The sequence below is a fragment of the Chryseobacterium endophyticum genome, assembly GCF_056333165.1.
In genome coordinates, this window is record NZ_JBWGXE010000011.1 from 57,672 (window position 1) to 115,342 (window position 57,671).

Here is a 57,671-nt window from a genome sequence, read left to right on the forward strand (position 1 = left end):
AAACCTGGGAACAGGTGATCAAGACCAATCTTTTCGGAGTGTACTATGCCGCAAAAGCAGTCTATCCTTTCATGAAATCAAAAGGGGAGGGCGATATCGTAAACGTAGCTTCTACAGCCGGTTTGAAAGGCGGTCCAAATATGTCGGCCTACGCAGCCTCAAAAGCAGCGGTAGTTTCTCTGTCGCAGTCGATGATGGCGGAATGGAGAAAACAGAACATCCGGGTAATCACTTTAACACCTAGTACCATTGCTTCCGATATGAGCATCCAGGGAGGATTAACGGACGGAAATCCGGAAAAAGTTCTGCAGCCGGAAGATTTCGCAGAATGGGTACGCGACATCCTGAAAATGAACAGACGTGCTTTGATCGCCAACGGTTCCATTTTCTCTACAAATCCATAATAAAGAAGTTAGAAACTAGATATTAGAAATTAGTTTTTTTAACTGTTGTTATATAAAAGTGGACTTCGGTTCACTTTTTTTTATGAGTAGTATTTGTCATTCAGAACGAAACGAAGGGCGGAAGAATCTATAATTTATTCATTCATCATTTTTTGGAGCTATTTCCCGCTTTCCATTACAATCTTTTTTTTCAAAAAAGGATTTTCATTGCAATCGGGGCTAGGGAACGGTTGGGGAGATTCGGGATTGGGCCATAAATCAGTAACCCATGTTAATATTCCCGTGAATTTCACAGCAACTCTTTCAAAAATTTAATAACCTGTTTGTCCATCCCGTAGGGATCTCAACATCGTATTAGAGATAAGCGTTCCTGTTACCGCATAAAAAAATCTCTGATTTTTAAAACTTTTGTGCGCTTTTTTCAGCATGAATCATTTATCTTCTTTATATAGCATCAATGTCTTTTTGCTATTTTGTGGTTAAATTTTTTGCGGTGTTTTTTTAAATCACAGATCTGCACAGATTTTCACGGATGATTCGCATATGAGAGTTAAATAAATCAAAGATAACCACTCCGTTTGTCTATCCCGTAGGGATCTCAACATAGTATTAGAGATGCGCATGGAAAGATTCGCGTCTGGATTCCCTGCGGGAATGACAAGCGAGACGCATATTCTAGCACTCCCTATGAAAATATTTGATTTTCTTCTTATGTGTTCTAAAATATGCTCAACGTCAGCAACTAAAATCTAATGTGTCTCATGTGTTAAAAAGCTTTTGTGACTTTTGTGGTTAAATTTCTTGCGGTCATTTTAACCGCAGATTTTCACAGATTTTTCACAGATGATGAAAATCTTTGATTTTCCTTCTTCTGTGCTCTAAAATATTTTCAAAGTATAACAATCTAGATCTAATGTGCCTTATGTGTCAAATTCCTATCCGGCTTACATGATCTCAAAGATCGCAATTTAAACTGGCAATCTTAAAAATTCAATTTTTAAATATTTAATTTTGCAGCAAATTAGTCACATGCAAAATTATTTAGAATTCGATTTCAAAATTACGCCACTTCAGCCTTGGAACGAAATATTGATGGCCGAGCTGATCCAGATCGGTTTCGACAGTTTTACCGAAGAGCTGGAGGGAATTTTAGGATACATCCAGAAAGACCTTTTTAATGAAGAAGAACTGAAAGTATTGCCGATCTTTCAGAATGAAGAAGTGAAGATCGAATATACATTCAAAGAAATGCCCAACATCAACTGGAATGAAGAGTGGGAGAAGAACTTCGAGCCGATCAACATCGATGATAAAGTGCTGATCCGTGCAGAATTCCACGAATCCGTTCCGGGAATGCACGAAATTGTGATCCAGCCGAAAATGTCATTCGGAACTGGGCACCACCCGACCACCCACCTGATGATCCAGCAGATGATGGATATTGATTTCAATGGGAAAAAAGTCCTGGATATGGGCTGCGGAACTTCCGTGCTGGCTATTTACGCCAAACAGAACGGTGCCGGCGAAACAAAAGCCATCGACATCGACGAATGGTCGGTAGAAAATTCAAAAGAAAATGCAGTCCGAAACAATGTTGAACTCGACATCGAACTTGGAACAGCTGAAAATTTAGGCAAAGAAAATTACGACATCATTCTGGCAAACATCAACCGAAACATCCTGATCTCAGACATCCCGACTTACGTGAAAGTGCTGAATGACGGCGGAAAACTCCTGCTTTCCGGATTGTGCTTTTTCGATGTGGACGATATACTGGAAGTCTGCAAGGAAAATGGCCTGGAGCTTACCAAAAAGCTGCAGCGGGAAGAGTGGGTGAGCCTGCTCCTCGAAAAATAAACCCCGCAAAATATTAATATGAAAACCTTTTTTACCGCTTTATTTCTGCTTACCGTTCAACTTTTGTTCGCACAGGAAGAAGTATATCCCGATGGAATTTTTAATTTCGAAGAAAATAAACCGCAGAAAATATTTACCGACCAGTCAAGGATCCGGCAGCTGCCCGATGTAAACGCACCTATTCTGGATTCTTTAACAACCAATCAGCAGGTTTTGATTCTTAAAAAGGACGCTGCCGTTCTGAAGTTGGGTGAAAGAGCAGCCAACTGGTATAAAATTTCTTATATGAAAGGCGACCGCACTTCCGAAGGCTATATCTGGGGCGGCAACCTCTGTATCGGCTACCGGAATAAAAACGGTTATGATTTCCTTTTAGGCTTAACCAAAACCATCACCAAAAAAGATCCGCAGTTTCCTACTGAGGCTATTCAGCAGAATATGGCAGCCGTAAAGATGATAAATGGCAATACGGTAATTGATGAGGTTTCCTTTGAAACAGGTTCCGGGGAAAGCCTTAGCTATGGAACTTTTGCGATAGAAAGCAACCACAAACTTAAAAACGTAGAATTCACCTTAAAAGCTACTGTTTCCGGAGAAGCCTGCGGAATTCCGGGATATGATCAGTATATTTTAGTGACCGGTAAAAAAATGATTGCCCTGCCTCAGCTTATGGGTGTAGGTGATGCAGATGTCTATTACCATAACGAAGAATTTATTTTCCCCAATGATAAAGGCGGAATACCTAATGCGTTCATCTTTAAAATGGAAGAAATGGAAAAAGATGAAAAAGACCGCGAGAAAAAGAAGAAGGCTTCAAAAATTTATCTTTGGGATGGAACGGCTTACCGAATGAAATAAATCGTTAACTCCAAAAACAGAACTATGACAAACAGTATGGGCCCAAACGATAAAAATGTTTTCCCGGTTTTAACTACCGAAAGACTGGTGTTGCGAAGGTTTCAGCCGGATGATATCGAATCGGTATACAAGGGGTTATCGCATCCGGAGGTCATCAGGCATTATGGCGTAAGCTACGACAGCCTGGAAGCCACTCAGGAGCAGATGAACTGGTTTGCCGCCATTGAAAAAGAAGAAACGGGAATCTGGTGGGCGGTCTGCAATAAGCAGGATCAAACCTTTCTAGGGGCTATCGGATTCAACAATCGGAGCAAAGAGCACCGTAAAATCGAGATAGGTTACTGGCTGCTACCCGAACACTGGGGCTCCGGAATCATCACGGAAGCCGGACGGGCCGCCTGCGACTATGCCTCTCAGGAAATGTCGGTCCACCGGATCGAAGCGGTGGTGGAAACGGAAAACGGCAACAGTAAAAAAGTAATGGCCCACCTGGGATTTGAATTCGAAGGCGTGATGAGAGACTGCGAAATAAAAGACGGAAGATTCATCAGCCTCGAAATGTATGCGAAACTGAGTCGGTTTTAAGATCTTATGTTTTGCCTTAATAAAAAAACAATAAAGACATAAACATAGAAATTCTATGCATGGAATACCGGAAGAATTTGTTTATGAAAATCTTGAAGAAGTTGACGGACGATATTCATGTTTATGGAAAGACCTTTAGTAAAAAGACGTAAATTGACGGTCACAAACCTAACGGGTTTCAAAAACTCGTTAGGTTTTATTAATCCACTGAATCATTTTTCCTATTCAGATTGACTAAACTTTTTGCCTAGTCCCCAACTTTTGTAACTGATCCATCTAATACATTCCTAACTAAATGTTAGGTCTTATCCAGCTAAGTCATAATTATAAAAAAAAGACCCGCAATTTCTTGTGAGTCTTTTGTGAGCGCGAAAGGATTCGAACCTTTGACCGTCTGCTTAGAAGGCAGATGCTCTATCCAGCTGAGCTACGCACCCTAAAGTGTTTTTGAAGTCGGGGCGGCAGGATTCGAACCTGCGACCTCCTGGTCCCAAACCAGGCGCGATGACCGGACTACGCTACGCCCCGATTGAGGTCATCTTTTTAACAAGAATTACCTTGTTTTTTGTGGGTGCAAATATAGGATGTTTTTCTTAATTATAAAAATAAAATTCGCAAAAAAAATTAAATATTCTGAAATAAAATATTAGTTTATCCGTTAGTGTGCTCAGGATCAGTATTGTCGGTAGCATGATAAAATTTATCGTAGTTTAATGAGAAAATGAGCCAAGGATATTTGATCTCATGATTTATTGATTATTTTTAAAATAGAAATTCCATGTCGACTATGAAAATGAAAGGAACATTCTTTATGTCATTTATGATGGCTGTATTTTTATTATGTAATGCAAATGCCCAGCTACAGGAAGCTAACGGAGGAACTACCATTTTTTACAACTATAAGAAAGCCATGTCTGCGAAAGATTTTTTTCAGGCGAGAATGAAGCAGTCGAAGGTGTATAAAATTTCGGGCAAAAAACTTGAAATATTCTTTGAAAAAAATGATACATTCTTTTTAGGGAGAAACCTGCTTTCCGGAAACGAGAGAACAACCATAAAAGCGGATACTTTATATATAATTTCCAAAGATAATCTCATGAGTTATTTTCCCGATTATCAACTGGAAGGGGAAGAGGTGAGAGAAGTAGTGTATAAGTATCTACGTGAAAATATTCCCAACTTCAGCGGAAATATGAACAGCAGGTTTACCTATACACTCGATAAAAATATACTTAACGTGGATTATGAGAATATTACGCGACGGTATATTGTTAAAAAAAGTGCTGTTTATCACTTTAAAATCCATACAGGCACTTTAAAAATTTTAGAGTTTAAAAAAGATTAGAAGATTGAGGATCGGAAATTGATTTTGTGTTGTACAGATATAAAAAACTCACAATTTCTTGTGAGTTTTGTGAGCGCGAAAGGATTCGAACCTTTGACCGTCCCGATTATGAATCGGGATGCTCTATCCAGTTGAATCATCAATAAGTTTTTGAATTTTGTAAATGCTTTTCCATGCTTTTATCTCGCGTTCTCTTTTGTAGGCTTCTGACTTTGAATCGAAAGTTTCAGAATATATAATTTCCCAGTCTTTGGTTCTTGAAGTAAATCCTTTGTGATTGGAAAGATGTTTTCTTAATCTTTCCTGTAGATTCTCACAGGAATGGCCAATATAATATTTATGTAAAGATTTAGAATAAAGAATATAACAGTAACACATACGGCTAATATTAAAATCTTGTAAGAAAAGAATCTTTTACAGTCCTAACTAATGTCTTATTCAGCTAAGTCGTAATTAAAAACAAAAAAACTCACAATAAAATTGTGAGTTTAAAAGTGAGCGCGAAAGGATTCGAACCTTTGACCGTCTGCTTAGAAGGCAGATGCTCTATCCAGCTGAGCTACGCACCCATTAAAGTTGATTGTTGCTTACGATATTAAGCTTAAAAAGTCGGGGCGGCAGGATTCGAACCTGCGACCTCCTGGTCCCAAACCAGGCGCGATGACCGGACTACGCTACGCCCCGAAAAAGATATAATAGAAAAGCGGAGGGTAAGGGATTCGAACCCTTGCGACACTTTCGCGTCGACAGTTTAGCAAACTGCTCCGTTAACCACTCCGGCAACCCTCCTGTTTATCTTCGTTTTTTAATGATCGTTGTTCCTTTATTGCGAGTGCAAATATAGAATAGATTTCTTTATTTACCAAATATTTTTCAAGAAAAATTTACGTATTTTTGAGCTGATAAACTAAGAAAAAAAATAAACAAATGCGTAAAACATTATATATCATCGGATTAAGCGTAGCCGTTTTTTCCTGTACTTCACAGCAAAATGCAAAAAAAAGGCAATACATTCCCAAAACCCCATCAATACAGCCTAAAACAGCAGTGAACACACCCGCTGAAAAGCCAAAACCAAAGATTACTACCGACCATGGAGTCGAATTTTATACCACCAATATTGCAGATCCTGCAAAGAATGATAACACGGCCAGCTACGGATCTATTGTTTCCGCAAAACCGGCAGGTTATAAAGTGGTAAAAGACTATTTTCCTGCGATCGCACAAAATTTCAGACAAAAATATCTTATTCTTCATTACACGGCGCTTCCTGATGACAAATCGATCACTGTTCTTACGCAACAGTCGGTCAGTGCTCATTATCTGGTTAACAATACCGGGGATAACGAAATTTACCAGTTGGTAGACGAAAACAAACGGGCCTATCATGCGGGGGTCAGCGCATGGAGAGCCGATAAAAATCTAAACGACACTTCCATTGGAATTGAGATCGTTAATACAGGCTACACAACCGATGCTTCAGGTAAAAAAGTATTTGCCCCGTTTGATGAGGCTCAGGTAAAGAAAGTGGCTGCTTTGGTGAAGGATATTATCACCAGGTATCAGATTCCGGCGACAAATATTCTGGCCCATTCTGATATTGCCCCTACCAGAAAACAAGATCCGGGACCGTTGTTTCCATGGAAAAAACTGTATGACGACTATCAGATCGGAATGTGGTATGATGAAGCACAAAAGCAGTCCTTCTATGATCTGGCCACATCTACGGATTTCCAGATTCAATATAATGATCCGACATTTATTTTTAATGTTCAGACCCAATTGCAGAAATTCGGCTACGCACTGGATCTTACCGGGAAATGGGACGACGCGACAAAGAAAACAATCGAAGCCTTTCAGTATCATTTCCGGCCGCAGAATTATGACGGAATCATGGATGCTGAAACCTATTCGATCCTGCAGGCTTTAAATCTGAAATATCCGGTGAAATAAGAAATGTACCATTATACCAAATGTAAAAATGTACCAATGTAACAATTTATCAACAGAAAGAATTTAGTGATGATCTAAGTCTTATTTTATTGCTAAATTAGTACACGGTAACAGGTGTATATTAATCAATGGTTACAGTAATCGACAATTATGGAAAATTACAGAAAAGAGAGTGATTTACTAGGGGAATTAAGTGTTCCCGTCAATGCTTACTATGGAGTACAGACACAGCGGGCAATCGATAATTTTAAAATTTCAGGACAGCTCTTATCGTCATATCCGCAATTCATCAGAGGCTTGGCCTTTGTAAAAAAAGCGGCCGCAAAAACGAACTATGAATTGGGGCTCCTTAACGAAGATATGTATTTTAACATCGCTGAAGTCTGCGATGAAATTATTAACGGGGAACTTCACGAACAGTTCCCGGTAGACATGATTCAGGGAGGAGCGGGAACATCAATCAATATGAACGCCAATGAAGTCATAGCCAACAGGGTTTTAGAAAAATTGGGTAAAAATAAAGGCCAATATGAGTTTTGTTCGCCGAATGATCATGTCAATTTATCGCAATCGACCAATGATGCTTATCCGACGGCCATTAAAATGGGTCTGCTGCAGATGAATGCAACCCTGGTAGAGAAGCTGGTAAAAATTGTAAAGGCGTTCCGGGAAAAAGGGAAGGAATTTCAAGATGTCATTAAAATGGGACGTACACAGCTTCAGGACGCTGTTCCGATGACTTTGGGACAGGAATTTGAAGCTTTTGCCGCGACACTGGAAGAAGATGTTTCAAAACTGAACAGTAATGCAAGTCTTTTTGTGGAAGTAAATATGGGAGCTACGGCAATCGGAACCGGACTGAATGCTCCTGTAGGATACGCCGCTTTGTGTGCCAAAAATCTGGCGCAGATCAGCGGTTTTCCTGTAGTTTCTGCTCCGGATCTTGTGGAAGCAACCCCCGATACAGGCTCGTATGTGATTTATTCTTCTGCCACAAAGCGTCTAGCGGTAAAACTCTCTAAAATCTGCAACGATTTAAGGCTGCTTTCCTCCGGACCCAGAGCCGGGCTTTTTGAAATCAATCTTCCGCCCATGCAGCCGGGATCTTCTATCATGCCGGGGAAAGTGAATCCTGTGATTCCCGAAGTGGTAAATCAGGTTTGCTTTAAAGTATTTGGAAATGATCTTACGGTGACCTTTGCCGCGGAGGCGGGACAATTGCAGCTCAATGTGATGGAGCCCGTACTTTCCCACGCCATCATGGAGAATATTCACTTTCTTTGTAACGCACTGGATACACTTCGTGAAAAATGTGTTGTTGGAATTACCGCAAACCGCGAAGTATGCCTGAACATGGTAAAGCACAGCATCGGAATTGTGACAGCACTTAATCCGTATATAGGCTACAAACATTCTACGGAAATTGCAAAAGAAGCATTGGAAACAGGCAAAAGCGTCTACAATCTTGTGTTGGAAAAAGGTATTTTGTCACAGGAAAAACTGGATGAGATCCTTGATCCGAGAAATATGCTGAAGCCGCACAACAGGTAAGTAAACGACAAGTGATTAATGTATTATCATCAATCGCTTATCATTCATCATTAATAGTTTTAAATTGAGGTTTTTAATTGTAATTCCTGCTTATAATGAGGAAGGCAATCTTCCTTTTACCCTGGATTCTTTACAGTGGCAAAGCTTTGGAGATTTCAGAGTGGTCATTGTGAACGATGGCTCTACGGATAACACGGCCGAAATCATCAAAAAATATTCGAAAGATGATACCCGTTTTGAGACCATTAATCTTCAGAAGTCTCTTCATCAGCCGGGATCGAAAGTGGTAAATGCTTTTAATAAAGGCCTGGATACCCAAAAATTAGATCATTTCGACATCATCTGCAAATTTGATTCTGATGTGATCTTTCCGGAAGATTATCTTGAAAAAATAGAGAAAGCATTTGCTGATCATCCTGATTATGGCCTGATAGGCGGATTGTTATACATTGAAAAAGACGGAAGCTGGGTGTATGAAGGAAATTCTAATAAACATCACGTTCGCGGTCCTCTGAAGGCATACCGTAAAGAAAGCTTCGTACAGATGAAGGGAATCAGGGAAACATTAGGCTGGGATAATATTGACGGGATTTTGCTTCAGAATCTTGGCTGGAAGGAAGTTGTCCTTGATGAACTGCATGTAAAGCTGATTAAAATAAAAGGAGCCGATTACACGATAAAACCCGCAGATTATTACGGGAAATATTTTTATTTTTTAGGATTGAAAAGGGTCTTAGCCTACATCGCAGCCTTTAAGGAAGCTTTGAAAAGCAAATCAATTGCTTTCTTTTTCTCAATTGTCGGATCTTATGAAAACTGCCGAAGCCACAAATTGGAATTGAAAATATCGGCTGATGAACAAAAGGCTATCAACAGGCAGCGTTGGAACATGCTGAAGAAGAAATGGCTGAAGACTTAAACAAGTAATTATCCGTTCAAATGATATATATATAAATTGAATTTAGCAAAAAACCATCTTGAAAAATATAGCTTACATAGAAATAGATACCCATTCTGAAGTTGCCCTGGATTTCATTGATATCATGCAGGATTCCGATCTGTTTAGGGTGGATTATTATTTTTCAAAAAGAATAAAAGATGAGACCGGATATTCCGGGGAAAATGTTTTTCTGTCGGATAGCTCAATGATTCTTGATCAGCTGAAATCTAAGCCGTATGACCTCATTATCATCGGAACTGCGCATCGGTACTTTGATACTTTCAGGATCATTGCTGAAAAGTACGATTCTGCCGTTATTGTTCATAATATTAACTTTACAAATATTTCAGGATTACATTTATTCAGAAACATTTTTAAGGCAGATGTTGTTTACAGGTTAAAACTCTGGTGGAAAGAAGGGCTTTTTTATTCTTCAAAAGTATATCAGAAGGCAAAAAATCTTCTGGTTCTCGATGCAGAACTCAGCTCCGAACGTCTCAGGTTTCTCCCGATATTTTACACAAAAAAGGAGAGTACCTCGGATCATGAGACGCTTGTGGTCGTTATTCCCGGCGGAGTTTCTCAAAAAAGGAGGGATTATCAGAAAGTATTCGCAGCCATCAGAAAACTGGAGGATCTGTATTGTGCTGGCGTTCAGTCTAAATCGATAGAATTTGTCTTCTTAGGAATGGCTAAAAAAACGGAACTGAAGCAGATTACTGAGCTTGAAGATTCATTACAATACATCAATATAACTTATTTTACCGAAAGGGTTTCACAGGCAGATTTTGACCGCTGGATGCAGAAAGCCGATGTGTTATGGTGTCCTATTCAGGAAGAAACGGAATTTTTCAGCCAAAAGGAAATTTACGGGAAAACCAAAATGACCGGAAATTTAGGAGATGCCATTAAATTCGGAAAACCGGCTGTTTTCCCGGAAAATTACCATTCCCATCTGGATTTTATTGTTCCTGAAAAGAAGGATATTGTCAAACAATTTGAAGAGTTGAAAAATACCCCGTTCAATTTTCAGAAAGACTATCCTAAAAAAGCAGTAAAAGAGCAGCTTGAAAAGGTTCTCAAAAGCTTGATTTCTACTTAAATTTAAAGATACTTTTAATAAAGTTTTTATTCAGGTAATCTTCAATCGGGAATATATTAGTGAAATAATTCCCAATGAATATTAATATTAAAACCACTGCCGGTTTATAGATCAGGTTGACGAAATTATTACTGAAATTCGGTAGTACAATCGCCACCGTGATTGCCAGTGTACAGATAATGGAAACGAAAATCATCTCAATCGTCAGGGGTGAAACTTTAAATACGATATAATTGAAAGCAATTTTCACCACATTGTAAATGATCAGCGATATTGCGGTAGATAATGCAATTCCGATAAGCTTTAAATCCGTATTTTCTAAAAAGTAAAAATTTAAACTGATCGTCAACCCTGCAAGCAGGAGCATTACCAGAATATTAAATTTATAATATTTTGAAAGTGAAATAATATTTCCGTTAAATCCTGTTGCCAGGTCAACCAGTACCGCCGAACCCCAGATCCAGACTACCGGCTCGTATTCTCTAAGCATTACGCCGTTTTTCGGCATAAAATAAGTGAGATAGGGAAACCCGACCATAATACAGGAAAACAGCACAGCGCCTAAAAAATATAAAGTGAGCGACGTTTTTTTATGGAATTTATCAAGTCCTTCCATGTCGCCGTCTGCGAGATTTTTGCTGATAATCGGTGCCGAAATATTAAACAGGCCCAGTTGCGGAATGGAAATCAGGGAAATGAGCGCATACAATGTAGAATAGATCCCGTTTTCTTCCATTCCCATGTATTCCCCGATCATAAAGCTGTTGATGGCCAGATAGTTTCCGAAAGTTCCTAAAAAGCCGAAAAAGCTGTAGCTCGTAAACTCTTTCCAGAAATCATCTTTCTTAAAATAATCGGTGCTGAAATCAAGTTGGATTTTTTCCAGCTTATTGGTATAATAAATGTATCCGAAAAGCATGAGAGCAAAAACTCCAAAGAAAAACGCCAGTGCGGTCTGCTGTGAAAGTGTAAAATAAAAAAAAAGACAAAAGGCACCAAGATTGGCTATTTTAGGAAAAAGATTGTCGAAGATATTAGAAACGACGATTCTTTTAAAATTTGAGATATATTTGTTGAATACGGCGCAGAATGATAAAACCAAAATGAGCGGAAGCACGATCTCTTTTAGATTCCATGCTTTGGTATTCATAAATTTAGGATAAAAATGGGGAAGTATAAAAAATACGCCGCAGAAAATAAGAAAATTGATCAGAATGGTGATGAGTGACAACGAAAGCATATTCTGGTTTTTGCCGTCTTTCTGAACACTGTGGTAAAATTTTACATTCGCATAAGAAATCCCGAACACCACAAACGGAACAAGCATTTCTGCGGTCTGCATGCTGTACCTGAGTGTGCCGTAAAAGGTAAAGTCGTTTGGAAAAATAAAAATTGCCGAAACCGTTCCCAGCAGGAACCCTACATAGCCGATGATAGAATATTTAAACCCTTGCCTTGCTACTACACTCATCTCTTACTGGCTTTTTGGGATAAAAATGATATTGTTGATGTATTCTTTTTTGTTTTTCTCGTCACTGGTGTTTTTAAGTAGAATCTCTTCCGTCAGTTTTTCAAGGGTAAACGAATTCCTGTCTAAAAATTTTGCTTCATATCCCCACGATTCCACTTCCGCAATTTCCTGCCAGACTGGTGTTTCGTGATGTCTCTGCTCCATTTCCACCATCATGACCGGCAAAAATTTACCGATTACTTCCCGGGCTCCGGAAAGTGTTTTCATTTCGTTTCCTTCGACATCTATTTTGATGAAATCAAGCCGTGTGAAGTTTTCTATCGCTGCCCATTCGTCGAGCTTTATCACCTTTACTTTTTCGGTATAGCTTTTTTCTTCACCTTTTTCTTTGTAAGAGGTTTTCAGAGTACCTCTTGAGGCTACGGTTTTTCCGTTAATAATGGGAACTTTGAACTCTGCGGTTGTATTTTCATCAGAAAGCGCGAGAGGAAAAACACGCATTTCAGGAAAAATCCTTTTTAATCTGCGGTACAGTTTTTTGTTGGGTTCAAAAGCATAGATCTTTTCATGATCCAGCTTCTTTTCAAGCTGGTACAGGAATGTTCCTACATTCGCTCCGATGTCAAGAATCACCGCATTTTTGGGTAAGAATTCTTTGATCCACACCAGTTCCGGTTCTACATTTCTTACAGAGAAATTGTCTTTACTGAGATTATTTAAACTTTTAAAAAATCTTTTTTTATAAAATCCCGGACTGATAAATTGTAGATTTTCAGCAATTCTTTGGTATAGAGACATCTTTTTGCTTTTGACAAGAACAAAGATACATAAAAATGTTAAATTATTGTTAAAAATATTAAAATGTAACTGATTGAAATTCAGTATTTAATTATGTCTATGAAAAATACGACAACTACTTGTCGTATGGTATGAAATTCACTATTCGGCAATAATCAATGGTGAATTCCTACGGGTCAATTCGCTGTGCTTGTCAATTTTTATTTCGTTCGGTAATTGACCATTCACTTGCGAAGCAAATTGACAATTCACTATTCATCAATAGTCAATGGTGAATTCCTACGAGTCAATTCGCTGTGCTTGTCAATTTTTATTTCGATTGGTAATTGACCATTCACTTGCGAAGCAAAATTGACCATTCACAATTTAGTAATAGTCAATGGTGAATTCCTACGCGTCAATTCGCTGCGCTTGTCAATTTTTATTTCGATAGGTAATTGACCATTCACTTGCAAAGCAAAATTGACCATTCACAATTTAGTAATAGTCAATGGTGAATTCCTACGAGTCAATTCGCTGTGCTTGTCAATTTTTATTTCGATCGGTAATTGACCATTCACTTGCGAAGCAAAATTGACCATTCACAATTTAGTAATAGTCAATGGTGAATTCCTACGCGTCAATTCGCTGCGCTTGTCAATTTTTATTTCGATAGGTAATTGACCATTCACTTGCGAAGCAAAATTGACCATTCACAATTTAGTATCAGTCAATGGTGAATTCCTAAGGGTCAATTCGCTGCGCTTGTCAATTTTTATTTCGATCGGTAATTGACCATTCTCTTGCAAAGCAAAATTCACCATTGACCTTTCATCATTTCCCTCAAACCAGCGGCGCATTCAGAAAGTCGTTCAGTGGTTTCATCAATTTGAAAATGTTGGTAAGGTTTTTAACGGCATTTTTATCCAGCACTTCTTCGTCTTTTAGATTATAAACGACAATGAAATTTTTTAGTTTAAGGTATTCGGCCATGGGGTCATCTTTTTCAAATCCCTGGGGAATTTTCTTCAGCTTGTCTTCCTGATCCAGTTCAGGGAAATGCTTTTTAAACGCTTTATTGTTGATGACAGCTAAAAAATCATCCGCATATAATGAAATTTCCCTTCTCAATTCTTTTAAAACGGATGGCTCCGGCATATAAATTCCTCCGGTGATAAAAGATTTTCCAGGCTCCAGATGCAGATAATAGCCACCTTTCTGACTCCCTTTCCCCATTCCCAGCGAAGCGCCGAAATTCGTTTTGTACGGAATTTTATCCTTGGAGAAACGGGTATCGCGGTAAATCCTGAACAACGCCTTTTTAGCATCGATTTTCGCAAGCTCTTCATCAAATCCTGACATTTCTTTGATCAAGTCCTCAAGGAATGCAATGACATGCTGCTGCGATTCAACATACAGGTTTTTATGTTCGGTAAACCACTCGCGGTTGTTATTTTGACTAAGCTTTTTTAAAAATCCGAAAACCTCAGAAGAAAGTACTGCCGACATACGATTTGTTTTTTATTGATCTTAATTTCTTTAAAATTACAAAAACTATTCATACCGTAATGCTTCGATAGGATCGAGTTTTGAAGCTTTCAAAGCCGGATAATATCCGAAGAACACACCGGTAATGGCACAGACGATGAATGAAATGATAATGGATGATTCGGTAATATACGTCGGCCATGAAAGGAAAAGCGTGACAAGTTTCGAGGTTAAAACACCCAATAATACACCGATGATCCCGCCGGTAATGCTGATCATGATCGCTTCAATTAAAAACTGGTACAGGATATCTTTTCCTCTGGCGCCGATCGACATTCTCAGGCCTATTTCCTTAGTCCTTTCGGTAACGGAAACATACATGATGTTCATGATGCCGATTCCTCCTACAATCAGCGAAATCCCCGCAATGGCTGATAATAGCACCGTTAGAAGCTGGCTGGTTGAGCTCATGGTTGAAATTAGTTCAGCCTGCGTTCTTACGGAAAAATCGTCATTGCTGCCGTCTTCAGCAAGCTTATGCTGTTTCCTTAAAATTTCCGAAATCTCATCCGTAGCCTGCTGGGAAGTGTTCTCGCTGGTAGAGGAAGCATAGATCGTCTGTACATAGGTAATTCCCAGGAATCTGCGCTGTACCGTACTAAACGGAGCAATAATCACATCATCCTGATCCTGTCCGAATGCATTGGAGCCTTTTGCTGCCAGGACGCCAATCACCTTCATCGGAACTTTATTGAAGCGGATAATGCTGCCAACCGGATCTTCACCATTTGGAAAAAGATTGGCGACCACGGTCTGACCAAGGAGGCAGACTTTATTGGAAGAAGTCACGTCTTTCTTGGTAAACAGCGATCCGTCGGAAATTCCCCAGTCGCGGATGCTGAAATAATCTTCGTTCACGCCTTGCAACTGTGTCGGCCAGTTGTTCGGTCCGCTGATGGCCTGTCCGTTGGTCTGCACGGCCGGGGAAACATAGGAAACATCCGGTGCCCCTTTTTCTATAGCATCGACATCCTGTGTTCGCAGCGTTTGCAATCCTGTTGCCCCGATCCTTGCCCCGCCGGAAACATTTACGTTGCTGGAAGGACGGATGGTGATCATATTCGAGCCCATTGATGAAAGCTGGTCGCTGATGCTTTTCTTGGAACCTTCACCGATAGCCGTCATGGCAATTACCGAAGCCACTCCAATGATGATTCCCAGCATCGTAAGAAAGGCGCGGAGCTTATTTCGTAAAAGGGCCCGCCAGGCTATTCTGAATAGGTTTGAAAGGTTCATGCCGATTCGGTTTTAAATCATTTATTTGTAATCATCATTTAACGGGAGGCTTTCCAGTGCTTCCCGGGCAGATTTTATATCTTCATTTTTAATATCCTTGACCACTTTTCCGTCCCGCAGCGTAACCGTCCGGCTGCTGAAGGTTGCGATATCCGGTTCGTGGGTAACAAATACAATCGTGCTGCCCTGGCTGTTCAGGTCCTGCATCAGGGCCATGATCTCGTAAGACGTTCTGGTATCCAGGTTTCCGGTAGCCTCATCGGCGAGAATCATCACCGGCTCATTCACCAAAGCTCTTGCGATAGCCACCCTTTGCTGTTGTCCGCCCGACATCTGGTTGGGCAGGTGGTCGATCCTCGTTTCCAGTTTTACGGCAGTGAGTGCTTTAACGGACCGCTCGTTTCTTTCCTCTGAAGATATTTTTGAATTATATAAAAGGGGAAGTTCCACATTTTCTTTGGCCGTAGTCCTTGGGAGAAGATTATAGGACTGGAAGACAAACCCGATCTTCTGGTTTCTCAGCACCGCCAGTTCATCACGGTTAAGGTTTTTGATGTTGATGCCGTCCAGAATATAATCCCCGCTGGTCGGTTTGTCCAGACATCCCAGGATGTTGAGCAGGGTGGATTTCCCGGAGCCGCTGCTCCCCATAATCGTTACAAATTCACCCTTTTCCACGGAAAATGTAACGCCTTTCAAGGCATGGACGATCTCTTCGCCCATTTTGAAGTCCCTTTTGAGATCATTTATTTCGAGAATTTTTTCCGGCATGGTGATTTTTTATTGATAGTGATTTGTTGTTGACTATTGCTTTTTTATCTCGGTCCGCCACTGCCGCCACGGTTTCCTCCGCCGCTTCCTCCACCTCTTCGCTGAGGCATAAAAGGGCTTTTAGCGGCATTACCGGAGGATTTCTTCGATAAATTTTTATATCCTATGATGATATTGTCGTTTCTGTCAAGTCCCGAAATAACCTGGATTTCCGTGTCGTTGTCCATTCCGGTTCTGATCCTCTTCCGGGTAATGATGCTGTCTTTTCCGATCACCCATACGCCTGCGGCTTCACTTTTATTTTCCCCACCGGATTTTTCTTTTTTCGGCCCGGTGCCTTTTCTTTTCCCTTTTCCATTAGCGAAAGGTGAATCCACTTTGTACTTTTTCATCACCAGGCTGTCCGGCCTGAAGCTGGTTGCGGCGGCTGGGATTTTCATAATGTTTTTCAGAACTTGGGTGTAAATTGTGATGTTGGCCGTCATCCCGGGTTTTAATTTTAAGCTTGAATTATCTGCGTTGATGATGGTGGTATAATTCACGACATTGGAGGAAACGGTAGGCTGCAGCCGTACTTCCGATACGCTTCCGTTAAAGGTTTCGTCGGGAAAGGCATCTACGGTAAAGGTGGCTCTCTGGCCTTTTACGACATTTCCAATATCCGCTTCATCCACCGAGGCCCGGATCTGCATTTTCGTTAGATCTTTCGCAATACTGAAAAGGGTAGGCGTGCTGAAGCTCGAAGCTACGGTCTGTCCTTCGCTTACATTCCGGTTCAGGACGGTTCCGTCGATTGGAGAGTAAATATTCGTCAAGGATAAATTTTTCCTGGCCGTGGAAAGCTGTGCGCTTACGGAATTTACCTGTGCCCTTGCAGCATTGTACTGGTTGGTCGCTACATCAAAATCTGCTTTACTGATAGCACCAACCTTATAAAGCTGACGCTGACGGTTGAAGTTGATTTCATTATAAGACAGGTTGCTTTTCGCATTCTGTAGATTGGCATTGATCTGTTCGGTCTGGTATTGGAACAGATCGGGATCCAGGGTCGCCAGGAGCTGTCCTTTTTTAACCGTAGAATTAAAATCGACATAGGTTTTTTTTATGATCCCGGAAATCTGCGTACCGACAGCCACCGTATCAACAGGCTGAACTTTGCCGGTTGCCGTAATGGAATTTGAGATCTCGCCCATTTCAGGCTTTACCGTTTCCAACTGGATTTTAACTTCTTTTTCGCGGATAAAAAAGTACCAGACAGCGCCCAATACAATGATGCCGCCGATCATCCAGTACAGCAATTTTTTATTTTTTCCTTTCATAGTTTATCTTATGTTTATGGGGTTTCCTGCATAAAATTCGTAGATCTGCTCATTGAGGACTGCCGAATATTTTGCCTGAAGAAAATTCTGTATCGATTGGATGTAGGTGAGCCGCTGCTGCTGAAGCTGCACATAATCAATGCTTCCCAGTTTCATCTGGGCGGTCACGATATCATAGCTCTGTTTATTGAGATCCATCTGCCGGGATGCCGATTCATATTGCGAGACCGAGTTTTGGAGGCTGATGTAAGCTTGCTCGATTTGCTGGTTAAGTACGGTTTTGGTATTTAGTAAATCTAAATTAGCTTGCTGGATCTCGATTTTTGATTTTTCAATGGCTGTCCGATAAATCCTGTTGTTGTAAATCGGGATTCCTAAGCTGAGGCCTATCGGTAAGAAAAAGTTGTTTCCCAGCTGGTTAAAATAATTTCCGTTATTATAAGCGTAATTGCTGGAAATATTTCCGGTGAGGCTTAGTGTCGGAAAGATGGAAGCCCGGGCCATTTTCAGATTGGTTTTGGAATTTTCGATATTCAGTTCCCCATATTTTACTTCCGGCCGCTGATTCTGGGCCATGTTCTGAACTTCGGACAGGGTTTTAAAGTTTTCATCGACTGTAATGCTTTCCGGTTTTACGATCTGAAAATCGTAGTCGGTGGGAAGCTGTAAAATCTGTTTCAGATTAACAATGTAGGTTCTGAGGTTATTCTGCGCGGCAACAAGATTGTATTCGTCCTGGGCGACCTGTGCTTGGATCTGGAGGTAGTTCAGCTTGGAAATACTGCCCGCTTTATAAAGTTGGTCACCCTGTTTCAGCTGTGTTCTTGTAGTGGTTAAAATTTCCTGAAAGGCGACAATATTTTCTTCCGTCATCAAAATATTAAGGTAGGCTTGGGTGATGCTTAGGGTGATGTTGTTCTGGGCTTCCTGCACCGACAGATCTGCCATCTGTACCAGAAGATTTTTGGAAATTTCGTTATTCCTGATATAGCCTGCACGGTATAAAGTCATGGACGAACTTGCACCTATGCTTTGTGATGGTATTCCGTTTACATTTAGCCCGTTATTTCCGTTCACGGCCACAATACCTTGTGAAACTGTGGCATTCAGATTGGGGTATTTGGCTTCTTTCGCCTGAAGCAGATCCTGTTCCGCAGAGTTTCTGGAAAGGCGTAAAGAATTGATGGAGATGTTGTGCTGCTTTGCATATTCAATACAGTTCTCTAAGGTCCAACTAGGTGGATAGCTATTGGTTTGGGCAGAAATTTCAAATGTTCTGAAAAAGAATATCAAAAAGAAGAACAGGCGTTTCATAGTTAATTTCTGAAAATTCATAAATCACACAGAAAAAATCAATCCAATTTAACAAAAAAAAATAATTTTTAACATGTTTTTAACGCAGGTGCTGTTTTTTTGCGGTAAATTTTTTAAAAATTAAAAAAATCTTAAATGATTGTGAATTTAAGTTTGTATATTTCATAATTAATTCAAAAACAAATCAATATTTATTGTATCTTTGCAGAAATTTTATAATATTTAATGAATTTATTTACGGAGACCAATTTAAGTCCTGATATTCTTAAGGCAATTGGCGAACTGGGCTACGAAAGCCCGACAGAAATCCAAAAACAGACTATCCCTTTCATTCTTTCAGATATTCGCGACTTGATCGCACTTGCGCAGACGGGGACAGGCAAAACAGCAGCATTTTCGCTTCCGATTTTGGATATGATTGACGAAACGAGTCGCAAAATCCAGCTTTTGGTGCTTTGTCCGACACGGGAATTATGTCTTCAGATTGCTAAAGACATAAAAAATTATTCCAAGTACATGAAAGACATCAAAACTACGGCAGTTTATGGTGGAAGCAGTATTATGGACCAAATGAGATCGCTAAAGGACAAACCGCAGATCATTGTGGGAACTCCGGGAAGGGTGATCGACCTTATCAACAGAAAGGCCCTCGATTTTTCAGCTATCCACTGGCTGGTACTGGACGAGGCTGACGAAATGCTTTCCATGGGCTTCAAAGACGAACTGGAAACCATTCTCAGCGAAACGCCTGAAACGAAACAGACATTCCTGTTCTCTGCAACGATGAACAAGGAAGTAGAACGTATTTCTAAAAATTACCTGACCAAGCCTCACAGAATTTCCGTAGGTTCCATTAACGAAGTTAAGAAGAACATCAAGCACGAATACTATGTAACCGGTTACCGTCAGAAAAAAGAGGCTTTGAAGAGACTGATCGATTCAAATCCTAACCAATATTCCATTATTTTCTGCAGAACGAGAATGGAAACCCAAGAAGTTGCCGATTTCCTGATGCAAAACGGATATGCAGCCGACGCGCTTCACGGAGATCTTTCTCAGGCACAGAGAGATACGGTAATGAAAAAGTTCAGGCTAAAGAATATCGATATTCTGGTAGCGACGGACGTAGCGGCAAGGGGACTTGATGTAAATTCCCTGACCCACGTTATTCATTACTCTTTACCTGACGATCCTGAAGTATTCGTTCACCGAAGCGGAAGAACGGGTAGAGCAGGAAAAGACGGTATTTCCATTGCCCTGATCAAGCCTGAAGAAAGCAGAAAATTGAAGCAGATCAAATCGGTGACGAAAATTGAGATGAACGAAGGCAAAATCCCTACCGGAGAAGATATTATCAAAGCCCAGGTAGGCGGTGTTTTCGAAAGCCTTTTTGAGATCCACGAAGATTTCTTTGAGTTTGATGATTCCTTAATTCCGGATTTATCGGCATTTACGAAAGAAGAACTGGCGCATAAGCTTCTTCAGTTCCAACTGAAAGACCTTGCGCTGTACTATAAAGACAGACATGACCTGATGGAGCAGAAGCTGAGCAGCAGAGATGACGACAGAGGTTCCAGAAGAGACCGTGACAGGGGCAGAGACCGCGACAGAAGCGATAGGGGAGAACGAAGAGAACGCGGCGGTAAACCAAGAAAAAAGAACGAAAACATGGTAAGATTCTTCTTTAATCTTGGAAAAAAGGACCAGCTGAAAAAGCTTGATGTATTAGATATTATCAATAAAGCGACGTCTAACGGAAAAAGCAAAAAAAGAGCGGAGATCGGAGATATCGAGATCCTGGAGAAATTCTCTTTCTTCGAGATCGAAAAATCTTATAAAGGCGATCTTTTAAGCAATATTTCCACAATGAAATTCAGAGGAAAGGAAATGAGGGCTGAAGAGGCCAATTAATCCTTTGTTCAACACCACATAAACCGGCATTATTGCCGGTTTTTTTGTTTGATAATCAGGGGATAAGTCAATGTTAACAAAACTTAATGTTGTATTGTTTCAGGTAAGAGGGTTTTTTAAGAAATTTGCACACGAAATTATAAAAACTTTACAATGGGAATTGGTAATATTTTCCACGCTTTTCAACCGAAAGATAAAATCTTCTTTGTGCTTTTCGAAAAAGTAACAGAAAACCTTGTAGCAATGTCTGAGGAATTCAACCACGGAATCAAAGATTTCGATCTGAATGACGATTCCATGCTGAAAAAGATGAGCGACTACGAGCACAAAAACGATGAGCTTACCCACGAAATCTTCGTAGAATTGGGGAAAAACTTCATTACCCCTTTCGACAGGGAAGATATCCACACACTGGCTACCGGGCTGGATGATATCGCCGATTACATCTATGCTTCCACAAAGTATATTTTCTTGTACAAATCTCCTGAAATGAAAGCGTATTCCGATTTCTCATTACTGATCCACAAAGCATGCCTGGAGATCCAGAATGCGATGAAGAATTTGAAAGGTTTCAAAAATATGGAGCAGGTAAAAGAAGCCTGTATCAAAGTAAATTCTATTGAAAATATCGCCGATGATCTTTTGTCCAACTCGATGGTGGAATTATTTGAAACCAACGATGCGATCAATATTATCAAAGTTTCATCCGTACTTAATTATCTTGAAGTAGTAACAGACAAAGCAGAAGATGTTGCCAACACGATTGAGAACATCATGATTAAATACGCTTAATTAATAATTATAATTAAACAATGGAATTTCCGATTTTACTTATAGTTATTATTGCATTGGCTTTAGTATTCGATTACATCAATGGTTTCCATGATGCGGCCAACTCAATTGCGACTATTGTTTCTACAAAGGTTTTAACTCCGTTCCAGGCCGTTCTTTGGGCAGCGCTCTGGAATTTTGCTGCTTTCTTCATTGCGGCTTACATCATCGGAGAGTTTAAAATTGGTAATACGATTGCCAAAACCGTTAATGAAAATTTTATCACCCTTGAAGTGATTTTCTCAGGTCTGGTTGCAGCCATTGCCTGGAATTTGTTGACCTGGTGGTTCGGTATCCCTTCTTCCTCTTCACACACGCTGATCGGAGGATTTTTAGGAGCAGCCCTAATGCACGCCTTTATGATGGATTATCATGACGTGGCAGCGGCCCAGCCCGGTTTAGGAGCTTGGGAGACGATGAAAGAAGCTTTCAGCCAGGTGACGCACCAGAGTGTAGTGAAATTTGATAAGGTGATCCCGATCTTCCTCTTCATTTTCATGGCACCGATCATCGGGATGATTATTTCCATCATCATTACCTTAATTATCGTTCACCTTTATAAGAAATCAAATCCTCATAAAGCCGATCAGTCATTTAAGAAATTACAGTTGGCTTCTTCTGCTTTATTCAGTTTGGGGCATGGTCTTAACGATGCCCAGAAGGTAATGGGGATTATTGGGGCGGCACTGATCTATTACCATGTGGAAATGCTTCACGATCCGGTATATCTTAATCTTGAATCCGGTGCTCGTTTCGATTATTTCGCACAGCATTACATCTGGGTTCCTTTGGTTTCCTTTATTGCGATCGCTTTGGGTACGATGAGTGGTGGATGGAAGATTATCAAAACGATGGGTACCAAGATCACGAAAGTAACTTCCCTGGAAGGCGTAAGTGCTGAAACGGCTGGAGCTATTACTTTATTTATCACCGACCATTTCGGGATTCCTGTATCTACCACGCATACCATTACCGGTTCAATTATTGGAGTAGGATTGACGAAAAGGATTTCTGCTGTAAGATGGGGAATCACCGTAAGCCTTCTTTGGGCGTGGGTGCTGACGATCCCGATTTCTGCGATTGTTGCCGGGATTACTTATCTGGCGGTTACATTTTTATCTTAAGATTATATTTTTAAAATAAATAACAAAAACTTTGCTCACTTGGGCAAAGTTTTTTGTTTTAAAAAGCCCCGAAAAATTGTATTTTTGTTTAAACTATTAGAATTTATGGAATTTTTAGACCGATACCAGCAGATTGTTGGGGATGCCATTGCCAGATATACCTTTAAAGACAAGCCGGCGGAATTGTATGAACCGATGAATTACATCATTTCACACGGCGGAAAGCGTCTTCGTCCGATCATGGTGCTGATGGCGTGCGATTTATTCGGCGGTGATCTGAAAGAGGCGATAAAACCTGCTTTGGCTATCGAGTTTTTCCATAACTTTACCCTGATCCACGATGATATCATGGATGAGGCTCCGCTGAGAAGAAACAAGCCAACCATTCATACTTTACATGGGATTAACGTAGGAATCCTTTCCGGGGACGGACTGATGCTGAAAGCCTATAAGTTTTTTGAAGATCTGGAACCTGAAATTTTCAAAGCCTGCATCAGAATATTTACGCATACCGGCCTGTTGCTATGTGAAGGGCAACAGTACGATATCAATTTCGAGACCCAGGAAAATGTGACTTTTGATGACTACATCAGGATGATTACCTATAAAACAGGAGTTCTGAGCGCGTCTTCATTTGAAATCGGTGCCCTGATTGCCAAAGCAAACTTCAAGGACGCCAAAGCGATTTTCAACTTCGGGAAACATATCGGGATCGCATTCCAGATTATGGATGATTACCTTGATGTATTCGGTGATCAGGCGCAGTTCGGTAAAAAGCACGCCGGAGATATTTATGAAAATAAGAAGACCGTGCTTTATCTGATGGCGAGAGAACATGCTACGGAAGAAGAAAGAAAAGAACTGGATTACTGGTATTCCAAAAAAACAGATAATATTGATAAAGTATACGGCGTAGAAAAGATTTTCAGAAGAACGAAAGTTGATGAGAAAGCATTGCGTCTCATCGAAAAACATAACGAGATCGGGCAGAGTTACCTTCAGAAGATCGACATTCCGGAGGAGAAGAAAAAGCCATTTGCCGAATTGGCTAATTACTTGTTGAGAAGAGAAAGTTAATGTATTACTTTGAAGATGGGTCAATTTGAGAATTTAAATTGTTTCATTTTCAAATTCTCAAATTTTCAAAATGAATATGAAGTTCAGGACAGAAGTAGCTATTCAGGAATCGAATAAGAAGATCGGGATTGAGGATAAAATATTTTCAATAGGATCCTGTTTTGCTTCGGAAATGTCGGATCTCTTCAAGCAGGGGCAGCTGCAGACGGTGAGTAATCCTTTCGGAACGATCTTCAACCCGTTCTCGATCAGCAATGCGGTTAAAAGGCTTCACGATTCGGAATTTTACAGAGAAGAAGAACTCATTATTTTTGATGAGACTTTTATTTCACTGGATCATCATACGAGTTTCGATACGCGGTATATCCATCAGACACTGGATAAGATCAATAGCAGGATTACGGAAGGCAACCAGTTTCTTCAGGAGAGCGGCTGGGTCATCATTACCTATGGAACTTCATTTATCTATGAATTTACCCCGAAAAGTAAATTGGTGGCCAATTGCCACAGGATTCCCCAAAAGTTCTTTGAAAAAAGGTTGTTGAGCCATCAGGAACTTACGGATACAATTTATGATACTATTTTAAACCTCAAAGACATTTGCAAAGACGATGTGCAGATTTTATTCACGGTATCACCGGTTCGCCACACCAGAGACGGCATGGTTGAAAACCAGCTGAGCAAATCCAAACTCATCACTTCCATCCACGAAATGACTGAAGAACTGGATTATTGCCATTATCTTCCCATTTATGAAATACTGATGGATGACCTTCGTGATTACCGTTTTTATAAGGAAGATATGATCCATCCTACGGAACAGGCGGTCAATTATATCTTTGAGAAGTTCGGCAACGCTTATTTTTCGGACGAAACCAAAGAATTTATCAGGGAAAACTTTAAAATTTCCAAAGCATTGGAACACCGGAGCAGTGATGAAAAAGATCCTAAATATATTGAGTTTAGGGAAAAACTGGAAGAAAGGATAGAAGCACAGAGAGAAAAAGTAAAGCATAACATATTTCCAAATGATTGATTTTACTAACATCTCTTATCTGAAATCGGGAAATGAAACACAGAAAAAGGTTTATCAGCTTCTTTCAAAGCATCGTATTTTTGAAAAACTAAAAGCTTACTTCCCGATTTTAGCCGGGACCATTCCTATTGAAATTGATATTGAAGGCAGTGATGTAGATATAATTTGTGAGGTTGATCTCCGATTTGAAGAAGATTTTTTGGATGACGTGGCGTTTGCAAGATTTATTCGTCATGATCTGGAAGTCAAAGTGGACTATCCAATTGTGAATGGTGAAACATGTATTGTATTAAATTTCGTATTGGAAGAATTTCCCATCGAGATTTTCGGACAAAATAAGCCTACAATAGAACAGAATGCTTACCGCCACATGATCGCCGAGTACAGGATATTACAGGAAAAAGGAGAAGATTTTAAAAAAGAAATTATTGCATTGAAAAAACAGGGAATAAAAACAGAACCCGCTTTCGGATTATTGCTGGGACTGGAAAATCCTTACGAAGACCTATTAAAATTTTAGAAAAAATGATTGATACCCATACCCATTTATACGCAGAAGAATTTGATGAAGACCGGAAAGAAGCTATTCAGAGAGCTTTGGATAAGGGGATAACCGAATTTTACCTTCCGGCTATCAATTCGGAATCCCATGAAAAAATGTTGCAGCTGGAAGCAGAGTACCCGGAACATATTTTCTCCATGATGGGGCTGCATCCGTGCTACGTCAAGCCTGAAACCTGGGAGAAAGAGCTTGAAACAATGAAGAGTTATCTCAATACCAGAGATTTTCCGGCAATAGGGGAGATCGGGATCGATCTGTATTGGGATAAAACAACTTTAGATATTCAGGTAAAAGCTTTTGAGCAGCAGATCGATTGGGCTATTGAAAGAGACCTCCCGATTGTCATTCATACCAGGGAAAGCTTCGATGAAACATTTGAAGTGCTGGAAAGAAAAAAACACCCAAAGCTTCGCGGGATTTTCCATTGCTTTTCAGGAAATGTGGAGCAGGCCAAACACGCTGTTGACCTTAATTTCATTTTAGGAATTGGTGGAGTGGTTACGTTTAAAAACGGTAAAATAGACCAGTTTCTGAGCGAAATTCCATTGGATAAAATCGTTCTGGAAACAGATTCTCCCTATCTTGCGCCGGTTCCCTACAGAGGAAAGCGGAATGAGAGTTCCTACTTAGATCTTGTGGCCGGAAAACTGGTGGATATTTATAAAACGGATTTTTCGGAGATCGACAGAATTACGACGGAGAACGCAAAAAGATTATTTAAATATTAATTAGGAATTGGCTTTATCCTTTTTTTAATCAAAAATATTTTAGCCAAAACATAAAAAACCTTCCAGAATCGGAAGGTTTTTGCTTTATTTCTTTCTCGTGAAATTCTTATTCTTAGGCTTTTTGAAACCGACATTAGCGGATGCACCGTCAGGCTTATTTTTATTATTGTTTGGCCTTGAATTGTTTGGTCTTGAGGATTTCGGTCTTTCACCGCCTGATCTCATCGGTTTGTTGTTGGAATCCCTTTTCTGGGCTACCAGGTCGTCGGTATGGAACGGGTGATCCTTAACGATCGGGATCTTCATGCCGATCAGTTTCTCCGTATTTTTTAAATTTAATAAATCCAGACCGTCTACAAATGAGATGGAAGTTCCTTCCGCACCGGCTCTTCCCGTTCTTCCGATCCGGTGAACATAAGTCTCGGAAACGTCGGAAAGCTCGAAATTAACCACGTATTTCAGCTCATCGATATCAATTCCCCTCGCGGCAATATCGGTAGCTACAAGAACTCTTGTTTTGCCTGATTTGAAATTGTTCAGCGCATTCTGTCGGGCATTCTGCGATTTGTTTCCGTGGATGGCTTCTGTGGTGATGTTATCTTTCTGCAGCTTTCTGGCAATTTTATCGGCACCGTGCTTCGTCCGTGCAAAAACCAGTACGGAATCGGAAATATCGTTCTTTAAAATATGCGTTAAAAGATCCAGTTTATTGTCTTTTTCGACAAAGTAAACCGATTGCTTGATGGTTTCAGCCGTCGATGAAACGGGAGTCACTTCTACCTTTACCGGGTTATTCAGGATAGAGTCGGCCAGTTTTTGGATCTCTGCAGGCATGGTAGCCGAGAAAAATAAAGTCTGTCTCTTCTGTGGTAAAAGCTTGATCACTCTTTTAACGTCATGTACAAAACCCATATCCAGCATCCGGTCGGCTTCGTCCAGTACAAAGATTTCAATATTTTTAAGGCTGATGATTCCCTGGGCGATAAAATCCAGCAATCTTCCCGGCGTGGCAACAAGAATATCAACGCCTCTTCTCAGGGCATTTTCCTGATTTCCCTGCTTTACCCCTCCGAAAATAACAAGATGTTTCAGGGGTAAATATTTTCCATAAGCCGTAATGTTTTCCTCGATCTGAATTGCCAGTTCTCTAGTAGGCGTTAAGATCAGGGCTTTGATGTTTCTGTTCGGAAATTTATTCTTAGAAAGATTCTGTAGGATCGGAATGGCAAAAGCGGCCGTTTTTCCTGTTCCTGTTTGTGCGCACCCCAGGAAGTCTCTTCCTTTGGTAATCTCGGGAATCGATTTTTCCTGAATAGGGGTTGGGTTGGTATATCCTTGTTCCTGAATTGCCTTGGCAATAGGTTCTATTAAGTTTAAATCTGTAAAATTCAAATGAATTGTTTTTATAATTACAACAAAAATTCCTTCATCTTGAAGGAATTATATTTTGCAAAGGTAGTTTAAATATTTTTAAGTAAGTTAATTCACTTTCGTCCACTGTTGGTTCTTTCTCAAATCTTCAAAAAACTTGTACAGTTCAGAGAGTTTTTCACTTCCACGCTTACCGTAATCCTCAACATGTTTTGTGGTTCCGTCTGCAAACTGAATTCTTAAATGTGAAGAAGGTAGGTCGGTGACGTTCTTTTCTCCATAATTATCTTTCAGGGTTTTTACATCAAGTCCGTCCAGTAAAGCGATTAATTTGTTATAATCCTCCTGTTTGATCGTTCCCTTAAAAGTTCCCTCGCGAGGTTTGGAAAATTCGTCTTTTGAAGGTTTGTCGCTGAAATTAAAATGTTCAGCCTCAAAAACAGCTGTTCTGTCCGGATTGATGGTCATTTTAAAAACCGGGCAGAATCCAAAGCATGGCGTTGCCTCGTATTCAATTTTAGAATATTTTGAATCCATTTTTTGAGAGTTGCATGAAAATAAAAAGATAAAGGCAAAAAGCCCAAGTACATATTTCATAATTTCAATTTTGGATTGGATCTTCAATAACTGTTCCAAAATTATTTGAATCGGTATCCTACGCCGGCTTGTAAGAAACCAATTTTTGTAGTGAAATCTCCTTTATTAATTTCAAAAAAGTTGAAATTGTATCTGGCATCTACAAAAAACTTATCGTTGATTTTATATTCTGCACCCAAAAAAGGGAAGAGGTTAACGCTTTTAATACCTTCATAGTTGTGCGATGTGCTTCCATTTACCATTTCTTTTGTTTTTACCTTTTCAGAAACATTGAAAGCAATATTCATCCCCGCAGAAACTGATAAATCAGGAATAAAATAATATTTTGCAGAGACAGGAACCTGAATTTGAGTCAGCTGATAATTAAATTCAAGCCTTCTTCCGGAATCTATAACGCCGGTATCTGTAAAGTCGATCACCGGTAATTGCTCTGTACCGCCAATCTGTGTGTAAAGTACTTCGGCCTGAATCCCAAATTTTGAAGATATAGGCTGTTCACCTACCAAACCTGCATAGAAATACGATTTTGAATCTAGCTTTTCATCAAAAAACTTCATATTTGATAAAGAATAACCGGCTTTTACACCAAATTTAAATTCAGAACCTGAAGAATCTTGAGTTTGGGCATTAATAAATCCCATAATAGTGATTGCTAACGCAGAAAAAATGTTCTTTGTCATGGTTATTTAAAAATTAATTAATTCTCTAACGCAAGAATTATAAATAAATTGTGTTGAATATTTTTTTAATATTTCTATCCATGCAGTTGTTTCCAGATCGCATCTTTCAGTTCCATAAGCCCTTCGCCGGTAACGCCGGAGAAAAACAACGGCTGTTTGTTTTCCGGGAATTCCGCGGCGATTTCTTTTTTCAGCTCATCATCCAGAAGATCGGATTTTGAAATCGAAACAATGAAATCTTTGTCCAACAGCTCCGGATTGTATTCCTTCAATTCGTTTTCCAGGATCTTAAACTCCTGGAAATGATCTTCAGAATCAGCCGGAATGAGAAACAGCAGGATGGAATTTCTTTCAATATGTCTTAAGAAACGGTGTCCTAATCCTTTACCTTCCGCAGCCCCTTCAATGATCCCCGGAATATCGGCCATTACGAAAGATTTGTAATTTCGGTAATCCACGATTCCCAGATTCGGCGTTAAGGTTGTAAAGGCGTAATCGGCAATTTTCGGCTTGGCAGCAGAAACAGAAGCCAGAAGCGTAGATTTTCCGGCATTCGGGAAACCTACCAATCCTACATCCGCAAGGATCTTAAGCTCAAAGATCACATAGCCTTCCTGTCCGTCCATTCCGGGTTGAGCGAACCTTGGGGTCTGGTTGGTGGACGATTTGAAGTGCTCGTTTCCCTTTCCGCCCATTCCGCCTTCCATCAGGATGATTTCCTGGCCGTCTTCCAGGATTTCCCCGATAATTTCGCCGTCTTCATTTTTGGCAATGGTCCCGATCGGAACTTCGATGTATACATCTGCTCCGTAAGCTCCGGTAAGCTGGTTTTTTCCTCCGTTTTCTCCGCGCTCCGCCTTTACGTGACGGGTATAGCGCAGGGGAAGTAAAGTCCATTCGTTGGCATTCCCTTTCATAATGACGTGGCCGCCACGACCGCCGTCACCTCCGTCGGGTCCGCCTTTAGGAATATATTTTTCACGGCGGAGATGCGCAGAACCTGCCCCTCCGTGCCCGCTTTTACAATGAATCTTTACGTAATCTACAAAATTTGACATAATTTTAATTCAAGGTTTTATGTTGAAGGTTCAAAGTTTTAACCTTGAATTTGGAACTTTGAACCTTGAATCAAAAATTTATTTTTGAAACTTTTCTACTTCTGCGAAAAGCTTTTCAGAGATTTCGTTGATGTCGCCGACACCGTTGATCTCTACATACTTGCCCTGCTGCTTGTACAGTTCGGCAACTTCCGCTGTTTTCGCGTAGTATTCTTTTATTCTGTTGCGGATGATCTCCACATTGCTGTCGTCTGACCTTCCGCTGATTTCCCCTCTTTTCAGCAGTCTTTCCTCCAGAATGGAATCCTCTACCACCAAAGAAAGGCAAACGTCGATCTCGTCGTTCAGTTCTTCCCTTACGATCTTTTCCAACGCTTCGGTCTGAACCGCCGTTCTCGGATAACCGTCGAAAATAAATCCTGCAGCCTCGGTCGGTTTTCTGATCTCGTCGATCAGCATATCGGTTGTTACCTGATCCGGAACCAGTTCTCCTTTATCGATATACGATTTGGCCAGTTTCCCAAGCTCCGTATCATTTTTCATGTTGAATCTGAAAAGGTCACCGGTTGAGATCTGCTTCAAATTGAATTTCTCGATTAAGTTTTGCGCTTGCGTACCTTTTCCGCTTCCCGGAGGGCCGAACAGAACAATGTTTATCATAATGTTGTTTCGCTGCCGGCAATTGGCGGTTGGCTTCCTGCTTTTACCGTCAGCGTATTTGCTTTTGCCTTTAGCATTTTTAAGTTATTATTAAATCTATTTCTTTATTTTACTTTTTAAGCTAAAAGCCATCAGCCAGTAGCCAACAGCCTTTTAATGGTTGATCTGTCCGTCTTCCAATTGGTACAGGTTCGGCAGGTTTCTTCCCAGTTCATCGTAATCCAGTCCGTACCCTAAGACAAATTTGTTCGGAATCTCCTTTCCGATGTAATCCAGCTTGAAGTCCTTTTTATAGACTTCCGGCTTCAGCAGGAAAGAAGCGATTTTCACCGACTTCGGACGCTGGGTTTCATTGAAATATTTGAAAAGGCTTTCCACGGTATTTCCCGTATCCACAATGTCTTCTACCAGGATGATGTGGCGGTCCTTTACGTCTTTTGTCAGTTCCATTTTCTGATAGACAATTCCCGTAGATTCCGTTCCTACATAAGAACTCATCTGGATAAAAGCGATCTCACATTCTCCCGGATAATGCTTCAGCAGGTCTGAGAAAAACATGATTACCCCGTTCAGAACCCCAATGAAAACAGGAACCTCATCCTTGTAATCTTCATAAATCTTTAACGCCGTTGCCTTTACAATCTCCTGAATTTCGGCATCTTCCAGATAAGGAACAAAAGTTTTGTCGTGAACTTTAATACTTTCCATAAAAATTTTAGTAGGCTGCAAAGTTAAGGATTTTTGATGAAAGGTGAATGGTTAATAGTGAATGGTGAATTTTGCTTTGCAAGTGAATGGTGAAAGTTGAATTTTGTAAAGATTTTATGAACACGAAGCGCGCAGAGTTTTTTTAATGCTTACTGCTGCAAGTTTCACAAAGCCGTTACACTCATAAGAGCAATGTAAGTCGGTTAATTATATTGCAGGTAGTCGTTGGAAAGTGCAAAGCAGCAAATATTTTACTGCTTCGTGTAATAAGTTGTAAGGATTTGATCTTTGATAAAATTGTGGATGCTCAGGATTGTTTGTTTTTGACTAGAGATATAATCTCCCGCAGATTTTGCAGGTTACGCAGGTCATAGTTGAAGTTAAGCGGTATAAAAATTCGGCTCAGTCGAATTCTTTACGCCTTAAAACATTATGTTTATTTAATTTGCGACTTTGCGCATTCCAACAAAAATAACTTTTAAAGTCTGAAGCAGATATACTTAACCGATATTCCCCTCCGATCCGGAGGGGTGTCGAAAATTCAGAGAATTTTTGACGGGGTGGTTCTGGAGGTGAATAGTGAATGGTCAATGGTGAATTCTACTCAGCAAGTTAATATTTAATCACCAACCGAAATAAAAATTGACAAGCGCAGCGGATTGACCCGCAGGAATTGACCCGCAGGAATTAACCATTGACATTAAAATGAGCCTGTCTTAGCCCCGATTGCCGCGGCATCCTTTTTTGCAATGGGAAGCCAGGTAAAAAAAAGATATAGCAAAAAGCGGGAAAAAGTTTCTGAAAAGAAAGGAAGCTGGATGAAGGATGCAGGAAGTTTATACTCAATGTGGAACGTATTGATCTGTAATCGGATACTCAAATCTGAAATTTTCGAAATAAATAAAAATTCCTAACTTTGTCATTCGCAAAACAAAAAATTATCAGGATGTAGGATTCAGTTTCTTTCAAATATAATTAAGAGCAACAGCATTGGCGTTGCAAGTTTTAACTTTAAAGAAAGAAATCATGATTTTTCTACACCATATGTCCTTTGGGTTTCCTGCGGGAAATCTCCTTTTTAATTCCATTACCTTAACCATTCCTTCCCGTACCAAATCGGCTTTGGTCGGCAGCAACGGCATGGGGAAATCTACTTTACTGAAAATACTGGCCGGAGAAATTGAGCCGCTGGAAGGGAGCATCACGAGTCAGAATGAGATATTCTATGTTCCGCAGATGTTCGGGAATTTTAACGACTTTACCATTGCCGAATGCCTGAAAATAGATAAAAAACTCGATGCCCTTCAGAAAATTACCGATGGCGAAGTGGACGAAGCCTATTTTGAAACACTGAATGACAACTGGGATATTGAAGAACGCGCCCGACAGGCTTTAGCATATTGGAATCTGAACAATCTCGATTTTACTCAAAAGCTGGACAACCTCAGCGGTGGGCAAAAGACCAAGGTTTTCCTGGCAGGAATTACGATCCACCAACCGGAGGTTATTCTGCTGGACGAACCGACCAATCACCTTGACCAGGAAAGCAGGCACCTCTTATACGACTTTATTGGGAAGACGAATTCAACCGTAGTAATGGTCAGCCACGATCGTACCTTGTTGAATCTTGCCGATACGATTTTTGAATTGAGCAATCAGGGGATTTCAACTTATGGCGGTAATTATGATTTTTATGCCGAACAAAAGGAGATTGAAAATGAGGCACTGCAGAATGACATCCATTCCAAAGAACGCGCTTTGAAAAAAGCTAAAGAAAAGGAACTAGAGACGTTGGAGCGAAAGCAGAAGCTCGATGCGAGAGGAAAGGGCAAGCAGAAGAAATCGGGGGTGGCCCGAATCATGATGAATACGATGCGAAATAACGCGGAGAACAATTCGTCCAAATTAAAAGCGGTGCATGCCGAAAAGATCAGCGGGATTTCAGGTGAACTGCGGGAGCTGCGTTCATCCGTAAGAAGTGCCGATCAGATGAAAGTGAATTTTAATGATTCCCATCTGCATTCGGGAAAAATCCTGATTTCGGCAGAGGAAATCAATTATGCTTATCAGGAAATCGATCTTTGGCAAAAAAACGTCAGCCTTGAAATCCGCAGCGGTGACCGGATCGTTATTAAAGGATCAAACGGTTCCGGAAAAACGACACTGATTAAGCTGTTGCTGGGGAATCTTCAGCCGGCTACCGGGAAAATTGCAAGATCAGATTTTCAATGGATCTACATCGACCAGGAATATTCTCTAATTGATAGGACAATGACGGTTTATGAGTTTGTTCAGCAGTTCAACGATCATGCAATGACGGAACCGGAAGTGAAAACCTTACTGGCAAGATTTCTTTTCGGAAAGGAAACCTGGGATAAAAACTGCGGCGTGCTGAGCGGCGGGGAACGCCTGCGCCTTTTGCTGTGCGGACTCTCGATCAGCCAGAAAGCTCCCGACCTGATCATCCTCGACGAACCGACGAATAATTTAGATCTCCAAAATGTAGAGATTCTTACGGATTCCATTAAAGATTATCAAGGAACTTTGGTGGTAATTTCGCATGATGCGGTGTTTTTGGAGGAGATTGGGGTGAGGCGTGAGGTTTTGTTGGAATAACAGATTAATTACATAAACGTCATAGGTTTCTAAAACCTATAACGTTTTCTCTTATTCATCCAATCTTGAAGAAATATCCATTTGCTGATGAAGAATTCTTATAATTTCAATTTCTTCATTTTTAAGGTTAACTTTATAAAAAATGAAATGCGATTTTACCCTTGAACGAAAATATCCTTTTCTGATTTCATTATAATCTTTTCCTGACTTTGGGTTTTCAGATAAATATTCAATTTCATCTATCTATAAATCAAAATAATGGTCTGCTTGTTCTTTTGACCAGACTTCAAATGTGTATAACCAAATTTTTTCTAAATCATTTAATGCCTCCTTACTGATTTTATATTTCATGAGTCAGCAGAATGTTTTTGGTGAAGATTTTTCAAAAATTCTTTACGATCAAAATCTTCAACAAATCCAGATTTTTCTCCTTTTTTTAATTCGTTGACTAATTCTGACTTTTTAGATTCTTCATATTCAAACAGTCGTAAAGCGGCTCTCACAACTTCACTTGCGGAAGAGAATTTACCTGATTTAATCTGTTGACTAATAAACTTATCGAAATAATCGCCTAATAATATGGATGTGTTTTTTGCCATTATTTTAATTTTAAATCAAAGGTACCAATTATTGGTATTTGTTCAAAATTGAATTTGTACTTATATAAGTTCGTTAAATAGATTTTTTTTATACTCTTCTAGTGTACAATTATTTTCATTGTCAAGTTTTATTAAAAAGTCTATATAACTTTCGTCACTCGTTGCTACATCGTTGACGGATTGTTTTAGTGAAATTAGATTTATAAGATAATGTAACTGGTGATTGAATCTTTGAGTTAAATTTCGTTTTACAAAAATTCTATTTTGAGATAAATCGAAGATGTAATCGTTTTCATATACTTTAATAAGATTATTCTTTTTAAAAATAATTGGAAAGTCTGAACAAATTGAAGGTGGTTCTTTTGGTCGAGCAAAAATGTGATATTGTGTTCTGCAATTTTTTGTTAAACGGCGATCTCCAATAAATTTGACTAACGAAATTATTAATATATGGCATGTCATCTTCATTGATTCCAAATCTATGTTCATAATTATTGTTATTAATTGTATAAAGAATTTTTGCAAAGCTATTATCAATTTTTTCATATAATTTCTCCATAAAATCATCTTCTCCGAAATCAGTTGTAATTGTATTATCTTTTAAAATATAAAAATGAGAAGAAGGAGAAAAAAGTTTTCCTTGTTGCTTGAACTTCTTTGTTTTTACATTGAAAATTTTAAATTTTTCATTTTCACTTGCAAATCCTTTAAGATAAAATACAGGCAAGAAATGATGTTTTACAGATTGGTTCATCCTTTAAATAGTAAAGAAGTCAAATATAGCCAAGAAGAAAATGTAATACAATTATTTTTTAACCAGATGATTTCCACCCCACCCAAAAATAAAATTCCCCTCAAATTTGCCCACCCAATTTTTTAAAAGTAATTTTGCATGAATCTAAAATAAAAGTAAAATATGTCAACTTACGTAGTTGTAGGTCTTCAGTACGGAGATGAAGGGAAAGGAAAAATCACGGATGTTTTATCGGCAAAATCGGACTATGTGGTGCGCTTCCAGGGGGGCGACAACGCAGGTCACACGGTGTATGTAGGTGAAGAGAAATTCGTGTTGCACCTTCTTCCGTCGGGAGTTCTTCAGTGCAAAGGGAAGTGCATCATCGCCAACGGCGTGGTGGTAAACCCTAAATCTTTCATTAAGGAGGTGAACCAGATCGAAAGCAAAGGCTTGAGAACGGATCATATTTTCATCAGCAGAAGAGCGCATGTCATCATGCCGTACCACATTCTTCTGGATACCTACCGTGAGGAAGAGCACGGCGGAACGCAAATCGGAACGACCAAAAAAGGGATCGGACCTTGCTACGAAGACAAGATCGCCAGAGTGGGCATCAGAATGATCGACCTTCTGAACCCGGAGATCTTAAGAGACAAAATTGAGAAAAACTTAAAAATCAAAAATTCTCTTTTCGAGAAATATTTCGGAAAACCGACCCTGGACGTTGAAGAAATCTACAACGAATACCTGGAAATCGGGAAACAGCTTCAGGATAGGATCGTGGATACCGAACTGGAACTGAACGAAGCCATCAGAGACGGGAAGAACGTTTTGTTTGAAGGAGCACAGGCATTGATGCTGGACATCGACTTCGGAACATATCCGTACGTAACCTCCTCTTCGCCTTCTACCGGAGGGGTTTGCACCGGAGCAGGAGTGCCGCCGACTTCCCTTCAGAACCTGATCGGGGTGGCCAAAGCTTACTGTACAAGAGTAGGAAACGGGCCGTTCCCATCTGAATTGGACAACGAATTAGGAGAGAGCATCAGACAGATCGGTGGTGAATTCGGAGCAACCACCGGAAGACCTAGAAGAACCGGTTGGTTAGACCTTGTTTCTCTTAAGCACGCTTGTATGATCAACGGAATCAACAATCTGGTAATCACAAAACTGGATGTTCTTACGGGAATCGAAAATCTGAAAGTGGTTACCCATTACAAAACGGAAGACGGAAAGATCATCGATTATTTCACTTCTTCTACCGAAAAATTATACAACTACGAACCGATCTACCAGGATTTACCGGGCTGGAACGAAGACATCACCAAAGCTAGAAGCTACGACGAACTTCCGGATACCGCTCAGAAATACATCGAGTTTATCGAGAAATATTTAGGAATCAATGTATACCTGGTTTCTGTTGGCCCTGAAAGAAGCCAGAACATCATCAGAAAAGAATTATTCTAATATAATTTTATTACAATATTTAAAGACTGTTCAAAAGACAGTCTTTTTTTTATATATATTATTCTAATTAATTGGCAGTCAGGAAAATGGAAATAGTGAGGAAGAATGTTATTATTTAAAGCATAGTTAAATTTTACTATTAACACTTATATTTTCAAAATATTGGGTTTTTTGTAAAAAAATGGCAAAAATTTTGATGTTAAATTAGTAACCATGGATTAAAGGTGATAACCTGATAATCTCAATTTAACAATTTAAATATCATTAAGGATGAAACACATGCATCAGAATCAGGAACTTCGTTTCAACGAGCTCCTATTTGAACATCGTAACAAAGAATACGGTGCCTATGTCTTAAGAAATGAATCAGACAGAATTTTAACGAAAGCACTTTTTATTGGAATCAGCGTATTGGCGGCGGTTTCTTTAACGCCATTAATTGCCAACGCTTTTAAAAGCGAACCAGTTGTAGATAAGACTGTCTTTGATGGAGGGCATATCTTTAAGCAGGTCGCGACTCCCGAAAAAGAAACTCCTGCTCTTGTAAAACCTCAGACTGTTCCTGAAAAAATTAAAACAATTGACAAAACTGTACCGGAACCTAAGGCCATTGTTACAAACGAAAAGAAAGCTGTAGATCCAAAAGATGAGCAAAATGCCGTTTCTGGATTGCAAACTTCAGAAGGTAAGGAAGTACCAGAAATAAAATATGTTCCTGTAGCACCACCAATTACTAATGGAGTAGGAATACAACAAGTGGAACAGCCTAAAGCACAGCCAAAAGAAGACAATTCACCTAAAACAGTAGTGGATGTAGAAGCCAATTTTGTAGGAGGTATGGATGCCTTCAGAAATAAAGTGATGAATAACTTCGATGGGTCAGGATTTGAATCCGGCGATGTGATGAAAACGGTTATTACATTTATTGTAGAAAAAGATGGTACCATCTCCGGAGTTAAAGCTGATGGAAGGGATGCCGATTTTAATAGTGAAGCGATGAGGACCATCAGAAGTATCAAAGGTAAATGGGTTCCGGCCAAAGTGAACGGACAACCCGTAAGAAGCTACTTTAAGTTTCCGATCTCTATGAAGTTTGATAATTAGATAGAAAAACATATCTTAGACAGTTATCCACAAATATTTTTTTTTGTGGATAATTTTTTTTTATGGTAAAATGCTTATTAACAATATTTTAACTCATTTTTCGTTTTATCGGTTCATTCAGAGCAAGGAAAAATGTGTATTTTTGAAACTTAAAGTTCTAAGAATGGCAAAAATCATAGGTATCGCTAATCAGAAAGGAGGTGTTGGAAAAACAACAACAGCTGTTAATTTAGCCGCGGCATTAGGGGTATTGGAAAAGAAAATATTAATCATTGATGCTGATCCTCAGGCTAATGCAACTTCCGGCTTGGGAGTAGATGACGTTCAGTATTCTACATATAATCTGCTGGAGCACAGTGTTGAGACAAAAAAATGCATCAAACAGACGGCAACACCGAATCTGGATATTGTTCCGTCCCACATCGATCTGGTAGCGGCAGAAATCGAGCTTGTTGACAAAGAAGACCGGGAATATATGCTGAAAAAAGCATTGCAGACCGTCAGAGATGATTATGACTATATCATCATAGACTGCGCACCGAGTTTAGGTTTAATTACCGTTAATGCGCTTACAGCGGCAGACTCAGTGATCATCCCGATCCAGTGTGAGTATTTTGCCCTGGAAGGATTGGGAAAACTTTTAAATACCATCAAAAACGTACAGAAAATCCACAACAAAGACCTGGATATTGAAGGTTTGCTGCTTACCATGTACGACAGCAGGCTCAGATTGTCGAATCAGGTAGTGGAAGAAGTTAATGCACACTTCCCTGAAATGGTTTTTGAAACGATCATCAGCAGAAATGTACGATTGAGCGAAGCACCGAGTTTCGGAGAGAGCATTCTGAACTACGACGCCGAAAGCAAAGGTGCGATTCAGTATATTCAGCTTGCGGAGGAAGTTTTGCTGAAAAATGAAAAATTAGTAAAGAATTAAAAGCCGATAGCCTACAGCTAAAAGCTAGAAAAAAATATGAAGGATAAAAAAAGAGCGATGGGACGTGGTTTGGGTGCTATTTTAAGTGCCGAATCCAAAGCAACGATCAATTCTGCCACCGATGAAGGGGCAGACAAGTTTGTAGGGAATATCGTCGAAATTTCGATTGAAGATATTTATCCGAATGCAACCCAGCCAAGAACTTATTTTGACGAAAAAGCACTAAACGAACTTGCACAATCCATCAAAAATCTGGGTGTAATACAGCCGATTACCCTTAGAAAGGATGGTGAAAAGTTTGAAATCATATCAGGGGAAAGGCGTTACAGAGCCAGTAAAATAGCAGGTCTTGAAACAATACCGGCTTATATCCGTCTGGTAAATGATCAGGAACTTCTGGAAATGGCTCTTGTTGAAAATATTCAGCGGGAAGATCTGGACGCCATCGAAATTGCGCTTACCTATCAGCGATTGATGGATGAGATTGGCCTTACCCAGGAAAATCTCAGCCAGAGAGTAGGAAAAGACAGAAGTACCATTACCAACTCTATCCGTTTGTTAAGACTGAATCCTGATATTCAGAATGCGATCCGCAGCGGAGAGATATCTGCGGGACACGGAAGAGCGATCATCAGCCTTGAAAATGAAGAACATCAGCAGATACTGTTTGATCTTATCATTAAGGAAAAACTGAATGTCCGCCAGGCTGAACAGGCTGCTACGGCCTTAAAGAATCCAAAATCTGCTGCCGCGAAAAGAGCAAAAGCTGAGCTTTCCAACAATTATAAAAGAGCTCAAAAGACCATTGCAGATATACTGGATGTAAAAGTGGAAATCAAAACCTCCGGAAACGGCAAAAAAGGTAAAATTGTCCTGGACTTCAAGAATGAAGACGAGCTGGAATATATTTTATCCCATATTAAATAAATGAAAAAAATACTTTTCGCATTTTTTCTGTGTCTTTCATCAATCGCCTTCTCACAGGTGAATCCCAATGACACGATCAGGGTAGAGCATCTTCCCAAAGACAGCGTGTCGGTAGAAAGAAATAATACAAAAACGGAAGAAAGTGTTGTTTCAGGACTGGAGCAGGCCAATGGTCCGACCAGTAAAACGCTTAAACTTAATCCTACGAAAGCCGGCCTTTATTCTGCCGTTTTTCCGGGATTAGGGCAGTTTTACAATAAAAAATACTGGAAAGTCCCTATCGTTTGGGGGGCGGTCGGTGCCGGCGTTGGTATTGCCGTATGGAATGACAACCAATACAGAAAATACAGAGAATATTACATCGCGAAACTCAACGGAACTCCTAATGAATTTGTCGACAGCCACCCCTGGCTGGATAAGGTTGCATTAGGAAATGCCCAGGACAGAGCCAAAAGACAGCGTGACTATGCCATTGCCATCACAGGATTGATTTATATCCTGAATATTGTGGATGCCGTGGTAGACGCCCATCTGTACGAAAGCCGTCATGATCCGGATCTGTCATTCAGTCCTGCGGTTATTCAGGATCATTATGGAATTACTCCTCCGAAAACTGGTATAAGTTTAAGTTATAAATTTTAATAAAAATATAAAACTGCTTTAATTAAATACGCCTTTGCTGTGTGAAATGCCTTTGCATCGATTTTATAATTGATTGATTAAACTAGGCGAAACTTCATTTTGCGAACGAAATACGAATGAATATTTTGAACATAAACCTTGCGATCTTTGCGTTAGGATATAAGCAGACAAACAATAAAATATGAAAATAGCATTAGTTGGATATGGTAAAATGGGTAAAATCATCGATGAGATTGCCACAAAAAGAGGTCATGAAGTTGTTGCCAGGCTGAAAGAAACACCAACTGCTGAAAATCTTAATAATCCCGATGTTGTCATAGAATTTTCTTTGCCGGAAGTGGCTTATGAAAATATCAAGGCCTGTCTTGAAAACAAAATTCCTGTGATCTGCGGAACAACAGGCTGGCTGGAGAAAAAGCCTGAGATTGAACAATTGGCAGTGGATAACGGAACTGCTTTTTTATACGGTTCCAATTTCAGCTTAGGGGTAAATTTATTTTTTGCTTTAAATGAAAAACTTGCCGATTTAATGAAGAATGTTGATGAGTATTCATGCCAGCTTGAAGAAATTCACCACGTTCACAAAAAAGATGCGCCAAGCGGAACTGCGATTTCGATTGCTGAAGGTATTTTTAAGAATAATCCGAAATTTGATTCATGGAAATTGGAAGAAACCCAGGGAAATCAGCTGGGTATTTTTGCTATTCGTGAAGATGAGGTTCCCGGAACACACAGTGTCTTCTACAGAAGCGAAGTTGATGAGATCGAAATCAAGCATAATGCTTTTAACAGAAACGGTTTTGCCCTCGGAGCGGTAGTAGCGGCCGAATGGATCCGGGATAAAAAAGGAAATTTCACAATGAAGGATGTTTTGGGACTTTAATTGTAACAAAATTCCTACATTGCAAACTAATACGATGAATACTGATTATTTATCAATCATTATTCATCAATTATATTATAGATTAGGTACAAAAATTTATGAATTATTTTTTAACTTATACGGTGTATGTCCTCATTCTGTCTGTACTGATGGGGATTTCTACCTGGAAATTGTTTAAAAAGCTGGGTTATAATCCTGTATTTGCTTTTATCCCTTTCTACAATTATTTCATTGTTTTAAAAGAAACCAAACATCCGAAATGGTGGGCCATCTTGTCTTATTTACCGATCGTGGGGCCTATCATGATGTCTGTTTTTCATTTATACTTAATGAAAAAATTCGGTAAAACTTTATTTAAGGATAAACTTCTTACAGTTATTCTTCCGTTCATTTATATGGCAACGGTGAATTACAGCAAAGATGTGGAACTGGAAGATGAAAATGATTTATTCCTTACCGATGAAGAAAAGAATGCCAAAAAGAAAGATTCATTTGTCGGATCTGTAACTTTTGCGGTAGTTTTTGCAACCATTATCCATGTTTTTGTGACCCAGCCGTTCGGAATCCCGACCGGATCCATGGAAAGAACATTACTTGTTGGCGATTTTCTTTTTGTAAATAAATGGAGCTACGGTTACAGGCTGCCGATGCGTCCTCTGGCCATACCTTTCCTTCAGGGAACCATTATGGATACCGGAGAAAAAGGAAACCCTAAAGATGATCCCAAATCTTATGTTGATGCGGTAAAGCTTCCTTACGAAAGAATTTTACAGTTCAACAAGCCTCAGAAAAAAGACATCGTTGTTTTCAACTATCCGCAGGATTCCGTACATACGGCGATTGATCGGAAAGATCCTTATGTAAAAAGATGTGTGGCCGTTGCTGGTGATACATTTGAAATGAGGGGCGGAAGACTGTATGTCAATGGAAAACCGGAAACGATTTTGGGAGATCAGGAAATTCAACATGCTTATACCGTTAATACGGGAACTCAATTAGACATTCCCGGCTTATATAATACTTATGGATTCTTACCTGTAAGAGAAATGCAGGATGAAAAAAACGGCGGTTTTGTTTATATATTTCAGGGTCTTACTGATAAGACAGCTAAAGAAATCAAAGCTTTGCCGAATGTGGTAAACATGGAAGAAAATATCTATCCTAAAGATTCAGCCACTATTTCCTATAAGTTAAATGCTGATAAAACAGCCTATACAAAAAGCATTGATACTACCCAGTCAATCTTCCCTATCAACAAGCCTTGGAACCAGGATTGGTATGGTCCTTTGAGAATTCCTAAAAAGGGTGATGTTGTCACTTTGAATCAGGAAACTTTACCGGAATATCAATGGATTATTTCTGAATATGAACACAATAGTTTAGAAAACAAAAACGGTAAAATCTTCATCAACGGAAAAGAAACGAATCAATATACCATCAAGCAGGATTATTATATGATGATCGGAGACAACAGGGATGCTTCATTAGATGCAAGATTCTTTGGATTCGTTCCTGAGGAAAATATTGTCGGAAAGCCTATGTTTACCTGGATGAGCGTGCAGGGCGTGTTCTCAGATGCGAGTTCATCGTACCAGGCTCCCAAAAAGATCCGTTGGGAAAGAATGTTTAAAGCCACAAACACAGGAGAAGCCAATAAAACTTCTTACTGGTGGATAGCCGCGATGATTCTTATTTTATTCTTCGGATGGGAATATTTTGTAAAGCTGTTCAGAAAGAAAAAAACAGAAGACGATTTATAGCTACTTTGTCAAAGTTCAAAATCTTTGACAAAGTTTAAAAGTAAAAAATTAAATAAAATAAAATGGAGTATTTGAGAGAATACTTCATTTTTGCAATATAAATATGAAGAACGTATTACTACCGGTATTTTATCTACCGCCTATTTCATGGTTTTCGGTATTCCTGAATCCTGAAAACGAAATTGTATTTGAACAGTTTGAAAGCTTTCCCAAGCAGACTTATAGAAACAGAGCTAATATATTTGGAGCCAACGGAAAGCTGTCTTTAATCATTCCTATTTCCCATAATGGAAAGAGAGCGTTAAAAGATATTGAAATTTCTAACCGTGAAGACTGGAGGAGCCTTCACTGGAAATCCATAAAGACGGCCTATCAAAGCTCTCCCTATTTTGAGTTTTATGAAGATAAACTCAGGAAGATATTTGAAATAAAAGAATCGAGTTTACTGGATTTTAATACTAATGCGCTTGAAATGATTCTGCAAATCCTTAAAACAGAAAAGGCATGGTCTTTGAATACAGAATACATCAAAAATCCTCAGGAGATCAGTTTTAGAGAAAAATTTTCAGCAAAAGATTCTTCAGAATTTAAAATGGAAGAATATTATCAGACATTCTCTGATAAGCTGGGTTTTTTAGAAGATCTGTCTATTTTGGATCTCATCTGTAACAAAGGACCTGAAGCTCTGACTTATATAAAAAATATTAAACAATCATACTAACATGAAAAAGGTATTATTAGCCGCTGTTTTTTTAGTGGGATTTGGCTTTTCGCAAGCGCAGGAAGCTAAAACCGGTACTGACCCGATGAAAGACAAAGATCTTATGACCTGGTATCATAAAGATTTTGCCACGACAAAGGTCTATGGAGTAAATACTGAAAATGCATATAAATTTTTAGAGTCTAAAGGGCTTAAACCTAAAACTGTTGTCGTAGGTGTTCTCGATAGTGGTGTACAGATAGACCACCCGGGATTAGCCAAAAATGTCTGGACAAATCCTAATGAAGTGCCGGGAAATGGTAAAGATGACGATGGAAACGGATATATCGACGATGTTCACGGATGGAATTTCATCGGTGGTAAAAATGGAGATATAGATATCGATAATATGGAAGTAACAAGAGTTGTTGCCAAATACAAACCTGTTTTCGAAGGCGACGATTCTACGAAGAACAAAGCCAATCAGGCTAAAATGCCCGAAGAGTTTGCTATGTATATGAAGTCCAAAGAGATCTTTAATAAGAAAAGTGTTGAGGCAAGACAGGGATTCCAGACGTACACGATGATTAATGATGCCATTCCGACTATGGTAAGATTGCTGAACGGGAAAGCCCTCACCCCTGAAAATGTCGCAGCGATAAAGCCCGCAGACCAGAAAGAGGCTATGGCCGCTCAGGTCCTTGGAAGAGTTGCTGAAAGTCCGGAATTTAAAGGCAAGTCTGCTGCAGAATTTGAGAAAATGATGCGTGACCAGATGAAAGAAGCACTCGATTACTTTGGCCCTCAGGAAAAACAATACAATCTTGATTACGATCCGAGAAAAGAAATTGTAGGAGACAATTATGACGATTACTCTGAAAAAAATTATGGAAATAACCACTATGAAGGACCTGATGCAGAACACGGTACACACGTAGCCGGAATTATTGCAGGACTTCCGAACGGATCTGAAATACAATATGGTGTTGCTTCAAAAGTGGCTAAAATCATGTCCGTAAGAACAGTTCCTAATGGTGACGAAAGAGATAAGGATGTGGCCAACGCCATCCGTTATGCCGTCGATAATGGCGCCAAAGTTCTGAACATGAGTTTCGGAAAACCGGTTTCACCAGGGAAGAATGTTGTTTGGGATGCCTTCAAGTACGCACAGGATAAAGGAGTTCTTCTGGTAAAGGCTGCAGGTAATGAAAACGAAGATGTTGCAGAACATTTGGCTTATCCTACAAACTTTAAAAATGTGACCGATGAAAAACCTTTTGTAGACAATGTAATGGTTGTCGGAGCAAGCACCAATGACAACGCAGCGTTGAGAGCAGGGTTTTCCAACTATAATAAGAAGATGGTCAATGTATTTGCTCCGGGTGATCAGATTTATTCTACCGTTCCTCATAACGAGTATAAGTATCTTCAGGGAACTTCAATGGCTTCTCCTGTGGTAGCCGGAGCAGCGGCCGTTTTATTGGCCTATATGCCGAATCTTACGCCTGCCCAGGTTATCGAATCTCTTGTGAAATCCAGCAATCCAAGCACTGCAAACGGATTCGCAGACTTTTCTCAGGCCGGAGGGGTAATCGATGTTAAAAAGGCGGCAGAATACGCATACACGAATTTCTACAACGGAAAATCAACCTCTTCAAAAAAGGTTCAAAAATCCGTAAAAAAGACTGTTAAAAAATAACATATCTGCCTCTATTTAAGGTGTAATCATATAAAGTCCGAAATTTTCGGACTTTTTTTATTGTTATCTTTCATTTTTGGCACGGTTTTTTGTAATTTTATTTTAACAAAAAATAATAAACTACAAAATGAAAAAGTTACTATTTGCAGGGATGTTAGGAACATCACTTTTTGCAGTGTCTTGTTCCGGAGTGAAAAACGCACAAACAGCCCAAAATCAGAGAGCTGAATTCCTTAAAATGAAAGGTGACTGGCAGATCGTCAGTATCAACTATGATAAGCAGTTTAAAGTAAAACCTTTTGACGATGGTATCGATGCACAGTGTTTCGTAGGAAGTCACTGGAGACTGATTCCCAACAATTGGACTGGCGCTTATACAGTAAGCGGAGGCGGAACCTGCGGAGGCGGATATACACAGCCCATTAAAGTGGATGTCGTAAGCGGAAATACATTTAACTTCAAAAAAATAGCTGAAGGCACAAAGGCAAAACAAAATACAGCAGGTTATACGCTTACCCTTACCAATCAAACGACAGATCAGTTCTCACTGGAGCAGAATATTCCTTTTGACGGAGAAAATGTAAGAGTTGTTTACAACTTTGAGAGAACAGGAATGAAATAATTAAACTTTAAAAATTAAATAAGATGAAATTGACAAAAACATATATAGGAGGCTTATTTTTATCATCAGCCTTGTTATTGACAAGCTGTGAGGCAGTACAGAATTCTAACCACCAGCAAAGAGGTACAGCCGTAGGGGTTGCTTCAGGTGCTGTGATCGGAGGGATTCTAGGAAATAATGTCGGAAGAGGAGGAAACGGAGCCATCGGAGCTGTGTTAGGTGGCGTTATCGGTGGTGTCGCCGGTAATGTGATCGGATCTAAAATGGATAAACAGGCAAAAGAAATTAAGGAAACGCTACCTGGTGCTGAAGTAGAAAGAGTAGGTGACGGTATTAAGATTACTTTAAATGAAAGTATCGTTAATTTCGATTTTGATTCTTCTGCCCTTACAACTACAGCTAAAACCAATCTGGATAAACTGGCACAGGTTCTTATCAATAATCCTGATACCAATATCAATATCTATGGTCATACCGACAGCAAAGGATCAGATTCTTACAACATGTCTCTTTCTGAAAGAAGGGCAAACTCCGTAAAATCTTATTTGATGGGAAAAGGTATTGCTTCCGGCAGATTATTTGCAAAAGGTGAAGGTGAAGCGATGCCTGTTGCTTCCAACGATACCGATGCAGGAAGAGCAAAAAACAGAAGAGTGGAGTTTGCGATCACGGCTAACGAGAAAATGATCAACGACGCTCAGAACGGACAATAATTTTATTTAGCATATAAATATTTTCACAGATAACCGCAATTGCGGTTATTTTTGTATTTTTATTGTGATATTCTTTGAAATCATTATTTTTGTATTAGAAATAACATAAATGAAGAAATATTTAAAACTGCTCCGTGTCGAGCAATGGGTAAAAAACCTGTTTGTTTTTGTTCCATTATTTTTCTCCGGAAATATTAAAAATGTCGATTTACTTACTAAAAGTATTTTTGCTTTCATTATTTTCTCCCTGGCTGCCAGCATTGTCTACATCCTGAATGATTATAACGATATCGAGGCAGATAGCAAACATCCCGAAAAACGAAAGCGTCCCCTGGCCAGTGGTGCGATCTCAAAATCCAAGGCCATCGGTATTTTTATCGGGCTTATCGCAGCAGATATTGCGCTGGTATTGTTTGCACAGGCTTATTTTCATGAAATGCTCTGGAAGTTTGCCATCATTATCGGATCTTACTTCGTCATGAACCTGGCTTATACATTCAGACTAAAACATGTTCCTATCATTGATATCTTTATTATTGCGCTGGGATTTGTGCTCAGAGTACTGGCGGGAGGTTATATTACAGGAATAAGCATTTCCCAGTGGGCAATCCTGTTGACTTTTGTTCTGGCCCTGGTGCTTGCGATCGGAAAAAGAAGGGGAGAGCTCATTAATGCACAGGTTTCCGGTAAAACAAGAAAAGCTCTTGATGGCTACAACGTTCAGTTTGCGGATATCACGCTTTCGATCTCTGTAACGCTGGCCATTGTGTGTTATCTGATGTTTACCCTGTCGCCGGAAGTTCAGGCGAAATTTCATCAGCGTGTTTTTTACACCGTCATCTTTGTTGTATTTGCTTTTTTGAGATATTTACAGCAGACATTGGTCTACAACAGAACAGAATCTCCTACTAAGATCGTTTACCGCGACAGATATATTCAGGTTACTTTATTACTTTGGGTGGCTGCATTTTTAATTCAAATTTATTTTAAGAAATGAAGCCTGATTTTACACAGAAAGTAACCAATTGGGGGAATTTTCCCATCGTAGAAAAGGAAATGAAATCGGAAGACAGTTTCCTGAAAATCAAAGAATTTGTCCTGAATAACAATGAAGTCATTGCAAGAGGTAACGGCAGGTGCTATGGAGATGCTTCGTTGGGAGAACATATATTTTCAACAAAAAAACTTAATAAATTCATCAGTTTCGACCGTCTCAACGGTATTATTGAATGTGAGTCCGGTGTTTTGCTTTCGGATGTTCTTGAAATTGCCGTACCTCAGGGGTATTTCCTGTATGTAACGCCGGGAACCAAATTTGTTTCTGTCGGCGGTGCTATCGCGTCTGATGTTCACGGTAAAAATCATCACTCGGAAGGATGCTTTTCCGAATATGTGATTGAATTTAAATTAATGATCGAAAACGGGGATATAATTACCTGTTCAAGAGACGAGAACCCTGAAAAGTTTTGGGCAACGATCGGTGGAATGGGACTTACAGGAATTATTCTTACCGCTAAATTCAAATTAAAAAATATTCAGTCTGCATATATTCGTCAGGAAAGTATAAAAGCTGAAAATCTCGATGAGATCTTCAGGCTATTTGAAGAAAGTGAAAACTGGACCTACACCGTCGCGTGGATCGACTGCCTGCAGAAAGGTAAAAATATCGGAAGAAGCATCCTGATGAGGGGAGAACACGCTTTTCAGCATGAGTTGCCGCAAAATCTCAGGGATAAACCTTTAAGACCGAAAAAGAAATTTGAACCGACAGTGCCTTTTTACTTTCCGGGATTCGTTCTAAATGCACTGACGGTAAGGATTTTCAATTATTTCTATTTTAAAAAACAATCTAAAAAAGAGGTAAAGAATTTTATTGATTACGAAACATTCTTTTATCCACTCGATTTCGTAAAGGACTGGAATAAAATCTATGGAAAGTCCGGATTTATACAATATCAGATGATGATTCCGAAACATTCCGGAAAAGAAGGAATGAAAAAAATACTTGAAACCATTGCCAACAGTGGAAACGGATCGTTCCTGGCTGTACTGAAGCTGTACGGAAAAGAGAATCCGCAGGCTTACAATTCATTTCCCTTCGAAGGATATTCCCTTGCGCTAGATTTTAAAGTAAATCCCAAATTAAGAAAGCTTATCGACCGTTTGGACGATATTGTAGAGGAATATAACGGCAAGATTTACCTTACGAAAGACAGCATGAGCCGCTCTTCACTGACCAACTATCTCAAAAATGTTCAGAGTTCAAAATTTGTCTCTTTACAGCACAAAAGAATTATAAATAACATTTAGCACAAATGATCGTTTTAGGAAGCACATCAGAAGTAGCACAGGCTTTTGTGGAAGAGGCCCTGAAGGAAGGGGAAAGGTTTGAGAAGATTTATCTCCTTACCTCAAATACAGAAACAACGGAAAGATTTGCACGGCATATCGATGTGAAATTTCTTCAGCAGGCGGAAGTTATCGAGCTCGACCTGATGAAAGATATTGATTATGGAAGGTTCGAGGATATTCATTCAGATCTTCTGTTTTGCGCGGTAGGATATTTAGGGCAGGATACGGAAGAAGGTCTGCATGACAATAAGAATACCGGCCGGATCATTGATATTAATTATGCAAAGCTGGTCCCGGTACTGAATTATTTCGCCCAGAAGTTCGAAAGCAGAAGGTCGGGTACGATCATCGGTCTTTCATCCGTAGCGGGAGACCGTGGAAGGCAGAGCAATTTCATATATGGAAGTGCAAAAGCTGCATTTACGGCTTATCTGAGTGGGCTTAGAAATTATCTTTCAAACAAAATGGTCCATGTACTTACGGTAAAGCCTGGGTTTATGGCTACGAAAATGACCGAGGGACTACCGCTAAATCCAAAGCTTACGGCAACGCCCGCTGTAGCAGCACAATATATTTTTAAAGCATATAAGAAAAGAAGAAATGTCATATATGTATTACCGGTGTGGGGAATTATCATGATGATCATCCGGAATATTCCTGAATTTATATTTAAAAAATTGAAGCTTTAAATTGTATCATATACTTTATACAGGCCATGTTTGTTAAGTGGAAATTAGTATAACCAAAATATCTTTGCGACATTTGCGTTAAGATACCTTAAAACAAAACTCCAATGAAGAAATTGTATTGCTTTGATTTTGATGGAACATTAACCTATAAAGATACTATGTTTATGTATCTCAGGTTTTATGATCCCGTAAAGTTCAGGTTACAATTTCTAAAGCATGTTCCGCTTTTCATTTTATTAAAATTGAAACTTGTAGAGACGGAAAAGGTAAAAAAAAGTTTTATAGCATCTATACTTAAAGGACAAACCAAGGAAAAAATAGAAAAAAAATCCAGACAGTTCTTTGAACGGTATTATCCTGAGATTATCCGGGAAAATGCATTGGATTTCATTAAGAATATTGACCATGAAAATACGAGGAGCCTTTTGGTGACGGCTTCCCTTGATATCTGGGCAAAACCATTTGCCGAAGCATTTCAAATGCAGCTTGTCGCTACAAAAGCAGAATTTAAAAATGAAGTATTCACGGGTAATTTTATTGGAAAAAACTGTAACGGAGAAGAAAAATTAATCCGCATAAAGGCTGAAATTATCAACGAGAAATACGATAAAACCATAGCTTTCGGAGATACTTCAGGAGACCGGCCAATGCTATCGTGGGCAAATGAAGGACATTACCAATTTTTTCACTAATTTTGGCTGTCGAAAATGAAGTAATATCACTGATGCTTAAGCCGAAGTTTTGCGATCTTGTTTTCGCGGTATTACTGTTTCCATAGAAATAAATCTTCAAAGTAAAATGAATAAAGTATACTTAGATAACGCTGCCACAACACCTCTTTCCGAGGAAGTTATCGAAGCCATGGTAGAAACCATGAAAATGAATTTCGGAAATCCGTCCTCTACCCACAGTTTCGGACAGGAAGCGAAAATTCTTATAGAAAATGTGAGGAGACAGGTTGCGGAATATCTACAGGTAACCCCGGCCGAAATCATTTTCACCTCATGCGGTACAGAATCCAACAATATGATCATCAAATCTGCTGTTGAACATCTGGGTGTACAGAGAATTATAAGCTCTCCTCTGGAACACAAGTGTGTTTCTGAGAGTATTCTCGATATGAAAAACAGAAAGGGGGTGGAAGTAAATTACATCCGTCCCAACGACAAAGGAGATATCGATCTTTCCAGACTGGAAGAACTTCTGAAAGCCTCAGATAAAAAGACATTGGTAAGTTTGATGCATGCGAACAACGAGATCGGAAATCTTACTGATATTAAAAAAGTGGCGGAACTTTGCAAGGCTCATCATGCCATTTTCCATTCGGACACCGTGCAGACAATGGCTCACATGAAACTGGATTTTTCTGAGATTCCTGTGGATTTTGCATCCTGCAGTGCACACAAATTCCATGGGCCTAAAGGGATTGGGTTTGCCTTTATCAGAAAATCAAGCGGCTTGAAAGGAATTATTACCGGTGGTCCTCAGGAAAGAAGCTTAAGAGCCGGTACAGAGAACGTAGCAGGAATTGTAGGTTTAGGCAAAGCATTGGAAATTTCTCTGAATAATCTTGAAGAATTTACCCATCATATGCAAAGTATTAAGGAGTATGCGGTAGAGGAACTTTCCAAAGCAGTTCCTGGAATTAAATTTAACGGAAGAAGCCAGGAGAAGGATGGCAGTTTATATACCGTACTTAGTGCTTTACTACCCTATAAAAATCCGTTGATCGGTCTCCAGCTGGATATGAAGGGAATTGCCATTTCACAGGGAAGCGCATGCTCTTCAGGTGCTTCAAAGCCTTCTATGGTGATGATGATGGTGCTGTCGGAGGAAGAAATGGAGCACTGTACCCCTTTGCGTATTTCTTTCAGTCATTTGACTTCAAAAGAAGATATTGATGCCTTAGCGAAGGCTTTAGAAGAAATTTCTACGGATTTTGTTATAGAAAATACAAATTTTGAGCATAGATAATAATATTGCTTAAATGGCGTAATTTTGGGTGTCTATTAACAGATCAATTAAGAGATAATATTAATTAAAATAAAAGAAACAAAATGGCTTTAGAAATTACAGACAGCTCATTTCAGGAAACGGTTTTAAAATCAGATAAACCAGTATTGGTAGACTTCTGGGCAGTATGGTGCGGACCATGTAGAACTTTGGGACCAATCATTGAAGAGGTGGCCACAGATTTTGAAGGAAAAGCAGTAGTAGGAAAAGTAGATGTAGACAACAACCAGGAAATTTCTATGCAGTATGGTATCAGAAATATCCCTACAGTTCTTATTTTCAAGAACGGTGAGGTTGTAGATAAACTGGTAGGTGTAACGCCGAAACACGTAATCGCTGAAAAATTAAGTGCACACTTATAAAAATAATAAGTTTGATAATGAAGGCCTTCCAGATAATGGAAGGTTTTTTTTGTAAAATAGTTTGCGTGTAATGAAAAAAGTTGTACTTTTGCCATCACAAAAAAGAAACAAGCTCTTTACAAAATTTGATCCGGTAGTTCAGTTGGTTAGAATGCCGCCCTGTCACGGCGGAGGTCGCGGGTTCGAGTCCCGTCCGGATCGCAAAAGTTTTTCAATTTACTTTTCAAACAAAATTGATCCGGTAGTTCAGCTGGTTAGAATGCCGCCCTGTCACGGCGGAGGTCGCGGGTTCGAGTCCCGTCCGGATCGCTTGAAAGAAAAGTCGCCAAAATGGGCGACTTTTTTCGTTTGTTACTATTTGATGACAAAACAACACCGCTTACAAATAGAGATGCATTACATCTTGCTGATCTTTTCAAGAATAGCAATTACGTCATCAAAATCCGAAATTTTTATGGAATCATGATTTCCATACATTTTCAGATTATCTTTCACTATACTTTTTGCCTAATCATTTATCCTGGTTCCCGGCCGTGTCATTTAACAATCAATTAAATTGCAGAATTTTCATTTTTAAGAATAATTTATTTGTAGTGTTTTATTGCTGTTATTATGTTTAATGTTTCTGATTATGTAAAAATAAGAATGAAATTTCTGCTTATTATTTTATAGATAATTTTTCATAATGTATTGATTTTCTATTGCTTATTTTCAAAAAATATTTGCCGAATTGAAAATTATTTTTACATTTGGTAACACCTATTTCCAGATAATAAAAGATTTAGGACATATTATATGTCATCGTGATATATTCCTTATGGTTTGATTTAAATTAATGATAAAAACACAGATTAAAATAGATTTACTGCTTGATATCGGTAATAGTTAAACTTTAATATGTTCTTGTACTGCGATTTTAACCCTTTATAGTATGATACGTATAATACACGCTTTAAGGTAAAGAGCGATCTTCTGACAAAAAATACACAGGATATTTCCTATTCAAAATACCAGTATTAAATTTTTATATTAATTTACTTTAAATGCACAGATAGGGATTAGATAATATTTATTTTATGTTTATTAATAAGTAAAAGTTTACACTGAGAAACTTAAAACACAAATTCTATTATAATCATTAACAATTTGAAAATGAGATTGCCTTTTTTTAAAATCACAGATAATGAAAGACGAAAATTTTAATTCCTCAACATTCGGCACATCCCGTGGCGCTGAAGACTGGCTAAAAGACAAAACCAATCCTTTGGTGTATTGCCTGCTGACTTTAGAGGGCCAAGAATTTTTACGGAAAAACAGCGATGCAGTAGAGCTTATTCAGAAAACCAATGTCCATGACCGTTTTACCATTGTGGTTCCGGATGATGCTTTAGACCGTTTTCACGGCTATGTCATGGAAAACTCCAAAAACCTTCTCGGCAAAGAAATAGGTATTTTTTATTGGCGTTTTGGAGAACTGCGGCATTACTTCAGGGGTATTGTCGGCAGGATCAGAAATAAAAAGGACGAGGGCGGCGGGTATGGAGATCTTTATATTACAGGATATGCCCCAAGTATTTTGCTGGAAAGCGGAAAAGACTGCCAAAGTTTCGAAGACAAAACCCTGGAACAGATTATAAAACAGGTAACCGAAGAATATCCCCCGGAAGCCAAGGTGGAAATATCTTATGCTTATCTTAACGAATATAACAGGAAGGTGCTTCCGTATACGGTGCAATACAGAGAATCCGATTATGGGTTTCTGCAGAGACTGGCAAGACGTCATGGCGGATTTTTCTATTACACAGGTGAAAAGCTCGTTTTTGGAAACAAGGTTCAGCCTCTTATAAAACTCGGCGAAAATGTAGATTTAATCGATATTGAACTTGAAATGCGGATGCAGGCTCAGGAATTTGTCTTCACAGGCTATGATGCTGTAAGCGGGTTGAAAATGGAAAAGCATAGCGGCAGTGAAAAGTCGGAATTCAAGGAAAGTCCGTTTCAGAGTATTGCAGTGATTGCATCGAGGAATATTTTCAGGAAAAAGCCTAAAATGCATTTCAACCACACGGGTATCGAAAAATGGTCGGAAGGTCATTTGAAAGAGGCTGTGCGTTTGGAAAAAGAAAGCGTGAGAACCTGATGCAGGTAAAAGGAAGAAGCAAAACGCCCGAACTGAAGATCGGAGGCAGGGTGAAACTTTCGGATATCAACGGCAAAGCAATGGAAACCTACCGGATCTTAGAAATCAGGCACGTCTATGAGCCTGGTGATTATTACAATGAGTTTGTAGGGATCCCGGATCTGTTCAATGCCGCCCCATACATCGATATTGATGCGGTACCGAAAGCCGAAGACCAGCCTGCAAGAGTAGTAGATAACAACGATCCGCTGGGAATAGGCCGAGTGCGGGTGCAATTTCCGTGGCAGGAAGATAAAGGAGAAAAAACGCCTTGGATACGTCTTATACAGCCACACAGCGGAGCCGGTAAAGGTTTTCATTTTATTCCTGAGATCGGAGAAGAAGTTCTGGTAAGCCACGAAAGCAGGAACGCCGAAAAGCCTTTTGTGATGGGAACGCATTATAACGGAAGCGAAACCAGTTCCTATCATACTTCAGGGAATGACAAGAAAGTTATTCATACCCGGAGCGGAACAAAGATTATTCTGAATGACGCGGAAGGTTCTGTTTTTATAGAAGATCCGAGTGGAAATACGTATCTGATGGATGGGCAGGGAAATATTAATGTGAGTGCGCCAGGGAATATGACATTTACGGCGGGGGAGAATCTTAATATCAGCGTTGGGCAAAACTTGACAACAAATGTGGGTATGAACTCCACAGAAACTGTAGGAATGAACAAAACCGTCGGGGTGGGAATGATGAAAATGATGTCTATTGGAACAGATTTTATCACCAATGTCGTAGGAAAGTTAACCCATTATGTAAAAGGAGATTTGGAAACTTTCGCTGAGAAGGAGCATAAATTAACTACTTTAAAAGGAGTGCAAGTTCAAAGCGAAGGCAAAATAGAACAGCATTCTAAGAAAGAGGTTCAAAATAACAGTGGAGAGAAGTCTAAAAACTATTAGCCATGAGTATAGAATATTTTGTAGAAGGTAAGGCAGTTATTCGAACTGGAAAAAACTATGTGGTAAAATCTAATGAAACAATTGCCAATAATGCTGCAATTTCAGTAGAACAAAAAGGAGCAAAAACCGGAGTAAGCTATAACAAACCCCAGGAAATTAACCCAAATGACAAGCCTGTAGAATCTATAAACGTAACGCTTAATCTATTTTTTGATGGTACACAAAACAACAAGACGAATACAGAAGCAGGGAAAGATTATAAAGAATCTAATCATAAAGATGATAGTTATACGAATGATTTTTCTAACGTGGCGAGGGGTTTTGATGCCACTGATCCTAATGCTGAAAATCAAATACGTGTGTATATAGAAGGTATAGGAACAGACGACTTAAAAAACGATGATGTTTTTCCGGATGTAGCTTTAGGAACGGGAGATCTTGGCGTTGTTGCTAAAGTAACCAAAGGATGTATCGAAGGCGCAAAAGCAATAGGTTCTAAATTTAAGGGAATACCAAAACAAATCGATCTTACGGTTAATGTTTTCGGATTTAGCCGTGGAGCTACCGCTGCCAGGCACTTTATATATGTGGCCACTTCTCCAGCAGAATTTTTCAGTTCGGGTTCCGGTTTTTTTGCATTAACACCGTATGATGCTCCTTCTCTTAAAAATGCAGTTTATATGAAAGAAAAAAATCCATTGGCAGATATTTATGGCTTTTTCGGAGCGTGTTTGGTAGGACAAACATTAAAAATCAGCTCCATACAATTTAAGTTTGCAGGGTTATATGATACGGTGGCAGCTTATGGTCTTAATCACAGAGGCGGTTGGGGAATCAATAGTGATACCAAGCAATTGGGTTTAGATGCTATAGGTTCCGGCAGAGTACACTTTGTACTGCAGCTGGCCGCCGATGACGAGTATCGGGATAACTTTGATCTTACCAATATCAATAGTGCAGGTTTATACGGATTAGAGCTTACTTTGCCCGGTGTACATTCGGATATTGGAGGTTCTTATGTGGATGGCGACAAGGAAATATCTGTATTGTTTTGTCAAAAGGGAGGAATCATTAATGATGTATTTTTCAATATAGATGAAGAATGCAGGAAATTTAAAGAAATTCTGATAAAAGAAGGTTGGTATAAAGACAAGGAACTTGTGATCCGTTCTTTTTATCAGAAAGATTTAGATTCCGATAAGCGTTGGAACAAAGATTCGACATCCTACAACGGAATTATTGGTACCCGGGTGCTTTCTAATGCTTATGACAAAATTGCGCTCAACCAGATGTTTCATTACTCACAAGATGAAAAAACAGGCGGGGTTAAGTATATAAATGAAAGAATTAATAAAAAGTATAGTATAAAAGGTGACCTATTAACCCGTATTTACAACCAACTCATCAATTATATGAATGCCTGTAATGATCTCCGAAACCAATATGTAGAGCAGTATATAAAAGGAGAAAAACCTTCGGTTGCAGAGTACCTCGAAGAAATAAAAAAAATATCGTATCTGGATTTTATAGAGGAACAAGACCTGAAAGACCTTCGCCATCGGTACCTGCACTGGTCGGTAAAAGCCAACCAAGTCGGATTGAATGCCAAATCTCAAAACAATGCACCCAAGAAAGAAGGAGCGTTAGAAGCTAAATACCGAAAAAGACATATACAAAAACGCTGCTCTATTTTTTGTTATTAACTAATTTGATACACTGCCAGGAAATGAATAAAACACCAGAATTTCATGTGGAAATATCACAGCCAAATAATAAATATCTAATAACCCCATTTATGATAAAATAAAAACCTTAGAGGGTAATCCTGCTGGTCTGCCTTATGGTAGTAGTTCTGGAGATTGGGGCCAATCTGGAAAGCGTTGGACGGAACAGCACGGTACACCCATAGGTGCAGATATAACTTATTATTCTCCCTATGAAAGCATATACTACCATCTAGATGTCGATTTTCCTTTAGAAAAGATAAAAGATTATATGGAACGGGCATATGCCAACGGTGAGGCACTCCCGGAATTTTATAAAGAACCGTTACAGAAATATAGAAGATCAGGCAGATACGAAGAATTTGCATATCCCATACGTCCTTACAATAGCTTTAGTGACTTGGTGTTTGGCTTTGCCCCCAAAGGTATGGTGGTGGTGTGGCTGCGTTTCGGAGCAGGAGTGCAGATCGAATTAGGGCGTTATCAAGCAGAAGTAATAACTAATAAGCAAGAAATTACAGGAATAAAAGAAAAATATCTTAAAACTTACCGTATTAGTTCAAATCGTTTTGAAGAAGAAAAAAAAGAATTGGCTATTCCGGACGCTTCCCCGCAAGAATGGGATAACTACAGGGCAAGGTATAATTACGCTGCTGTTTTTA

At 39.4% G+C, this 57,671-nt stretch carries 56 protein-coding genes and 7 tRNA genes (2 of these 63 cut by a window edge); 40 read left to right on the forward strand and 23 right to left on the reverse strand.

Going from position 1 to position 57,671, the window contains the following annotated elements:
- From AC0N32_RS18890 to AC0N32_RS18905, 4 genes are all read left to right on the forward strand, one after another.
- Window positions 1–404, forward strand: partial view of a 3-ketoacyl-ACP reductase gene (locus AC0N32_RS18890; protein ID WP_476395395.1) — the 3' portion only. It extends 310 nt beyond the left edge of the window; the window shows 404 of its 714 coding nt (coding positions 311–714); its start codon lies off the left edge, out of view; it ends in the stop codon at window positions 402–404.
- A gap of 1,029 nt (window positions 405–1,433) precedes the next feature.
- Window positions 1,434–2,261 carry a 50S ribosomal protein L11 methyltransferase gene (prmA, locus tag AC0N32_RS18895; RefSeq protein WP_476395396.1) on the forward strand — a complete coding sequence of 276 codons (828 nt, stop codon included), beginning with the start codon at window positions 1,434–1,436 and terminating at the stop codon, window positions 2,259–2,261.
- 18 nt (window positions 2,262–2,279) lie between these two features.
- On the forward strand, window positions 2,280–3,119 hold the full coding sequence (locus AC0N32_RS18900; protein ID WP_476395397.1) for an SH3 domain-containing protein: 840 nt from the start codon (window positions 2,280–2,282) through the stop codon (window positions 3,117–3,119).
- 24 nt (window positions 3,120–3,143) lie between these two features.
- On the forward strand, window positions 3,144–3,704 hold the full coding sequence (locus tag AC0N32_RS18905; RefSeq protein ID WP_476395398.1) for a GNAT family N-acetyltransferase: 561 nt from the start codon (window positions 3,144–3,146) through the stop codon (window positions 3,702–3,704).
- Between the two features lie 363 nt (window positions 3,705–4,067).
- Here the strand turns inward: AC0N32_RS18905 and AC0N32_RS18910 are convergent.
- Window positions 4,068–4,141, reverse strand: a tRNA-Arg gene (locus AC0N32_RS18910).
- Between the two features lie 16 nt (window positions 4,142–4,157).
- A tRNA-Pro gene (locus tag AC0N32_RS18915) sits at window positions 4,158–4,232 on the reverse strand.
- Between the two features lie 250 nt (window positions 4,233–4,482).
- On the opposite strand from AC0N32_RS18915, the gene AC0N32_RS18920 reads away from it, so the two are divergent.
- Complete coding sequence (locus tag AC0N32_RS18920; RefSeq protein WP_476395399.1) at window positions 4,483–5,049, forward strand: hypothetical protein; 567 nt, start codon at window positions 4,483–4,485, stop codon at window positions 5,047–5,049.
- A gap of 123 nt (window positions 5,050–5,172) precedes the next feature.
- Here the strand turns inward: AC0N32_RS18920 and AC0N32_RS18925 are convergent, their stop codons facing one another.
- From AC0N32_RS18925 to AC0N32_RS18940, 4 genes are all read right to left on the reverse strand, one after another.
- A complete protein-coding gene (locus tag AC0N32_RS18925) occupies window positions 5,173–5,427 on the reverse strand; it encodes a GIY-YIG nuclease family protein (protein WP_476395400.1) in 255 nt (84 codons plus the stop codon).
- 117 nt (window positions 5,428–5,544) lie between these two features.
- A tRNA-Arg gene (locus AC0N32_RS18930) sits at window positions 5,545–5,618 on the reverse strand.
- Window positions 5,619–5,658: 40 nt separating this feature from the next.
- Window positions 5,659–5,733 (reverse strand) — tRNA-Pro (locus AC0N32_RS18935).
- A gap of 20 nt (window positions 5,734–5,753) precedes the next feature.
- Window positions 5,754–5,838 (reverse strand) — tRNA-Ser (locus AC0N32_RS18940).
- 138 nt (window positions 5,839–5,976) lie between these two features.
- Here AC0N32_RS18940 and AC0N32_RS18945 point away from each other — a divergent pair.
- From AC0N32_RS18945 to AC0N32_RS18960, 4 genes are all read left to right on the forward strand, one after another.
- Window positions 5,977–7,002, forward strand: a complete 1,026-nt coding sequence (locus tag AC0N32_RS18945) for an N-acetylmuramoyl-L-alanine amidase (RefSeq protein ID WP_476395401.1) — start codon at window positions 5,977–5,979, stop codon at window positions 7,000–7,002.
- Window positions 7,003–7,152: 150 nt separating this feature from the next.
- Complete coding sequence (gene aspA / locus AC0N32_RS18950) at window positions 7,153–8,553, forward strand: aspartate ammonia-lyase (RefSeq protein WP_476395402.1); 1,401 nt, start codon at window positions 7,153–7,155, stop codon at window positions 8,551–8,553.
- A 64-nt stretch (window positions 8,554–8,617) separates the two neighbouring features.
- Window positions 8,618–9,472 (forward strand): glycosyltransferase family 2 protein, encoded by an 855-nt coding sequence (locus AC0N32_RS18955; protein WP_476395403.1) that lies wholly within the window; start codon window positions 8,618–8,620, stop codon window positions 9,470–9,472.
- A gap of 58 nt (window positions 9,473–9,530) precedes the next feature.
- Complete coding sequence (locus AC0N32_RS18960) at window positions 9,531–10,595, forward strand: hypothetical protein (RefSeq protein WP_476395404.1); 1,065 nt, start codon at window positions 9,531–9,533, stop codon at window positions 10,593–10,595.
- On the opposite strand, the gene AC0N32_RS18965 is transcribed toward AC0N32_RS18960, so the two are convergent.
- From AC0N32_RS18965 to AC0N32_RS18995, 7 genes are all read right to left on the reverse strand, one after another.
- Complete coding sequence (locus tag AC0N32_RS18965; RefSeq protein WP_476395405.1) at window positions 10,588–12,066, reverse strand: lipopolysaccharide biosynthesis protein; 1,479 nt, start codon at window positions 12,064–12,066, stop codon at window positions 10,588–10,590. The genes AC0N32_RS18960 and AC0N32_RS18965 overlap by 8 nt on opposite strands.
- Window positions 12,067–12,069: 3 nt before the next feature.
- Entirely contained in the window at window positions 12,070–12,864 is a 795-nt protein-coding gene (locus AC0N32_RS18970) for an FkbM family methyltransferase (protein ID WP_476395406.1), read from the reverse strand.
- Between the two features lie 822 nt (window positions 12,865–13,686).
- On the reverse strand, window positions 13,687–14,352 hold the full coding sequence (locus AC0N32_RS18975; protein ID WP_476395407.1) for a DUF2461 domain-containing protein: 666 nt from the start codon (window positions 14,350–14,352) through the stop codon (window positions 13,687–13,689).
- Between the two features lie 45 nt (window positions 14,353–14,397).
- Window positions 14,398–15,627, reverse strand: coding sequence for an ABC transporter permease (locus AC0N32_RS18980; protein WP_476395408.1), 1,230 nt, complete (start codon window positions 15,625–15,627; stop codon window positions 14,398–14,400).
- A 21-nt stretch (window positions 15,628–15,648) separates the two neighbouring features.
- Complete coding sequence (locus tag AC0N32_RS18985) at window positions 15,649–16,398, reverse strand: ABC transporter ATP-binding protein (protein ID WP_476395409.1); 750 nt, start codon at window positions 16,396–16,398, stop codon at window positions 15,649–15,651.
- 44 nt (window positions 16,399–16,442) lie between these two features.
- Window positions 16,443–17,717 carry an efflux RND transporter periplasmic adaptor subunit gene (locus AC0N32_RS18990; protein WP_476395410.1) on the reverse strand — a complete coding sequence of 425 codons (1,275 nt, stop codon included), beginning with the start codon at window positions 17,715–17,717 and terminating at the stop codon, window positions 16,443–16,445.
- Window positions 17,718–17,720: 3 nt separating this feature from the next.
- The gene (locus AC0N32_RS18995; protein ID WP_476395411.1) at window positions 17,721–19,031 is read right to left on the reverse strand and encodes a TolC family protein; all 1,311 of its coding nucleotides are present in this window, start codon (window positions 19,029–19,031) and stop codon (window positions 17,721–17,723) included.
- A 225-nt stretch (window positions 19,032–19,256) separates the two neighbouring features.
- Here AC0N32_RS18995 and AC0N32_RS19000 point away from each other — a divergent pair, with 225 nt between their 5' ends.
- The 7 genes from AC0N32_RS19000 to AC0N32_RS19030 all read left to right on the forward strand — a co-directional run bounded on the left by AC0N32_RS19000 (window position 19,257) and on the right by AC0N32_RS19030 (window position 26,300).
- Window positions 19,257–20,942, forward strand: a complete 1,686-nt coding sequence (locus AC0N32_RS19000) for a DEAD/DEAH box helicase (RefSeq protein ID WP_476395412.1) — start codon at window positions 19,257–19,259, stop codon at window positions 20,940–20,942.
- 153 nt (window positions 20,943–21,095) lie between these two features.
- Window positions 21,096–21,734, forward strand: a complete 639-nt coding sequence (locus tag AC0N32_RS19005) for a DUF47 domain-containing protein (RefSeq protein ID WP_076392175.1) — start codon at window positions 21,096–21,098, stop codon at window positions 21,732–21,734.
- Window positions 21,735–21,754: 20 nt separating this feature from the next.
- Window positions 21,755–22,897, forward strand: a complete 1,143-nt coding sequence (locus AC0N32_RS19010; RefSeq protein WP_476395413.1) for an inorganic phosphate transporter — start codon at window positions 21,755–21,757, stop codon at window positions 22,895–22,897.
- A gap of 105 nt (window positions 22,898–23,002) precedes the next feature.
- Window positions 23,003–23,974 (forward strand): polyprenyl synthetase family protein, encoded by a 972-nt coding sequence (locus AC0N32_RS19015; protein ID WP_476395414.1) that lies wholly within the window; start codon window positions 23,003–23,005, stop codon window positions 23,972–23,974.
- A gap of 76 nt (window positions 23,975–24,050) precedes the next feature.
- The gene (locus AC0N32_RS19020) at window positions 24,051–25,010 is read left to right on the forward strand and encodes a GSCFA domain-containing protein (RefSeq protein WP_476395415.1); all 960 of its coding nucleotides are present in this window, start codon (window positions 24,051–24,053) and stop codon (window positions 25,008–25,010) included.
- Window positions 25,003–25,530: a DUF4269 domain-containing protein gene (locus tag AC0N32_RS19025; protein ID WP_476395416.1), complete on the forward strand. Its 528-nt coding sequence runs from the start codon at window positions 25,003–25,005 to the stop codon at window positions 25,528–25,530. Before AC0N32_RS19020 ends, AC0N32_RS19025 begins: the two co-directional genes overlap by 8 nt.
- Before the next feature lie 5 nt (window positions 25,531–25,535).
- Window positions 25,536–26,300: a TatD family hydrolase gene (locus AC0N32_RS19030; RefSeq protein WP_476395417.1), complete on the forward strand. Its 765-nt coding sequence runs from the start codon at window positions 25,536–25,538 to the stop codon at window positions 26,298–26,300.
- 84 nt (window positions 26,301–26,384) lie between these two features.
- Here AC0N32_RS19030 and AC0N32_RS19035 read toward each other — a convergent pair whose 3' ends face one another.
- From AC0N32_RS19035 to AC0N32_RS19065, 7 genes are all read right to left on the reverse strand, one after another.
- A complete protein-coding gene (locus AC0N32_RS19035; RefSeq protein WP_476395418.1) occupies window positions 26,385–27,692 on the reverse strand; it encodes a DEAD/DEAH box helicase in 1,308 nt (435 codons plus the stop codon).
- Between the two features lie 87 nt (window positions 27,693–27,779).
- Window positions 27,780–28,268, reverse strand: a complete 489-nt coding sequence (locus AC0N32_RS19040; protein ID WP_476395419.1) for a DUF6438 domain-containing protein — start codon at window positions 28,266–28,268, stop codon at window positions 27,780–27,782.
- Window positions 28,269–28,309: 41 nt separating this feature from the next.
- Window positions 28,310–28,948: a porin family protein gene (locus AC0N32_RS19045; protein WP_476395420.1), complete on the reverse strand. Its 639-nt coding sequence runs from the start codon at window positions 28,946–28,948 to the stop codon at window positions 28,310–28,312.
- A gap of 74 nt (window positions 28,949–29,022) precedes the next feature.
- Entirely contained in the window at window positions 29,023–30,006 is a 984-nt protein-coding gene (gene obgE, locus AC0N32_RS19050) for a GTPase ObgE (protein WP_476395421.1), read from the reverse strand.
- Window positions 30,007–30,084: 78 nt separating this feature from the next.
- Window positions 30,085–30,666, reverse strand: a complete 582-nt coding sequence (locus AC0N32_RS19055) for an adenylate kinase (RefSeq protein ID WP_476395422.1) — start codon at window positions 30,664–30,666, stop codon at window positions 30,085–30,087.
- A gap of 153 nt (window positions 30,667–30,819) precedes the next feature.
- Window positions 30,820–31,374, reverse strand: a complete 555-nt coding sequence (locus tag AC0N32_RS19060) for a phosphoribosyltransferase (RefSeq protein ID WP_072962504.1) — start codon at window positions 31,372–31,374, stop codon at window positions 30,820–30,822.
- A gap of 700 nt (window positions 31,375–32,074) precedes the next feature.
- Window positions 32,075–32,254: a hypothetical protein gene (locus tag AC0N32_RS19065; protein WP_476395423.1), complete on the reverse strand. Its 180-nt coding sequence runs from the start codon at window positions 32,252–32,254 to the stop codon at window positions 32,075–32,077.
- Window positions 32,255–32,400: 146 nt separating this feature from the next.
- Here AC0N32_RS19065 and abc-f point away from each other — a divergent pair, with 146 nt between their 5' ends.
- On the forward strand, window positions 32,401–33,990 hold the full coding sequence (gene abc-f, locus AC0N32_RS19070; protein ID WP_476395424.1) for a ribosomal protection-like ABC-F family protein: 1,590 nt from the start codon (window positions 32,401–32,403) through the stop codon (window positions 33,988–33,990).
- A gap of 51 nt (window positions 33,991–34,041) precedes the next feature.
- Here abc-f and AC0N32_RS19075 read toward each other — a convergent pair whose 3' ends face one another.
- From AC0N32_RS19075 to AC0N32_RS19085, 3 genes are all read right to left on the reverse strand, one after another.
- Window positions 34,042–34,233 (reverse strand): type II toxin-antitoxin system RelE/ParE family toxin, encoded by a 192-nt coding sequence (locus tag AC0N32_RS19075; RefSeq protein ID WP_476395448.1) that lies wholly within the window; start codon window positions 34,231–34,233, stop codon window positions 34,042–34,044.
- Between the two features lie 104 nt (window positions 34,234–34,337).
- The gene (locus AC0N32_RS19080) at window positions 34,338–34,589 is read right to left on the reverse strand and encodes a type II toxin-antitoxin system ParD family antitoxin (protein ID WP_476395425.1); all 252 of its coding nucleotides are present in this window, start codon (window positions 34,587–34,589) and stop codon (window positions 34,338–34,340) included.
- A 319-nt stretch (window positions 34,590–34,908) separates the two neighbouring features.
- On the reverse strand, window positions 34,909–35,343 hold the full coding sequence (locus AC0N32_RS19085; protein ID WP_476395426.1) for a DUF4238 domain-containing protein: 435 nt from the start codon (window positions 35,341–35,343) through the stop codon (window positions 34,909–34,911).
- Between the two features lie 162 nt (window positions 35,344–35,505).
- Here AC0N32_RS19085 and AC0N32_RS19090 point away from each other — a divergent pair, with 162 nt between their 5' ends.
- The 23 genes from AC0N32_RS19090 to AC0N32_RS19200 all read left to right on the forward strand — a co-directional run.
- Window positions 35,506–36,792: an adenylosuccinate synthase gene (locus AC0N32_RS19090; RefSeq protein ID WP_294199916.1), complete on the forward strand. Its 1,287-nt coding sequence runs from the start codon at window positions 35,506–35,508 to the stop codon at window positions 36,790–36,792.
- Between the two features lie 270 nt (window positions 36,793–37,062).
- Window positions 37,063–37,896 carry an energy transducer TonB gene (locus tag AC0N32_RS19095; protein WP_476395427.1) on the forward strand — a complete coding sequence of 278 codons (834 nt, stop codon included), beginning with the start codon at window positions 37,063–37,065 and terminating at the stop codon, window positions 37,894–37,896.
- 163 nt (window positions 37,897–38,059) lie between these two features.
- Window positions 38,060–38,833: a ParA family protein gene (locus tag AC0N32_RS19100; protein WP_476395428.1), complete on the forward strand. Its 774-nt coding sequence runs from the start codon at window positions 38,060–38,062 to the stop codon at window positions 38,831–38,833.
- A gap of 36 nt (window positions 38,834–38,869) precedes the next feature.
- A complete protein-coding gene (locus AC0N32_RS19105; RefSeq protein WP_476395429.1) occupies window positions 38,870–39,760 on the forward strand; it encodes a ParB/RepB/Spo0J family partition protein in 891 nt (296 codons plus the stop codon).
- Window positions 39,761–40,402: a DUF5683 domain-containing protein gene (locus tag AC0N32_RS19110; RefSeq protein ID WP_476395430.1), complete on the forward strand. Its 642-nt coding sequence runs from the start codon at window positions 39,761–39,763 to the stop codon at window positions 40,400–40,402.
- Between the two features lie 181 nt (window positions 40,403–40,583).
- A complete protein-coding gene (gene dapB / locus AC0N32_RS19115; protein WP_476395431.1) occupies window positions 40,584–41,285 on the forward strand; it encodes a 4-hydroxy-tetrahydrodipicolinate reductase in 702 nt (233 codons plus the stop codon).
- A gap of 98 nt (window positions 41,286–41,383) precedes the next feature.
- Entirely contained in the window at window positions 41,384–43,045 is a 1,662-nt protein-coding gene (gene lepB, locus AC0N32_RS19120; protein WP_476395432.1) for a signal peptidase I, read from the forward strand.
- A 103-nt stretch (window positions 43,046–43,148) separates the two neighbouring features.
- On the forward strand, window positions 43,149–43,766 hold the full coding sequence (locus tag AC0N32_RS19125) for a WbqC family protein (protein ID WP_476395433.1): 618 nt from the start codon (window positions 43,149–43,151) through the stop codon (window positions 43,764–43,766).
- 1 nt (window position 43,767) lies between these two features.
- Complete coding sequence (locus AC0N32_RS19130) at window positions 43,768–45,444, forward strand: S8 family serine peptidase (protein ID WP_476395434.1); 1,677 nt, start codon at window positions 43,768–43,770, stop codon at window positions 45,442–45,444.
- A gap of 127 nt (window positions 45,445–45,571) precedes the next feature.
- Window positions 45,572–46,066, forward strand: coding sequence for a hypothetical protein (locus AC0N32_RS19135; RefSeq protein ID WP_476395435.1), 495 nt, complete (start codon window positions 45,572–45,574; stop codon window positions 46,064–46,066).
- Between the two features lie 23 nt (window positions 46,067–46,089).
- A complete protein-coding gene (locus AC0N32_RS19140; protein ID WP_476395436.1) occupies window positions 46,090–46,779 on the forward strand; it encodes a YiaD family glycine zipper/OmpA-like lipoprotein in 690 nt (229 codons plus the stop codon).
- Window positions 46,780–46,888: 109 nt separating this feature from the next.
- Complete coding sequence (locus AC0N32_RS19145) at window positions 46,889–47,776, forward strand: decaprenyl-phosphate phosphoribosyltransferase (protein WP_476395437.1); 888 nt, start codon at window positions 46,889–46,891, stop codon at window positions 47,774–47,776.
- Complete coding sequence (locus AC0N32_RS19150) at window positions 47,773–49,089, forward strand: FAD-binding oxidoreductase (protein WP_476395438.1); 1,317 nt, start codon at window positions 47,773–47,775, stop codon at window positions 49,087–49,089. Before AC0N32_RS19145 ends, AC0N32_RS19150 begins: the two co-directional genes overlap by 4 nt.
- A gap of 5 nt (window positions 49,090–49,094) precedes the next feature.
- On the forward strand, window positions 49,095–49,820 hold the full coding sequence (locus AC0N32_RS19155) for an SDR family NAD(P)-dependent oxidoreductase (RefSeq protein WP_476395439.1): 726 nt from the start codon (window positions 49,095–49,097) through the stop codon (window positions 49,818–49,820).
- Between the two features lie 104 nt (window positions 49,821–49,924).
- A complete protein-coding gene (locus tag AC0N32_RS19160; protein ID WP_476395440.1) occupies window positions 49,925–50,512 on the forward strand; it encodes an HAD family hydrolase in 588 nt (195 codons plus the stop codon).
- Between the two features lie 106 nt (window positions 50,513–50,618).
- Window positions 50,619–51,794 (forward strand): cysteine desulfurase family protein, encoded by a 1,176-nt coding sequence (locus tag AC0N32_RS19165; RefSeq protein WP_476395441.1) that lies wholly within the window; start codon window positions 50,619–50,621, stop codon window positions 51,792–51,794.
- An 83-nt stretch (window positions 51,795–51,877) separates the two neighbouring features.
- A complete protein-coding gene (trxA, locus tag AC0N32_RS19170; RefSeq protein WP_476395442.1) occupies window positions 51,878–52,195 on the forward strand; it encodes a thioredoxin in 318 nt (105 codons plus the stop codon).
- A 127-nt stretch (window positions 52,196–52,322) separates the two neighbouring features.
- Window positions 52,323–52,396: transfer RNA gene (locus tag AC0N32_RS19175), tRNA-Asp, on the forward strand.
- Between the two features lie 34 nt (window positions 52,397–52,430).
- A tRNA-Asp gene (locus tag AC0N32_RS19180) sits at window positions 52,431–52,504 on the forward strand.
- Window positions 52,505–53,378: 874 nt separating this feature from the next.
- Entirely contained in the window at window positions 53,379–54,335 is a 957-nt protein-coding gene (locus tag AC0N32_RS19185) for a contractile injection system protein, VgrG/Pvc8 family (RefSeq protein ID WP_476395443.1), read from the forward strand.
- A complete protein-coding gene (locus tag AC0N32_RS19190; protein ID WP_476395444.1) occupies window positions 54,275–55,285 on the forward strand; it encodes a phage baseplate assembly protein V in 1,011 nt (336 codons plus the stop codon). The genes AC0N32_RS19185 and AC0N32_RS19190 overlap by 61 nt, the downstream gene beginning before the upstream one ends.
- A 2-nt stretch (window positions 55,286–55,287) precedes the next feature.
- Window positions 55,288–56,988, forward strand: a complete 1,701-nt coding sequence (locus AC0N32_RS19195; RefSeq protein WP_476395445.1) for a phospholipase effector Tle1 domain-containing protein — start codon at window positions 55,288–55,290, stop codon at window positions 56,986–56,988.
- 292 nt (window positions 56,989–57,280) lie between these two features.
- On the forward strand, window positions 57,281–57,671 hold the 5' portion of the coding sequence (locus AC0N32_RS19200) for a DUF2931 family protein (protein ID WP_476395446.1). It continues 356 nt past the right edge of the window; only the first 391 of its 747 coding nucleotides appear in the window; it begins with the start codon at window positions 57,281–57,283; its stop codon lies beyond the right edge, outside the window.

Bases quoted from the DNA above. Each gene is read 5' to 3' on its own strand.
- prmA (WP_476395396.1), top strand. From the start codon at position 1,434: ATGCAAAATTATTTAGAATTCGATTTCAAAATTACGCCACTTCAGCCT.
- AC0N32_RS18900 (WP_476395397.1), top strand. From the start codon at position 2,280: ATGAAAACCTTTTTTACCGCTTTATTTCTGCTTACCGTTCAACTTTTG.
- AC0N32_RS18905 (WP_476395398.1), top strand. From the start codon at position 3,144: ATGACAAACAGTATGGGCCCAAACGATAAAAATGTTTTCCCGGTTTTA.
- AC0N32_RS18920 (WP_476395399.1), top strand. From the start codon at position 4,483: ATGTCGACTATGAAAATGAAAGGAACATTCTTTATGTCATTTATGATG.
- AC0N32_RS18925 (WP_476395400.1), bottom strand. From the start codon at position 5,427: ATGTGTTACTGTTATATTCTTTATTCTAAATCTTTACATAAATATTAT.
- AC0N32_RS18945 (WP_476395401.1), top strand. From the start codon at position 5,977: ATGCGTAAAACATTATATATCATCGGATTAAGCGTAGCCGTTTTTTCC.
- aspA (WP_476395402.1), top strand. From the start codon at position 7,153: ATGGAAAATTACAGAAAAGAGAGTGATTTACTAGGGGAATTAAGTGTT.
- AC0N32_RS18965 (WP_476395405.1), bottom strand. From the start codon at position 12,066: ATGAGTGTAGTAGCAAGGCAAGGGTTTAAATATTCTATCATCGGCTAT.
- AC0N32_RS18970 (WP_476395406.1), bottom strand. From the start codon at position 12,864: ATGTCTCTATACCAAAGAATTGCTGAAAATCTACAATTTATCAGTCCG.
- AC0N32_RS18975 (WP_476395407.1), bottom strand. From the start codon at position 14,352: ATGTCGGCAGTACTTTCTTCTGAGGTTTTCGGATTTTTAAAAAAGCTT.
- AC0N32_RS18980 (WP_476395408.1), bottom strand. From the start codon at position 15,627: ATGAACCTTTCAAACCTATTCAGAATAGCCTGGCGGGCCCTTTTACGA.
- AC0N32_RS18985 (WP_476395409.1), bottom strand. From the start codon at position 16,398: ATGCCGGAAAAAATTCTCGAAATAAATGATCTCAAAAGGGACTTCAAA.
- AC0N32_RS18990 (WP_476395410.1), bottom strand. From the start codon at position 17,717: ATGAAAGGAAAAAATAAAAAATTGCTGTACTGGATGATCGGCGGCATC.
- AC0N32_RS18995 (WP_476395411.1), bottom strand. From the start codon at position 19,031: ATGAAACGCCTGTTCTTCTTTTTGATATTCTTTTTCAGAACATTTGAA.
- AC0N32_RS19000 (WP_476395412.1), top strand. From the start codon at position 19,257: ATGAATTTATTTACGGAGACCAATTTAAGTCCTGATATTCTTAAGGCA.
- AC0N32_RS19005 (WP_076392175.1), top strand. From the start codon at position 21,096: ATGGGAATTGGTAATATTTTCCACGCTTTTCAACCGAAAGATAAAATC.
- AC0N32_RS19010 (WP_476395413.1), top strand. From the start codon at position 21,755: ATGGAATTTCCGATTTTACTTATAGTTATTATTGCATTGGCTTTAGTA.
- AC0N32_RS19015 (WP_476395414.1), top strand. From the start codon at position 23,003: ATGGAATTTTTAGACCGATACCAGCAGATTGTTGGGGATGCCATTGCC.
- AC0N32_RS19020 (WP_476395415.1), top strand. From the start codon at position 24,051: ATGAAGTTCAGGACAGAAGTAGCTATTCAGGAATCGAATAAGAAGATC.
- AC0N32_RS19025 (WP_476395416.1), top strand. From the start codon at position 25,003: ATGATTGATTTTACTAACATCTCTTATCTGAAATCGGGAAATGAAACA.
- AC0N32_RS19030 (WP_476395417.1), top strand. From the start codon at position 25,536: ATGATTGATACCCATACCCATTTATACGCAGAAGAATTTGATGAAGAC.
- AC0N32_RS19040 (WP_476395419.1), bottom strand. From the start codon at position 28,268: ATGAAATATGTACTTGGGCTTTTTGCCTTTATCTTTTTATTTTCATGC.
- AC0N32_RS19045 (WP_476395420.1), bottom strand. From the start codon at position 28,948: ATGACAAAGAACATTTTTTCTGCGTTAGCAATCACTATTATGGGATTT.
- obgE (WP_476395421.1), bottom strand. From the start codon at position 30,006: ATGTCAAATTTTGTAGATTACGTAAAGATTCATTGTAAAAGCGGGCAC.
- AC0N32_RS19055 (WP_476395422.1), bottom strand. From the start codon at position 30,666: ATGATAAACATTGTTCTGTTCGGCCCTCCGGGAAGCGGAAAAGGTACG.
- AC0N32_RS19060 (WP_072962504.1), bottom strand. From the start codon at position 31,374: ATGGAAAGTATTAAAGTTCACGACAAAACTTTTGTTCCTTATCTGGAA.
- abc-f (WP_476395424.1), top strand. From the start codon at position 32,401: ATGATTTTTCTACACCATATGTCCTTTGGGTTTCCTGCGGGAAATCTC.
- AC0N32_RS19080 (WP_476395425.1), bottom strand. From the start codon at position 34,589: ATGGCAAAAAACACATCCATATTATTAGGCGATTATTTCGATAAGTTT.
- AC0N32_RS19085 (WP_476395426.1), bottom strand. From the start codon at position 35,343: ATGAACCAATCTGTAAAACATCATTTCTTGCCTGTATTTTATCTTAAA.
- AC0N32_RS19090 (WP_294199916.1), top strand. From the start codon at position 35,506: ATGTCAACTTACGTAGTTGTAGGTCTTCAGTACGGAGATGAAGGGAAA.
- AC0N32_RS19095 (WP_476395427.1), top strand. From the start codon at position 37,063: ATGAAACACATGCATCAGAATCAGGAACTTCGTTTCAACGAGCTCCTA.
- AC0N32_RS19100 (WP_476395428.1), top strand. From the start codon at position 38,060: ATGGCAAAAATCATAGGTATCGCTAATCAGAAAGGAGGTGTTGGAAAA.
- AC0N32_RS19105 (WP_476395429.1), top strand. From the start codon at position 38,870: ATGAAGGATAAAAAAAGAGCGATGGGACGTGGTTTGGGTGCTATTTTA.
- AC0N32_RS19110 (WP_476395430.1), top strand. From the start codon at position 39,761: ATGAAAAAAATACTTTTCGCATTTTTTCTGTGTCTTTCATCAATCGCC.
- dapB (WP_476395431.1), top strand. From the start codon at position 40,584: ATGAAAATAGCATTAGTTGGATATGGTAAAATGGGTAAAATCATCGAT.
- lepB (WP_476395432.1), top strand. From the start codon at position 41,384: ATGAATTATTTTTTAACTTATACGGTGTATGTCCTCATTCTGTCTGTA.
- AC0N32_RS19125 (WP_476395433.1), top strand. From the start codon at position 43,149: ATGAAGAACGTATTACTACCGGTATTTTATCTACCGCCTATTTCATGG.
- AC0N32_RS19130 (WP_476395434.1), top strand. From the start codon at position 43,768: ATGAAAAAGGTATTATTAGCCGCTGTTTTTTTAGTGGGATTTGGCTTT.
- AC0N32_RS19135 (WP_476395435.1), top strand. From the start codon at position 45,572: ATGAAAAAGTTACTATTTGCAGGGATGTTAGGAACATCACTTTTTGCA.
- AC0N32_RS19140 (WP_476395436.1), top strand. From the start codon at position 46,090: ATGAAATTGACAAAAACATATATAGGAGGCTTATTTTTATCATCAGCC.
- AC0N32_RS19145 (WP_476395437.1), top strand. From the start codon at position 46,889: ATGAAGAAATATTTAAAACTGCTCCGTGTCGAGCAATGGGTAAAAAAC.
- AC0N32_RS19150 (WP_476395438.1), top strand. From the start codon at position 47,773: ATGAAGCCTGATTTTACACAGAAAGTAACCAATTGGGGGAATTTTCCC.
- AC0N32_RS19155 (WP_476395439.1), top strand. From the start codon at position 49,095: ATGATCGTTTTAGGAAGCACATCAGAAGTAGCACAGGCTTTTGTGGAA.
- AC0N32_RS19160 (WP_476395440.1), top strand. From the start codon at position 49,925: ATGAAGAAATTGTATTGCTTTGATTTTGATGGAACATTAACCTATAAA.
- AC0N32_RS19165 (WP_476395441.1), top strand. From the start codon at position 50,619: ATGAATAAAGTATACTTAGATAACGCTGCCACAACACCTCTTTCCGAG.
- trxA (WP_476395442.1), top strand. From the start codon at position 51,878: ATGGCTTTAGAAATTACAGACAGCTCATTTCAGGAAACGGTTTTAAAA.
- AC0N32_RS19185 (WP_476395443.1), top strand. From the start codon at position 53,379: ATGAAAGACGAAAATTTTAATTCCTCAACATTCGGCACATCCCGTGGC.
- AC0N32_RS19190 (WP_476395444.1), top strand. From the start codon at position 54,275: ATGGTCGGAAGGTCATTTGAAAGAGGCTGTGCGTTTGGAAAAAGAAAG.
- AC0N32_RS19195 (WP_476395445.1), top strand. From the start codon at position 55,288: ATGAGTATAGAATATTTTGTAGAAGGTAAGGCAGTTATTCGAACTGGA.